The sequence below is a fragment of the Raoultella sp. T31 genome (assembly GCF_002806725.1).
GTDB lineage: Bacteria > Pseudomonadota > Gammaproteobacteria > Enterobacterales > Enterobacteriaceae > Klebsiella > Klebsiella electrica.
Genome location: NZ_PIBO01000022.1, coordinates 1 through 56,717 on the forward strand (window position 1 = coordinate 1; position 56,717 = coordinate 56,717).

58 protein-coding genes (1 of these 58 running past the window's edge) are annotated in these 56,717 nt (G+C 54.5%); 25 read left to right on the plus strand and 33 right to left on the minus strand.

The features are described 5' to 3' along the window. Positions 1-452 (minus strand): hypothetical protein (locus CWM52_RS15490; RefSeq protein WP_133121751.1); only part of this gene is annotated, 452 nt, incomplete at its 3' end. A 63-nt stretch (positions 453-515) separates the two neighbouring features. Here CWM52_RS15490 and CWM52_RS15495 point away from each other — a divergent pair. After that, positions 516-1,019 (plus strand): REP-associated tyrosine transposase, encoded by a 504-nt coding sequence (locus CWM52_RS15495; RefSeq protein ID WP_100684895.1) that lies wholly within the window; start codon positions 516-518, stop codon positions 1,017-1,019. A 308-nt stretch (positions 1,020-1,327) separates the two neighbouring features. Here the strand turns inward: CWM52_RS15495 and CWM52_RS15500 are convergent, their stop codons facing one another. The 8 genes from CWM52_RS15500 to rluE form a co-directional block, all read right to left on the minus strand. Beyond that, the gene (locus CWM52_RS15500; RefSeq protein WP_100684896.1) at positions 1,328-2,449 is read right to left on the minus strand and encodes a cupin domain-containing protein; all 1,122 of its coding nucleotides are present in this window, start codon (positions 2,447-2,449) and stop codon (positions 1,328-1,330) included. A 123-nt stretch (positions 2,450-2,572) separates the two neighbouring features. Next, positions 2,573-4,039 carry a two-component system sensor histidine kinase PhoQ gene (gene phoQ, locus CWM52_RS15505; RefSeq protein ID WP_100684897.1) on the minus strand — a complete coding sequence of 489 codons (1,467 nt, stop codon included), beginning with the start codon at positions 4,037-4,039 and terminating at the stop codon, positions 2,573-2,575. Further along, positions 4,036-4,710, minus strand: a complete 675-nt coding sequence (gene phoP / locus CWM52_RS15510; protein WP_032688316.1) for a two-component system response regulator PhoP — start codon at positions 4,708-4,710, stop codon at positions 4,036-4,038. Before phoP ends, phoQ begins: the two co-directional genes overlap by 4 nt. A gap of 424 nt (positions 4,711-5,134) precedes the next feature. Next, positions 5,135-6,505 carry an adenylosuccinate lyase gene (purB, locus tag CWM52_RS15515; protein WP_100684898.1) on the minus strand — a complete coding sequence of 457 codons (1,371 nt, stop codon included), beginning with the start codon at positions 6,503-6,505 and terminating at the stop codon, positions 5,135-5,137. Positions 6,506-6,508: 3 nt separating this feature from the next. Next, the gene (hflD, locus tag CWM52_RS15520; protein WP_100684899.1) at positions 6,509-7,150 is read right to left on the minus strand and encodes a high frequency lysogenization protein HflD; all 642 of its coding nucleotides are present in this window, start codon (positions 7,148-7,150) and stop codon (positions 6,509-6,511) included. A gap of 60 nt (positions 7,151-7,210) precedes the next feature. Continuing rightward, the gene (mnmA, locus tag CWM52_RS15525) at positions 7,211-8,317 is read right to left on the minus strand and encodes a tRNA 2-thiouridine(34) synthase MnmA (protein WP_141964882.1); all 1,107 of its coding nucleotides are present in this window, start codon (positions 8,315-8,317) and stop codon (positions 7,211-7,213) included. 56 nt (positions 8,318-8,373) lie between these two features. Continuing rightward, positions 8,374-8,832, minus strand: a complete 459-nt coding sequence (locus CWM52_RS15530; protein ID WP_100684901.1) for an NUDIX hydrolase — start codon at positions 8,830-8,832, stop codon at positions 8,374-8,376. Positions 8,833-8,852: 20 nt separating this feature from the next. Further along, positions 8,853-9,503, minus strand: a complete 651-nt coding sequence (gene rluE / locus CWM52_RS15535; protein WP_100684902.1) for a 23S rRNA pseudouridine(2457) synthase RluE — start codon at positions 9,501-9,503, stop codon at positions 8,853-8,855. Between the two features lie 233 nt (positions 9,504-9,736). Here rluE and icd point away from each other — a divergent pair, with 233 nt between their 5' ends. Next, positions 9,737-10,987, plus strand: a complete 1,251-nt coding sequence (gene icd, locus CWM52_RS15540) for an NADP-dependent isocitrate dehydrogenase (RefSeq protein WP_100684903.1) — start codon at positions 9,737-9,739, stop codon at positions 10,985-10,987. 250 nt (positions 10,988-11,237) lie between these two features. Here icd and CWM52_RS15545 read toward each other — a convergent pair whose 3' ends face one another. Then, positions 11,238-11,921, minus strand: a complete 684-nt coding sequence (locus CWM52_RS15545) for a class I SAM-dependent methyltransferase (RefSeq protein WP_100684904.1) — start codon at positions 11,919-11,921, stop codon at positions 11,238-11,240. A 268-nt stretch (positions 11,922-12,189) separates the two neighbouring features. Next, complete coding sequence (locus CWM52_RS15550; RefSeq protein WP_100684905.1) at positions 12,190-13,416, minus strand: MFS transporter; 1,227 nt, start codon at positions 13,414-13,416, stop codon at positions 12,190-12,192. A gap of 1,196 nt (positions 13,417-14,612) precedes the next feature. On the opposite strand from CWM52_RS15550, the gene CWM52_RS15555 reads away from it, so the two are divergent. Together CWM52_RS15555 and CWM52_RS15560 are read left to right on the plus strand one after the other, a co-directional pair. Then, positions 14,613-15,251 (plus strand): LysE family translocator, encoded by a 639-nt coding sequence (locus CWM52_RS15555; RefSeq protein ID WP_100684906.1) that lies wholly within the window; start codon positions 14,613-14,615, stop codon positions 15,249-15,251. A gap of 489 nt (positions 15,252-15,740) precedes the next feature. Further along, positions 15,741-17,285 (plus strand): sensor domain-containing diguanylate cyclase, encoded by a 1,545-nt coding sequence (locus CWM52_RS15560; RefSeq protein ID WP_100684907.1) that lies wholly within the window; start codon positions 15,741-15,743, stop codon positions 17,283-17,285. A 368-nt stretch (positions 17,286-17,653) separates the two neighbouring features. Here CWM52_RS15560 and CWM52_RS15570 read toward each other — a convergent pair whose 3' ends face one another. After that, the gene (locus CWM52_RS15570; protein ID WP_100684909.1) at positions 17,654-18,547 is read right to left on the minus strand and encodes a DMT family transporter; all 894 of its coding nucleotides are present in this window, start codon (positions 18,545-18,547) and stop codon (positions 17,654-17,656) included. Positions 18,548-18,702: 155 nt separating this feature from the next. Here CWM52_RS15570 and gcvA point away from each other — a divergent pair, with 155 nt between their 5' ends. The 3 genes from gcvA (at position 18,703) to CWM52_RS15585 (ending at position 21,055) form a co-directional block, all read left to right on the plus strand. Beyond that, positions 18,703-19,602, plus strand: a complete 900-nt coding sequence (gcvA, locus tag CWM52_RS15575; protein WP_100684910.1) for a transcriptional regulator GcvA — start codon at positions 18,703-18,705, stop codon at positions 19,600-19,602. Positions 19,603-19,919: 317 nt separating this feature from the next. After that, positions 19,920-20,459 carry a DUF2058 domain-containing protein gene (locus tag CWM52_RS15580; protein ID WP_100684911.1) on the plus strand — a complete coding sequence of 180 codons (540 nt, stop codon included), beginning with the start codon at positions 19,920-19,922 and terminating at the stop codon, positions 20,457-20,459. A gap of 119 nt (positions 20,460-20,578) precedes the next feature. Beyond that, the gene (locus CWM52_RS15585) at positions 20,579-21,055 is read left to right on the plus strand and encodes a GNAT family N-acetyltransferase (protein WP_100684912.1); all 477 of its coding nucleotides are present in this window, start codon (positions 20,579-20,581) and stop codon (positions 21,053-21,055) included. A gap of 213 nt (positions 21,056-21,268) precedes the next feature. Here the strand turns inward: CWM52_RS15585 and CWM52_RS15590 are convergent, their stop codons facing one another. Together CWM52_RS15590 and CWM52_RS15595 are read right to left on the minus strand one after the other, a co-directional pair. Then, positions 21,269-22,300, minus strand: a complete 1,032-nt coding sequence (locus CWM52_RS15590; protein WP_100684913.1) for a methionine synthase — start codon at positions 22,298-22,300, stop codon at positions 21,269-21,271. 27 nt (positions 22,301-22,327) lie between these two features. Then, on the minus strand, positions 22,328-23,311 hold the full coding sequence (locus tag CWM52_RS15595) for a DUF1852 domain-containing protein (RefSeq protein ID WP_100684914.1): 984 nt from the start codon (positions 23,309-23,311) through the stop codon (positions 22,328-22,330). Positions 23,312-23,686: 375 nt separating this feature from the next. On the opposite strand from CWM52_RS15595, the gene CWM52_RS15600 reads away from it, so the two are divergent. From CWM52_RS15600 to CWM52_RS15630, 7 genes are all read left to right on the plus strand, one after another. After that, positions 23,687-24,547 (plus strand): MurR/RpiR family transcriptional regulator, encoded by an 861-nt coding sequence (locus CWM52_RS15600; protein WP_100684960.1) that lies wholly within the window; start codon positions 23,687-23,689, stop codon positions 24,545-24,547. A gap of 130 nt (positions 24,548-24,677) precedes the next feature. Beyond that, complete coding sequence (locus CWM52_RS15605) at positions 24,678-26,018, plus strand: aspartate aminotransferase family protein (RefSeq protein ID WP_100684915.1); 1,341 nt, start codon at positions 24,678-24,680, stop codon at positions 26,016-26,018. Continuing rightward, positions 26,018-26,569: a carboxymuconolactone decarboxylase family protein gene (locus CWM52_RS15610; RefSeq protein ID WP_100684916.1), complete on the plus strand. Its 552-nt coding sequence runs from the start codon at positions 26,018-26,020 to the stop codon at positions 26,567-26,569. The genes CWM52_RS15605 and CWM52_RS15610 overlap by 1 nt, the downstream gene beginning before the upstream one ends. A 148-nt stretch (positions 26,570-26,717) precedes the next feature. Beyond that, the gene (gene glnH / locus CWM52_RS15615; protein ID WP_100684917.1) at positions 26,718-27,470 is read left to right on the plus strand and encodes a glutamine ABC transporter substrate-binding protein GlnH; all 753 of its coding nucleotides are present in this window, start codon (positions 26,718-26,720) and stop codon (positions 27,468-27,470) included. A gap of 52 nt (positions 27,471-27,522) precedes the next feature. Beyond that, on the plus strand, positions 27,523-28,179 hold the full coding sequence (glnP, locus tag CWM52_RS15620) for a glutamine ABC transporter permease GlnP (protein WP_100684918.1): 657 nt from the start codon (positions 27,523-27,525) through the stop codon (positions 28,177-28,179). A 2-nt stretch (positions 28,180-28,181) separates the two neighbouring features. Continuing rightward, the gene (gene glnQ, locus CWM52_RS15625) at positions 28,182-28,904 is read left to right on the plus strand and encodes a glutamine ABC transporter ATP-binding protein GlnQ (RefSeq protein WP_100684961.1); all 723 of its coding nucleotides are present in this window, start codon (positions 28,182-28,184) and stop codon (positions 28,902-28,904) included. A gap of 21 nt (positions 28,905-28,925) precedes the next feature. Then, positions 28,926-29,948, plus strand: coding sequence for a C45 family autoproteolytic acyltransferase/hydolase (locus tag CWM52_RS15630; RefSeq protein ID WP_100684919.1), 1,023 nt, complete (start codon positions 28,926-28,928; stop codon positions 29,946-29,948). A 191-nt stretch (positions 29,949-30,139) separates the two neighbouring features. On the opposite strand, the gene CWM52_RS15635 is transcribed toward CWM52_RS15630, so the two are convergent. Then, entirely contained in the window at positions 30,140-30,622 is a 483-nt protein-coding gene (locus CWM52_RS15635) for a cold-shock protein (RefSeq protein ID WP_100684920.1), read from the minus strand. A 178-nt stretch (positions 30,623-30,800) separates the two neighbouring features. Further along, the gene (locus CWM52_RS15640; RefSeq protein ID WP_100684921.1) at positions 30,801-31,046 is read right to left on the minus strand and encodes a YmjA family protein; all 246 of its coding nucleotides are present in this window, start codon (positions 31,044-31,046) and stop codon (positions 30,801-30,803) included. 240 nt (positions 31,047-31,286) lie between these two features. Between CWM52_RS15640 and CWM52_RS15645 the strand changes: the two genes are divergently transcribed. After that, positions 31,287-31,895, plus strand: coding sequence for a histidine phosphatase family protein (locus CWM52_RS15645; RefSeq protein ID WP_100684962.1), 609 nt, complete (start codon positions 31,287-31,289; stop codon positions 31,893-31,895). Positions 31,896-31,921: 26 nt separating this feature from the next. On the opposite strand, the gene CWM52_RS15650 is transcribed toward CWM52_RS15645, so the two are convergent. The 6 genes from CWM52_RS15650 to fecI all read right to left on the minus strand — a co-directional run bounded on the left by CWM52_RS15650 (position 31,922) and on the right by fecI (position 39,373). After that, positions 31,922-33,706: a diguanylate cyclase gene (locus CWM52_RS15650; RefSeq protein ID WP_100684922.1), complete on the minus strand. Its 1,785-nt coding sequence runs from the start codon at positions 33,704-33,706 to the stop codon at positions 31,922-31,924. Positions 33,707-33,788: 82 nt separating this feature from the next. Further along, on the minus strand, positions 33,789-34,976 hold the full coding sequence (locus CWM52_RS15655) for an HD-GYP domain-containing protein (protein WP_100684923.1): 1,188 nt from the start codon (positions 34,974-34,976) through the stop codon (positions 33,789-33,791). 211 nt (positions 34,977-35,187) lie between these two features. After that, the gene (locus CWM52_RS26160) at positions 35,188-35,412 is read right to left on the minus strand and encodes a hypothetical protein (protein WP_133121752.1); all 225 of its coding nucleotides are present in this window, start codon (positions 35,410-35,412) and stop codon (positions 35,188-35,190) included. A 72-nt stretch (positions 35,413-35,484) separates the two neighbouring features. After that, the gene (gene fecA, locus CWM52_RS15660; protein ID WP_100684924.1) at positions 35,485-37,815 is read right to left on the minus strand and encodes a TonB-dependent Fe(3+) dicitrate receptor FecA; all 2,331 of its coding nucleotides are present in this window, start codon (positions 37,813-37,815) and stop codon (positions 35,485-35,487) included. A 95-nt stretch (positions 37,816-37,910) separates the two neighbouring features. Next, a complete protein-coding gene (gene fecR / locus CWM52_RS15665) occupies positions 37,911-38,858 on the minus strand; it encodes a ferric citrate uptake sigma factor regulator FecR (RefSeq protein WP_100684925.1) in 948 nt (315 codons plus the stop codon). Further along, entirely contained in the window at positions 38,855-39,373 is a 519-nt protein-coding gene (gene fecI, locus CWM52_RS15670) for a ferric citrate uptake sigma factor FecI (RefSeq protein ID WP_100684926.1), read from the minus strand. The genes fecR and fecI overlap by 4 nt, the downstream gene beginning before the upstream one ends. Before the next feature lie 788 nt (positions 39,374-40,161). Here fecI and lpxP point away from each other — a divergent pair. The 3 genes from lpxP to CWM52_RS15685 all read left to right on the plus strand — a co-directional run bounded on the left by lpxP (position 40,162) and on the right by CWM52_RS15685 (position 42,197). Continuing rightward, positions 40,162-41,076: a kdo(2)-lipid IV(A) palmitoleoyltransferase gene (gene lpxP / locus CWM52_RS15675; RefSeq protein ID WP_100684927.1), complete on the plus strand. Its 915-nt coding sequence runs from the start codon at positions 40,162-40,164 to the stop codon at positions 41,074-41,076. 92 nt (positions 41,077-41,168) lie between these two features. After that, positions 41,169-41,807, plus strand: a complete 639-nt coding sequence (leuE, locus tag CWM52_RS15680) for a leucine efflux protein LeuE (RefSeq protein ID WP_100684928.1) — start codon at positions 41,169-41,171, stop codon at positions 41,805-41,807. Positions 41,808-41,933: 126 nt separating this feature from the next. After that, positions 41,934-42,197, plus strand: a complete 264-nt coding sequence (locus CWM52_RS15685) for a DUF2534 family protein (RefSeq protein ID WP_100684929.1) — start codon at positions 41,934-41,936, stop codon at positions 42,195-42,197. 40 nt (positions 42,198-42,237) lie between these two features. Here CWM52_RS15685 and CWM52_RS15690 read toward each other — a convergent pair whose 3' ends face one another. The 3 genes from CWM52_RS15690 to CWM52_RS15700 form a co-directional block, all read right to left on the minus strand. Beyond that, entirely contained in the window at positions 42,238-42,360 is a 123-nt protein-coding gene (locus CWM52_RS15690; protein ID WP_100684930.1) for a hypothetical protein, read from the minus strand. 215 nt (positions 42,361-42,575) lie between these two features. Next, a complete protein-coding gene (locus CWM52_RS15695) occupies positions 42,576-42,677 on the minus strand; it encodes a YoaK family small membrane protein (RefSeq protein WP_100684931.1) in 102 nt (33 codons plus the stop codon). Positions 42,678-42,797: 120 nt separating this feature from the next. Next, positions 42,798-43,811, minus strand: coding sequence for a sensor domain-containing diguanylate cyclase (locus CWM52_RS15700; protein WP_100684932.1), 1,014 nt, complete (start codon positions 43,809-43,811; stop codon positions 42,798-42,800). Positions 43,812-44,108: 297 nt separating this feature from the next. Between CWM52_RS15700 and CWM52_RS15705 the strand changes: the two genes are divergently transcribed. Continuing rightward, positions 44,109-44,351, plus strand: a complete 243-nt coding sequence (locus tag CWM52_RS15705; RefSeq protein WP_100684933.1) for a DUF333 domain-containing protein — start codon at positions 44,109-44,111, stop codon at positions 44,349-44,351. Here CWM52_RS15705 and CWM52_RS15710 read toward each other — a convergent pair. Both CWM52_RS15710 and CWM52_RS15715 read right to left on the minus strand, forming a co-directional pair. After that, positions 44,341-44,697: a DUF488 domain-containing protein gene (locus tag CWM52_RS15710; protein ID WP_100684934.1), complete on the minus strand. Its 357-nt coding sequence runs from the start codon at positions 44,695-44,697 to the stop codon at positions 44,341-44,343. The two genes, CWM52_RS15705 and CWM52_RS15710, sit on opposite strands and share 11 nt — an antisense overlap. After that, the gene (locus CWM52_RS15715; RefSeq protein ID WP_100684935.1) at positions 44,684-45,193 is read right to left on the minus strand and encodes a DUF523 domain-containing protein; all 510 of its coding nucleotides are present in this window, start codon (positions 45,191-45,193) and stop codon (positions 44,684-44,686) included. The genes CWM52_RS15710 and CWM52_RS15715 overlap by 14 nt, the downstream gene beginning before the upstream one ends. Positions 45,194-45,384: 191 nt before the next feature. On the opposite strand from CWM52_RS15715, the gene CWM52_RS15720 reads away from it, so the two are divergent. Beyond that, the gene (locus CWM52_RS15720; protein ID WP_100684936.1) at positions 45,385-46,077 is read left to right on the plus strand and encodes a CTP synthase; all 693 of its coding nucleotides are present in this window, start codon (positions 45,385-45,387) and stop codon (positions 46,075-46,077) included. Positions 46,078-46,147: 70 nt separating this feature from the next. Here CWM52_RS15720 and CWM52_RS15725 read toward each other — a convergent pair whose 3' ends face one another. Further along, on the minus strand, positions 46,148-47,332 hold the full coding sequence (locus tag CWM52_RS15725) for a CynX/NimT family MFS transporter (protein ID WP_100684937.1): 1,185 nt from the start codon (positions 47,330-47,332) through the stop codon (positions 46,148-46,150). Between the two features lie 97 nt (positions 47,333-47,429). On the opposite strand from CWM52_RS15725, the gene CWM52_RS15730 reads away from it, so the two are divergent. After that, positions 47,430-48,224 (plus strand): AraC family transcriptional regulator, encoded by a 795-nt coding sequence (locus CWM52_RS15730; protein WP_165785403.1) that lies wholly within the window; start codon positions 47,430-47,432, stop codon positions 48,222-48,224. Here CWM52_RS15730 and CWM52_RS15735 read toward each other — a convergent pair. Then, positions 48,208-48,654, minus strand: a complete 447-nt coding sequence (locus tag CWM52_RS15735; RefSeq protein ID WP_100684939.1) for a DUF441 domain-containing protein — start codon at positions 48,652-48,654, stop codon at positions 48,208-48,210. The two genes, CWM52_RS15730 and CWM52_RS15735, sit on opposite strands and share 17 nt — an antisense overlap. 134 nt (positions 48,655-48,788) lie before the next feature. Beyond that, positions 48,789-49,289: a YbaK/prolyl-tRNA synthetase associated domain-containing protein gene (locus CWM52_RS15740; RefSeq protein WP_100684940.1), complete on the minus strand. Its 501-nt coding sequence runs from the start codon at positions 49,287-49,289 to the stop codon at positions 48,789-48,791. Between the two features lie 176 nt (positions 49,290-49,465). Between CWM52_RS15740 and yajD the strand changes: the two genes are divergently transcribed. Next, a complete protein-coding gene (gene yajD / locus CWM52_RS15745) occupies positions 49,466-49,813 on the plus strand; it encodes an HNH nuclease YajD (protein WP_100684941.1) in 348 nt (115 codons plus the stop codon). A 178-nt stretch (positions 49,814-49,991) separates the two neighbouring features. Here the strand turns inward: yajD and CWM52_RS15750 are convergent, their stop codons facing one another. The 3 genes from CWM52_RS15750 to yeaG form a co-directional block, all read right to left on the minus strand. After that, entirely contained in the window at positions 49,992-50,645 is a 654-nt protein-coding gene (locus CWM52_RS15750) for a DUF1345 domain-containing protein (RefSeq protein ID WP_100684942.1), read from the minus strand. Positions 50,646-50,777: 132 nt separating this feature from the next. Next, entirely contained in the window at positions 50,778-52,061 is a 1,284-nt protein-coding gene (locus CWM52_RS15755) for a YeaH/YhbH family protein (protein WP_100684943.1), read from the minus strand. A gap of 131 nt (positions 52,062-52,192) precedes the next feature. Beyond that, complete coding sequence (gene yeaG, locus CWM52_RS15760) at positions 52,193-54,127, minus strand: protein kinase YeaG (protein ID WP_004860792.1); 1,935 nt, start codon at positions 54,125-54,127, stop codon at positions 52,193-52,195. 427 nt (positions 54,128-54,554) lie between these two features. Here yeaG and CWM52_RS15765 point away from each other — a divergent pair, with 427 nt between their 5' ends. The 3 genes from CWM52_RS15765 to CWM52_RS15775 all read left to right on the plus strand — a co-directional run. Then, entirely contained in the window at positions 54,555-55,301 is a 747-nt protein-coding gene (locus CWM52_RS15765; RefSeq protein WP_100684944.1) for a MipA/OmpV family protein, read from the plus strand. A gap of 148 nt (positions 55,302-55,449) precedes the next feature. After that, on the plus strand, positions 55,450-56,304 hold the full coding sequence (locus tag CWM52_RS15770) for an aldo/keto reductase (RefSeq protein ID WP_100684945.1): 855 nt from the start codon (positions 55,450-55,452) through the stop codon (positions 56,302-56,304). 95 nt (positions 56,305-56,399) lie between these two features. Next, positions 56,400-56,717, plus strand: partial view of a DASS family sodium-coupled anion symporter gene (locus tag CWM52_RS15775; RefSeq protein WP_100684946.1) — the start only. The gene runs 1,140 nt beyond the window's last position; only the first 318 of its 1,458 coding nucleotides appear in the window; it begins with the start codon at positions 56,400-56,402; its stop codon lies off the right edge, out of view.

Consider the following 56,717-nt stretch of genomic DNA (forward strand, 5'->3'; position numbering starts at 1 on the left):
GGTAAGGCGTGAGCCGCCACCGGGCGATACATCCGCCACGGCGTATAAACCCGAAGCCCGGCCCACAGGCCCGGTAAGGCGTGAGCCGCCACCGGGCGACACATCCACCACAGCGCACAAACCCGGAGCCCGGCCCACAGGCCCGGTAAGGCGCGAGCCGCCACCGGGCGACACATCCGCCACGGCGCACAAACCCGGAGCCCGGCCCACAGGCCCGGTAAGGCGTGAGCCGCCACCGGGCGATACATCCGCCACGGCGTATAAACCCGAAGCCCGGCCCACAGGCCCGGTAAGGCGTGAGCCGCCACCGGGCGACACATCCACCACGGCGCACAAACCCGGAGCCCGGCCCACAGGCCCGGTAAGGCGCGAGCCGCCACCGGGTGATACATCCGCCGCAGCGCACAAACCTGGAGCCCGGCCTGTAGGCCCGGTAAGGCACGAGCCGCCACCGGGCGATACAGGATGCGCCGTTCGTATAGATACCGTCTCTGCTGAAGAGGAGAGAACCTCTGATGTCACATTACCGCCGCAGCTATATCCCTGGTGGCACCTGGTTCTTTACTGTCAATTTGCAAAATCGGCAAAGCGATCTTTTGATCCGCCATATCGATCAACTTCGCACCGTGACAGCGGCGATTAAACGCAAAAAGCCCTTTCTGATTAACGCGTGGGTTATTTTACCCGAGCATATGCACGCTATCTGGACGTTACCGCAAGGCGATACCGATTATTCGGGGCGCTGGCGGGATATTAAGAAAACTTTTACCCGCGAACTGGGAAGGCGAGAGGTCTGGCAGCCTCGTTTCTGGGAACATGCCATCCGTAACGAAGACGATTACCGGCGGCATATGGATTACGTTTACATCAATCCGGTGAAGCATGGCTACGTGCAGAGGGTGATTGACTGGCCGTACTCAACTTTTCATCGTGATGTGAGTATCGGGTTGTATCCGCCGGATTGGGCAGGGGACGTTGCCGATTTTGACGCCGGAGAGCGCAGACAGAACGCCGGGTGACTGCTGACGCCTTACCCGGCCTACAGAATCCGGCCCCACATTTATCCCACAGGCCTGGTAAGGCGTGAGCCGCCACCGGGCGATACATCCGCCACGGCGTATAAACCCGAAGCCCGGCCCACAGGTCCGGTAAGGCGTGAGCCGCCACCGGGCGATACATCCGCCGCGGCGCACAAACCCGGAGCCCGGCCCACAGGCCCGGTAAGGCGCGAGCCGCCACCGGGTGATACATCCGCCGCAGCGCACAAACCTGGAGCCCGGCCTGTAGGCCCGGTAAGGCACGAGCCGCCACCGGGCAACCTCGGGGCTCAGTCCTCGAAGAACCAGTAGCCGCAGTTGACCAGCGCGGCAAGCATCGCGAGGAACGACGGGTCTTCCAGCGCATCGCCAAAATGTGCCGCGTTAAGCGACAGATGCGTTGCCAGCGCGTCCAGCGCCGGGCGGTGCGGCGAATTAATTTTCTCGCCGTTGACGAACACCTCGCCGTCAATACGCAACACGCGCAGCCCGCCCAGCCGCACCAGGCGATCGCCCTGTTGCAGCGCGTCGTAAATTTCATCAGGCTGATACGGTGGCTCAGCAGGAGCCACGTCCAGCTCGTGGCGGGACTGGGTAATAAACTCGCCAAACCACTGCTTAAAATGCTCGGGCTGGTTAATCAACCCCAGCATCATATCGCGCAGACGATCCAGTTCAGCCGGCAGAATATCCGCCGGATGATCGCGGGAAGGCACGTCCGGGTCGGCATAGCGCTGGCTGCCCAGTTCACGCTGCAGAACATAGTCGGCAAAACCGCTGAACAGCTCGCGGGCGTTCGGCGCGCGATAGCCCACCGAATAATTCAGCGAGTTTTCCAGGGAGTAACCTTCATGCGGGAATCCCGGCGGAATATAGAGAATATCGCCGGGCTCCATCTCTTCATCAATGATGGCGTCGAAGGGATCCACCTGCAGCAGGTCCGGATGTGGACAGTGCTGCTTCATCGGGACTTTATCGCCCACGCGCCAACGACGTCGGCCGGTTCCCTGGATGATAAACACGTCATATTGATCGAGATGGGGGCCTACGCCGCCGCCGGGTACGGAGAAAGAGATCATCAGATCATCAATACGCCAGTCGGGGAGGGCGCGGAAGGGTTGCATCAGCGCGGCCGTCGGCTCGTGCCAGTTATTCACCGCCTGCACCAGCAGTGACCAGTTGTTTTCGCTTAGGTGATCGTAGCTTTCGAAAGGACCATGGCTGACCTGCCACTTCCCGTCCTGATGGCTGACCAGACGGCTATCGACTTCGCTTTCCATCGCCAGCCCGGCCAGTTCATCCGGGCTAATCGGGTCGACGAAATTAGCGAAGCCGCGCTTGAGGACTACCGGGCGTTTTTGCCAGTAGCGTTCGATAAAGTCAGGCCAGTTAAGCGTTAATTGATAATCCATTTTTTTATTCCACAGCAGGTGTCTGTCTGGGATTATACACGCCATGCTTCAAACTGCCTCTTTGTTGACGGCGATTGTGCTGCGCAGTCACAGAGTTTGCCCAACCGCGGCAAGCGGGGAGGTTCAGCTTTCCGTATCGTCGGGCAACTGGCGGCCAAAAACCACCTCCATGCAGGCTCCGCCGAGCAGGCTTTCACCGGTGAGGATGTCGCCATCGTATTGCTCAACGATATCCCGGGCGACGGAAAGTCCCACGCCCTGGCCCGGCCGCAGCGTATCGGCGCGTTGCCCGCGATCGAATACCGCGGCCCGCTGGTTTAACGGGATGCCGGGGCCATCATCTTCCACCAGAATATGCAGGTGGTTGTCGTTGGTCTGACGCACGGAGACTTCGACAAATTCCAGACAATATTTACAGGCGTTATCCAGCACGTTGCCCATCACTTCCATAAAATCATTCTGTTCGCCGACGAAGCTTGTCTCCGGAGAGATATCGAGACTGATATTGACCCCTTTACGCTGATAAACCTTGTTCAGCGCCGAGGTCAGCTTGTCGAGCAGCGGCGCAATCGGATGCAGTTCGCGGCTGAGCAGCGTACCGCCGCTGCGCATGCTGGCGCGATGCAGATAGTAGCCGATTTGCTGTGAGATGCGACTGATCTGCTCCAGCATGATAGGCTCTGCTTCATTGAGGTCGATTTTTTCGCCGCGCAAAGAACGTAAAGTGCTTTGCAGCACGGCCAGCGGGGTTTTCAGACTGTGGGTCAGATCGGTCAGCGTGGTGCGATATTTGTCGTAACGCTCGCGCTCGCTTTTAAGTAGCCGGTTAAGGTTGCTGACCAGCCGGGTCAGTTCGCGGGTGGTATTCGGGTTGAGCATCTCGCGGTGATGCTCTTCCAGCTCACGGACCTCTTTTGCCAGCGACTCGATAGGGCGCAGGCTCCACCAGGCCGCCACCCAAAGCAGCGGGATCACCAGCAGCAGATTGGCAACCAGCACGTAAACGAACCAGCTCCAGACCATATAAGAACGTTTCAACTCGACGGGAATGGTGTCAATCACCACGATGCTCAGCTGCGGCATCTTATCGGTTGCCGGATAGATATTGATCGCCACCGAGTGGGTCATTTCTGAACCATCATCCTGCTGGCGAAGGGCGTCCAGCTCCTCCTGGAACTGATGATTGTCGCGCAGCAGCATGCTGCTGCTGTCAACGTCGGACTCGATTTCGTGGAAGCCGTTGCTTTTCAGCCATTCGGGCTGAATGCGTTTTGCCAGCCAGGCGACATCGCGCTGCATCCACAGCAGTTTGCCGTTGGCATCGTATATCAACGTAACCGTCGGGCTCTGCATGTTCAGTCTTTCGGGGATATCCACATCGATGCGATTATTTTCCCACCTTGCCAGCATGTAGAACAGGTTACTTTCGCCGCGCAGCAGGCGGAAGGTGGTTTTATCAAAGCTGACGCTGTAGCCCACCAGCGCAACCATGCCATAGGCCAGCGACAGCACCAGCACCACAGCCGCCGTCGCCAGCAGAAAACGCACGCGTAATGAAAGCGGCAAAATATGCCTTAGCGGATTTTTCATTCGCGCAGTTCAAATAAATAGCCCTGGCCGCGCACTGTTGTAATGACGTCATGCGGGTGCTGAGTCTGAATTTTTTTCCGCAGCCGCCCCATCAGAACGTCGATGGTGTGGCTTTCGCGCAGTTCAGCATCGGGGTAGAGCTGGAGCATTAATGAATCTTTGCTGACGACTTTGCCACGGTTGCGAATCAGCGTTTCCATAATGGTGTATTCAAAGGCGGTCAGCTTGATGGGCTGTTCGTTAATCGACAGCTCGCGGCGTGACAGGTCGACCTGGAAAGGCGGAATGGAAATAACCTGTGACGCCAGGCCGCTATTACGACGCAAAAGCGCCTGCATCCGGGCTGCGACTTCTTCAATATGGAACGGCTTGGTGACGTAGTCGTCCGCCCCGGCGCTCAGCACCTCGACTTTGTCCTGCCAGCCTTCGCGGGCGGTCAATACCAGCACCGGAACCGACACGTCATGACTGCGCCAGCGGCGAATCAGCGAAAGACCGTCTTCATCGGGCAGGCCCAGATCGACAATGGCGATATCCGGCACGTGTTCACCCAGATAGTAATCGGCTTCCTTCGCATCTTCTGCTGCGTCCACCTGGTGGCCTAATTCCTGGAGCTGGACTTTCAGGTGATGGCGCAGTAAAGCGTTATCCTCAACGACGAGCACGCGCATGCCTTTTCTCCCGTTTATTTTGATTTTAAGTAGTGTAGCGCTGATTAGATATACTGAATTTAAACGGCTGTAAATGAAAGGCTTTTGTTGCAACCAGGCCTGTCGTCCCATTTGCTGGCCTGCCACGTCGGTGGAGAGAGGGAGGTAGCGCCAGCGTCCGATATGTGTCCGGCAAGAGAAGGGGCATATCGTGGACATATATTGGCAAGTTTATCCTCATGTTTCCAGCCTGGCGAACATGGCGCGGATAAAACGGCGCTTCAATGGGTGATGCGAGGAAAAAAGCGAACTCAGGCGTGTGGCGGGGGCATTTATCGCCCTGACGACGCTCTGGCGAATGAATGGCCGGAATGATTCCCGGCCATCTGTTTATCGGTATTCATGCGCTCCTCGCTGATTCCGGCTGGAAGGCGAGGCCAGGCGCTTACTTCAGTTCATCAACCATGGTGGTGGCGCGGCCGATGTAGTTAGCCGGGGTCATGGCTTTCAGACGAACCTTCTCATCTTCCGGCAGCGGCAGACTGTCGATAAACTGCTGCATCCCTTGCGCGTCCACGCGCTTGCCGCGGGTCAGCTCTTTGAGCTTCTCGTACGGTTTTTCGATGCCGTAGCGGCGCATCACGGTCTGGATCGGCTCAGCCAGCACTTCCCAGTTATGATCCAGCTCGTCCAGCAGGCGATCGCCGTTCAGCTCCAGCTTGCTGACGCCTTTAAGGGTCGACTGGTAAGCAATCAGCGCATAGCCGATGCCTACGCCGAGGTTACGCAGGACGGTGGAGTCCGTCAGGTCGCGCTGCCAGCGGGAAACCGGCAGTTTGCTCGCCAGATGCTGCATCATGGCGTTAGCCAGGCCGAGGTTACCTTCGGAGTTCTCGAAATCGATCGGGTTCACTTTATGCGGCATGGTGGAGGAACCGATTTCGCCGGCGATCGTTTTCTGCTTGAAATGGTTGAGGGCGATATAGCCCCACACGTCGCGATCGAAGTCGATCAGGATGGTGTTGAAGCGCGCGATGCAGTCGAACAGCTCGGCAATATAGTCATGCGGCTCAATCTGCGTGGTGTATGGGTTCCACTGGATGCCCAGCGAGGTGACGAACTCTTCGCTGAACTGGTGCCAGTCCACTTCCGGATAGGCCGCGATGTGGGCGTTATAGTTACCCACCGCGCCGTTGATTTTGCCCAGAATTTCCACCTGGTTCAGCTGACGATACTGACGCTCCATACGGTAAGCGACGTTAGCCATCTCTTTACCCATGGTGGACGGCGTGGCCGGCTGACCGTGAGTTCGGGACAGCAGCGGCACATCGCGATACTGAACCGCCAGGTCTTTCACCGCGTCGATAAGCTTGCGCCAGTACGGCAGAACCACCTCATCGCGCGCGGTTTTCAGCATCAGCGCGTGGGAGAGGTTATTGATATCTTCGGAGGTGCAGGCGAAGTGGATGAATTCGGATACCGCGTGCAGTTCAGCGATATCGGCCACTTTTTCCTTGAGGAAATACTCTACCGCTTTGACATCGTGGTTAGTGGTACGCTCGATGGTTTTGATGCGCTGCGCGTCTTCAACGCTGAAGTCGGCAACGATTTTATCAAGGAAACCGTTTGCGTCGGCAGCAAAAGCAGGAACTTCCTTGATCGCTGCGTGCGCGGCTAACTTTTGCAGCCAACGTACTTCAACTTGTACACGGAATTTCAGCAAACCGAATTCGCTGAAGATACCGCGCAGCGCGCTGACTTTATCGCCGTAGCGTCCATCGACAGGGGAAACGGCGGTCAGTGAGGATAATTCCATAGATCACAACTCCGGGGTTAAATGAGCAAGAATTTGTTTGGCCTGGTTAACCAGACGATTACGAGAAAACATGAGCTGCATGCGCCCGCCGCCCACCTGGTGCCAGAGCACGGCGGCGCGAATGCCTGCCAGCAGGGAGGCGCGAACTTTGGCCTGAACCTGCGGGCTCTGCAACACGGCCGGTGAGCCGGTCACCTGAATACGTGGGCCCAGTGGGCTGATGACATCAACATAGATGCCCGCCATGGCGCTGAGCAGGGTTTCAGATTGCAAATCGAAATGTTCCAGCTGACGGCGCAGGCCGGCAATACGGTTGCCGAGGGTATCCATCGCCCCTTTGCTCCCGTCAAGCTTACGCTCAAGCACCATCAGGCTTAACGTGTAGCGGGTCAGCTCGGCATTGAGGCCCTGACGACTGCCGCTGTTGAGTACGCCGAGCAGGGTTTCCAGCCCGAGGCGAAGATTGGCTTCACTGCCACCGAACACCGCTAGAGTTGAATCCGGGTTGAGATCGATGATGCTGTTCAGCGAAACGTGCAGGGCATCGCCGTCGCAATGGCCCTGGTGCGCCAGTTGCTGAACCAGACGGGCGGCCTGGCAGATGCCCGCCAGCGCCAACGTGATGTCATAATAATTCTTCGCCACACCTACTCCTTGTAAACCGTCGGCGAGGATTTTGCCTCACCGGCGGTAAAAAACTGTCTGTCAGGACTGCAGCGGCAGACGCTGCTCGATCACGCCGCCGCCGAGGCACACTTCGCCAAGATAGAAGACCGCCGACTGGCCCGGCGTCACTGCCGCAACCGGTTCATCAAAAAGCACTTCGATGCGTTCGTCATCCAGCGCGTTTACGGTGCACGGAATATCGGTCTGGCGATAGCGGGTCTTCACCGTGCAGCGCAGAGTACCTTTAACCGGCTCGCGATCGACCCAGTGCAGCTGTTGGGCAATCAGCCCTCTGGACATCAGACGCGGGTGGTCGTGCCCTTGAGCCACAACCAGAATATTGCTTTCGACGTCTTTATCAACAACGTACCACGGGTCTTCGCTGCCTTCTTTGGTGCCGCCGATGCCGAGGCCTTTACGCTGGCCAAGGGTATGATACATCAGACCCTGATGCTCGCCGATTTCGTCGCCGTCAACGGTGACGATTTTGCCCGGCTGAGCAGGAAGGTAGCGGCCGAGGAACTCGCGGAATTTACGTTCGCCGATAAAGCAGATCCCGGTAGAGTCTTTTTTCTTCGCGGTGATCAGGTCGAGATCTTCCGCTATCTTGCGCACCTGCGGCTTTTCCAGCTCGCCAACCGGGAACAGGCTCTGGGCAATCTGCTCATGGCCGAGGGTGTACAGGAAGTAGCTTTGATCTTTGTTGCCGTCGAGACCGCGCAGCAGCTGGCTTTTACCATTGACATCGGCACGGCGCACGTAGTGGCCGGTGGCAATATAGTCGGCGCCCAGATCTTCTGCCGCGAACTCAAGGAAGGCTTTAAATTTGATCTCTTTGTTGCACAGAATGTCCGGGTTCGGCGTGCGCCCGGCTTTGTATTCGGCCAGGAACAGTTCAAACACGTTGTCCCAGTATTCTGCGGCAAAGTTAACGGTATGAAGCTCAATCCCGAGCTTATCGCAGACGGCTTGCGCGTCGGCGAGGTCGGCAGCGGCGGTGCAGTATTCCTCACCATCGTCTTCCTCCCAGTTCTTCATGAACAGGCCTTCTACCTTATAACCTTGCTGAAGCAGCAACCAGGCAGAAACAGAGGAGTCGACGCCGCCGGACATGCCGACGATCACTTTTTTTTGGCTTTCTGACATTGGAATATTCACCACATTGAACTTCAAGGCGGCATATTCTAGCACGCACGAGCGGCTCAGGCACCCCCCAGGAGCGGCCAGTTAAACGCGCCAATTAATGACAGCGGATAGCGCGGGTCCTGTTGATAGCTGCGGATGCTTTCGGCAACCAGTTGAGAGCGCAGATTTGGCGCCGTCAGGATCTGTTGCGCACTCAGCCACAGACAGCGGTCGATATCGCTGTCATGCGGTTGCGTGGCGCACGTATCGTTAAGTTCGATGGCGAACAGAAAGCGTAAAAACGGCGTATTGTCTGGCGCAATCCACTGGTGCATGCGAATAAAATGCTGCGGCGTGGCGCGAATGCCGGTCTCTTCCCACAGCTCTCGCTCAGCGGCCTGCGCCAGCGTTTCATCAGCTTCGAGGTGTCCTGCCGGCTGATTCCACAGCGCTTTGCCGTTGATGGTCTCCTCAACGATCAGAAATTTGTCTTTCGCGTGTACGACGCAGGCGACGGTGACGTGCGGTTTAAACATACTTCCCGTTCCTTGTGTGATTAGCCGACCTGGCGCCACTCGCCGTTGGCCAGTCCGTCGAGAGTATAGCCGCCCATGGCGTAACGAATAAGCCGCAGCGTGGGATAACCCACGTGGGCGGTCATGCGTCGCACCTGACGGTTGCGTCCTTCATAAAGGGTGATTTTTAGCCAGCTGGTGGGAATGGATTTGCGTTCGCGGATAGGCGGGTTGCGCGGCCACAGCCAGGCAGGTTCTGCCACCCGTTCAATGCCGGCGGGCAGAGTAGGGCCATCGTTGAGCGTGACGCCAGTGCGTAGCGCGGTTAATGCGTCTTCTGTTGGCTGGCCTTCGACCTGAACATAGTAAATTTTACCGGTGCGCTTGCCGGGCTGGGTCAGCGTGGCCTGTAGTGCGCCATCGTTGGTCAGCACCAGTAATCCTTCGCTATCGCGGTCAAGACGACCCGCCGCGTAGACCCCGGAGACGGAAATAAAATCTTTCAGCGTGCTGCGTCCGGCTTCGTCCGTAAACTGCGGCAACACATCATAGGGTTTATTAAACAAGATCACGCGTTTTGGCGCGTGTTCTTTGCGTTGTCTGGCGTCTTGTTGTGAGCTGAATCGCTCAACGCGATGTTTTCTAAATGAAGTTTTCTGCATGGTATTTTCAGATCCTGACAATTGCCGCATTATAGCCTAATTACGAATGCCTTTCATGGACGCAAACATTCAGGTAGTATTGACATGCTCATCACAATTTTTTAACAAAAATATTGCTCAAACTGATTCGCGCTAGAAGAAGGCGGCACGGACGCGAATCTCCGCTTAGCGGGATGACCCGGTGGCGGAGTGGGCGGATAAAGCCAACGCTCGGTTAGTGTGAAAAGGAAGAGCAGAACCAGAAGCGCTCGAAGGAGAGGTTAATGGAAAGCAAAGTAGTAGTTCCGGCGGAAGGTCAAAAAATCACCCTGCAAGATGGCAAACTGAATGTCCCTGACAACCCGATCATCCCGTTCATCGAGGGTGATGGTATCGGTGTCGACGTGACTCCGGCGATGCTGAAAGTGGTCGATGCCGCCGTTGAGAAAGCCTATAACGGCGAGCGTAAAATTTCCTGGATGGAAATTTACACCGGCGAAAAATCGACCCAGGTGTATGGCCAGGACGTCTGGCTGCCTGCCGAAACTCTTGATCTGATTCGTGACTATCGTGTTGCTATCAAAGGCCCTCTGACGACGCCAGTTGGCGGCGGTATTCGTTCCCTGAACGTTGCGCTGCGCCAGGAGCTGGACCTCTACGTCTGCCTGCGCCCGGTTCGTTATTACCAGGGTACTCCGAGCCCGGTTAAACACCCGGAGCTGACCGACATGGTTATCTTCCGTGAAAACTCCGAAGACATCTATGCGGGCATCGAGTGGAAAGCGGACTCTGCTGAAGCAGAAAAAGTGATCAAATTCCTGCGTGATGAGATGGGCGTGAAAAAAATTCGCTTCCCGGAACATTGCGGTATCGGTATCAAGCCGTGCTCTGAAGAAGGCACCAAGCGCCTGGTTCGCGCGGCTATGGAATACGTTATCACCAACGATCGCGATTCGCTGACCCTGGTACACAAAGGCAACATCATGAAGTTCACCGAAGGCGCGTTTAAAGACTGGGGTTACCAGCTGATCCGCGAAGAGTTCGGTGGCGAGCTGATTGACGGCGGCCCGTGGCAGAAAGTTAAAAACCCGAACACCGGTAAAGAGATCATCATCAAAGACGTGATCGCCGATGCCTTCCTGCAGCAGATCCTGCTGCGTCCGGCGGAGTATGACGTCATTGCCTGTATGAACCTGAACGGCGACTACATCTCTGATGCGCTGGCAGCCCAGGTTGGCGGTATCGGTATCGCGCCGGGTGCGAACATCGGTGACGAATGCGCGTTGTTCGAAGCGACCCACGGTACAGCGCCGAAATATGCTGGTCAGGATAAGGTGAACCCGGGTTCTATTATTCTGTCCGCTGAGATGATGCTGCGCCACATGCAGTGGTTCGAAGCCGCAGACCTGATCGTTAAAGGCACCGAAGGCGCCATCGCCGCTAAGACCGTGACCTATGACTTTGAACGTCTGATGGAAGGCGCTAAACTGCTGAAATGTTCAGAGTTTGGCGACGCGATTATCGCGAACATGTAATCCAGCCTCTGGGTTAAACAATAACGGGAGCTTAACAGTTCCCGTTTTTTACTAGTTTTTGAATGGTTATCAATATTTTATCAACTCAGGTTCTCAAAACCTCATTCCGAAAATCCTCATAAAGCCTCTTTTGTCCATCCCTTGCCGCGGGTATCAGGGCATGTAATGTCAGTGGGGGACGCCGGGACTGTCGGCTTCTCTCGCCAGGGAAACCGACGTCGCTGGCAAATGGCTGACGCGATCAGAAGGCTCAATCCGCCGCAGACCGGTTCACTGAACATACCAGGGTGGCATGATCCCACCATGGGTTACTGTTCACGCGGGTCGCAAGCACATCGAATTGCGCTTCCCTGAACTCATTGATTAAGGCCGGGAGTGGTCTCAGCGTTCGCCAGGGCTGACCATTTTTGAGTAAATGATGCTTCGCGGCATGATATGCCGCTCTGTCTTCCGCGTAACGAGGGGTTCCACACATCGAGCCGACGACAAATCGTCCTCCGGGTTTGAGCAATCTTCTCACCTCCGCAAAGCAGCGGCTGCGGGCATCATCAATCAGGCAATGCAAACAACTGCCATCAATAATGAGCTCAAACGCGGCATCCTGACATTGGTGGATATCACCGACATGACCGACAAGAAAGTGTGCTGAAAGACCGATGCGCTGAAAACGCTCTTCTGCCCATCTGATGGCGGTTTCTGATAAATCTATCCCCCACACAGCAAATCCCTGTTCGGCAAGATACTGCGCGGCCATGGCTCCGTTCCCACACCCCAATTCAAGTACCGGCGCGCCGGGACGAGGAAGGTGGTGATGTAAGTTGAGCCAGTGAAAGATCTGCTCCTGCTGTTTTTTGGCCCTGAGATAACCTTCTCCAGCCCAGGCGGTAGCGCCATTAGCCCGCAGTTGCCGATACGCTTGTTCATAGGGATTCATAGTGAAAATGCCTTTTTGCCAGCGACCACAGGCGCCAGTTTATACGCCATAGGGCTATGGGATGAAGCGTTTGTGTAGCGAAAATAGCCTGCGCAGCACACGGCAGCACACGGCAGCACACGGCAGCACACGGCAGCACACGGCAGCAGGGCTGCATCCGGCACACCTGTATCATTTTCCGCTCGTAGCGTCCGCGTGTTCCCTGCGCAAAAAACTGACCGGTATTCAATGATGGCGCAGAGGTAACATCCGGCCGGAGTGCGCGGGGTTAAGAACCGTCTTCAGCAGCAGGTGAGGCGATAGCGCCATCTTTCCTGAGAGCATGACCATACTGCCAGGTGGATACCAGGCAGATCAGTAAAACAGGTAACATCATCAGGCCCAGCGGCTTCCAGCCCACAACTGCCAGCATCACGCCGGCCCCTGAGGTGGCGATCGCGGAAAAAATAAAGCGGCTGGTTTCGGCCAGACCCTGTGCTTTTTTTCGCTCATGATCCCGATAAGAGAGACTGAGCAGCGTAGAGCCACCGACAAACATAAAGTTCCATCCGATCCCCACCAGCAGCAGACTTAAGCTGTATGCCAGCATCGTTTCCCCGCTCAGGTTAACCGCGATGGCTGATATGTTGAGCGCGATCCCGGTATATAACAGAGCGGTGATACCCACTTTTCGTATCAGCAGACCGGTAAACAGTGAAGGGACATACATCCCCAGCAGATGCAGCTGAATAACCAGCGCGCCCTCATTCATTGAATGGTGGTGCGTCACGGAGAGAGGGGCCGCCGTCATAAGAAAAAGCATCACGAAGGAGCCCACGACCAGGTGAAGCCAGGCCGTACGGTAATCCGCACGTTTCATTAACTGCCGACTGGTCGGTGACCCTGGCAGAAGCGCGGCGCTGTCCGGGGCAGGGGGATCTTTTTTTTCTCGATCGAGGAACAGGGCCAGATTAAGCGCAGACAGAATACCCAGCATTGCCACAACGAGATAAACACCGGCAAAGCGAGGTAGCCCGGGGACATCCCGCGCAATAATCGTCAACAGCGGCCCGAGGATTGCCGCCACAACGCCGCCAATCATGACCAGAGAGATAGACTGCCCCTTCACTTCCGGCGGGGAGTGATCGGCGGCAACCAGACGATAGTACTGGCTGAAAGCCTGATAGACGCCGACAAGAAAACAGCCGGTGCAAAAAAGTAAAAAACTGCCCTTCAGCACGGCGAGAAAAGACAATAATCCGCCCGCTGTACCGCATACCGATCCCAGGATAAACGCGAGTTTTTCGTTTCCCCGGCCAATCATGCTGGCCGCAAACAGACTCGAGAACGCGCCGGCGACAGTGATGAGCGCAAATGGCACTGTCGCCAGTTCATCAGACGGCGCCAGCTGATAGCCCACCAGAGTGGCGATGGTCAGATCAACAGAGACAGCGCAGGTAAAAAACAGATTACTGACCGCAAGGATGACGGGGATGCGGCCCGGTATGTATCGCATGATGCCCCTCCTACAGGGATGAACTGAACGGAAGTAAAGCGCAAGGCGCAGCCGTTAAACGCTACGCTGACTATTCCTGGCTGATGCCGGGGCACCGGGTATTGTTTTTATCAACTGACAGTAAAACCCGCCGTAAGCAAGCGGCTGCTCCTGAGCAGAAGTCTCAGGGGATGGGCAGGGTAGAGCAAAGCGAAGCGGTTCAAATAACGGTTTTCGGCGGGCCGCTTTCTCATCGTGAAAGATTTTTGTGGTCATGATTTAAGCTTCCGTCCGTTATTCGTGTCATCAGAACGCTGTATTTATGGCTTCTCGATTACCTGAGCAATAAATAAAGCAAGAAGGATGCCATAAAAAAAGCGGATTTAACCCGCTATTCATGGCGCGCCTGCACTGTCCGGGAGCAAATTTCCCCTGCCCTGGTGCAACAGATTTAATTATCTATTTTATTATTAATAATAAAATAGATAAATTATTTACTGACAGGGGTTTTAAATTAAACCGTTATTGAGAGCTTACGACGGCTATAGCATAAAGTTCAACAGGAATAACATGAATCTGACGCCAGCTCGTTTCCCGGTTATTCTCTTTGCCATGTCATCCAGCCTCCGTGCTTGCCTGCTCAGTAGGCTGGACGTCATCCGGAACTCCAGCTCATTCAGCACCCAATATGGCGGATATTAACGGCCATCCTGAACTCATCGATGGCACGATCGCGAGCGTACAGGCTGAAGAGAGCAATTCAGAGTATTTTTCTATTATTTTGCCATTTAATGATTGAATTTAGTGATTTTTTCTTAATGCATTAATATTCATGGCATAAAATGCGATGGAGAAACTCCGGGTATATATCATTTCTGGTGTTAAAATAGACTTTATCGTCACTTTTGGTGATTAAAACTCCTGCAATTCGTTCAATGTGTGAATTAAATTTTACTTAATTCATTGATGTATAAAGTTTTGTTAAAACCTGGTGACAAGAATAAAACGTTACTATAAAGTAAATTTAAGTTTATTCATTGCCGTGTTTTTATCATGAATAGTTCTGAAAAAGATGACCTGGCGCCTGTGGGCCATTTATTACGCGAATGAACGCCTGTCAGACCGTATCTTATTTGCCGATCAACGAGATCGCGATAATTTCCGCAGATCTTACCGGGGTGCAGCGGCGCCCCCTGTTCCTGACAGGATGTACTTTTATGCAGCAGATCGCTTTTTATATGCTTATCGCCAGCCTGACCATCGCCACCCCCGGGCCGGGCGTGCTGTTCACCCTGACGAACACACTGAACTACAGCTTGCGCCATGCCATGGCCGGGATCATCGGTGTGGCCGCCGGAATGGGCGTGATAGCGATCGTTGCGGCCAGCAGTGTCGGAGCGATCATCACCACCTCCCAGCTGGCGCTGCTGGCGGTGAAAGTTACCGGGGCCGCTTACCTGATCTACCTGGGGAGCAAATTATTTCGCTCGGTACCCCCTGTGCTGAACAATCGCGCGGTCACCGCAGGAACCGATGTCGTACCGCCGGCGAGTCAACGCTTCCGCCAGGGGCTGCTGGTTTCTCTGCTCAATCCCAAACCTATCGTTTTCTTTATGGCGCTGTTCCCGCAATTTATTAACCCACAGCAGCCATTCGTTGCTCAGTTTTCGATACTGGCGGGTATTTTCTGTCTTTTAGTGATCGCCATCCACTCGCTTTACGGGCTTTTCGCCCACGCCGTAAAGATGAAGATGTCTGCCGGTAATCTCTTCAGTAAACTCAATAAAACCGGCGGGATAGTGTTCATGTGTTTTGCAGCTGGCCTTATCATTTCCGCCCTGCATCCTTATATCTGAACCTCTGCTGACTTATTCCTTATGGCGTCGTTAATACGGACATTTTCGCTGATAACCCAGGGCGTAAATTCTTTTGACCACCGCAGAGGGGATATCCTGGCGGTGTGGGGGCGGCGTATTGGACCATTTACCTGGAGAAATGACGGGCGATAACGTTCCCGGCCCCTTCCCTGGAGTATGCCGCGACGCTGGAATTTATGAAAGCGGGTAAACCAACGTATAATGTAGCGCCGGAGGCGCGCCGGTTGATGACCAGGAAAGCGGAAATATCAAAAGCACGAAGAAAACAGGTGCGCTGACAATACCTGCTCAGGTATTTGCTATCATCCCCACATGGACACGTGAATGTTGTATATGACGTTAAAACAGCAGAAATGAAAATCCTGTCAAAAGGGAAATCCATTGAGAGTTGCGCTGGCTACGCAAGATAACTTTCCTGACGGGAAAGTGAAGGTAAGTTGCCAGGATGTTCTGTAATACAGGTGAAAAATGTTTCAAAAAAAACCGTTTCTCCTCCCCCTGCTTATTGCTCTCTCGTCAGGGGGGGTTATCCTGACAACTTTTCTGCTTCTTGGAGGGATCTATTTATTTCAAAAGAAAGAAATAGAAAACTCGATCCTTGAGAGTAACCTGGCTTACGCGATGAAAATTGCTGATACGACAGACCGATATCTGGCCATGGCGCAACGTGAATTAGCCTGGACCGCGTCAGAGTTGCATAGCACCGATACATCCCTGGCCAGGCATGAGGTAGAGCGTCTGCAGCTGAGGTCAGAAGTCTTTAACTCTGTCGGAGTGGTTAACGCGAAGGCGGTTATTATTGCCACTTCACCTTACTTGCCTGCGCTGACAGGCCTCAGAGTGCATTCTGACGCCAGTCAAAATGCTCTGACCGTTCAACAACCGCTGATTTCTGGTCCGTTCACGTCGGTTGCCGGGAATGAGATAATCATGCTCTCGCACCCACTCCGTTCGTCAGATGGTCACTATCTGGGGTATCTCGGTGGAAGCATTTATCTGAAAAAGCAAAGTATGCTAAGCGATATTATTAGTCTTCACTTTTATAAAGATAATGTCTCGGTAACTATTGTCGATCGCGATGGCATGGTGGTATTCGCGACGACTCCCTCGAAGACAACCCCGCGTCTCGATTTATCTCCACAATTGAAAACGTATATGAGCAACAACTTAAACGGTTCTTTTGTCGGGCGAGATCGTTTGGTTGGCTATGCGGGTCTGAAGAAATCTGACTGGAATGTTATTGTGTCAACGCCGTCAGAGGTTGTAACCAGTATGTTGTTGAATACTGCGAAGAAAATTTCCGGGCTGGTGCTGGCTATACTGTTCTTTATTGCTACGGGGGTGGCTTTCCTTTCATTACGGATAGCAAAACCACTGGCGCAGCTTGCCCGGCTGGTTCAGGCCACCGACAGCCTTACCTCCCCGGAGAAACTCTCATCCATCAGGGCCTGGTATCAGGAAGCTTATTTACTCAGAGATGCGATGGAAAAACGCTTTCGTTTAGTCTCTGCGCAATTTGCCGCGCTCAGTGATGAGGCGATGACAGATCCTTTGACGGGTTTGTATAACCGACGGGGTTTCTATGAGCAATTAACGTATATCAAGAACCTCAAAAATCAGTGTGCGATTGCTGTTGATATCGATCATTTTAAAACGATTAACGATCGTTTCGGGCACAGTGCTGGCGATGCCGTGCTGGTTCATGCCGCGGATCTATTAAAACTGACATGCCGCAAAGGGGACGTCATCAGCCGCTTTGGTGGCGAGGAGTTCGTGGTCCTGTTGTCGGAAACCACGCTCGCAGAGTCCGCTGCGATCGCTGAGCGGATCCGTCAGGTCATATCGGCTACAGAGTTCACTGAGGCCGGACATCTTACGGTCTCGATCGGTGTTGCGGGGCTGAAAGATTATGCCAGCGACTACGAACGACTCCTTATGGAAGCGGATTCAGCGTTATACCAGGCCAAACGACAGGGACGAAACCGGGTCGTGGTCAGCGAGCATAGCCAATAGCCATTTGCCTGACGTTGCGGCGCTAAAGTTGCGAATATTTTTTGCTTTATGAACGGTGGGGTGCTGGTCAGGATTTTTACCGCCGCGGTTTTCAGACAGGAACAGGAGCCGGTTTGCGCAACGGCAGATGACTCTCGCCACCGGGTCACCTGGGGAACGAAAACCAGATATCGGCATTCTCAATTTTCAGCGGCTCTGTCGGCCGGGGAGCCGCAGGGAAAGGCCGAACGGCGTGCTGAAAATAGTGAAGCTGTGGCAGCAAGCATCGGTAGGCGAAACTGCGACAGTAGATATGTCCGCCGTTTGTGAAGCGGCTGCGTAATCCTTGCCTGGCCGTCAGTCAGAGTATTATTTTGCCGCTTCGCTGTTTATGGCTGGCGGAGTTTTTCCGCACCGACCACCAGCCATACAGAAAGACACACCATCAACGCTCCGATAATAAACCCTTCATTAATAGTTTCACCCAGCGCCAGATAACCCCACAGCACGGCAAAGGGGGGGATCAAAAAGGTAACAGTCAGTGAACGCAGCGGACCAATATCCGCGATCAGGCGAAAATACAGAATATAAGCAAAAGCGGTACACACGATCCCGACGGCAAGCACGCTCGCCCATACTTCCCCCTGCTGCCAGTTAATGGCTGGCCCGATGGTGATACTGTAGATAAAAAAAGGCAGCAAAAATAGCGTTGCGCCAATCTGGCTGCCGAAAGCGACGGTCTTTGGATCCAGCCCGCCTTTATTTGAAATCCAGCGACGAGTCAGAAAACCGGCTATACCATAGCATGCAGTAGCCGCAAGGCATGCCACAACGCCAGCCAGAGTTTCATTCGTGGAACGAGATTCGCCGACGGTGGTGATGACCATAATGCCGACCAGCCCAAGTAACACGCCTCCCCATTTTCGTGTTGTGAGTCTTTCACGAAAGAAAATCAATCCAGTCAATGCCCCCATTAATGGCGTCGTGGCATTGAGAATCGCTGAATATCCGGCTGGCAACCATCTGGCAGCAAGACAATACATCAGGAAAGGGAACCCAGAATTAATTACCCCTAAAATAAGCGATGATTTGAACTTCCCTGCAAAATTAAATGAAGCTTTAACAACAAACAAAATAACGGCAAGCCCACTAAAGCCAAAAAAGACGCGTAAAAAAGCAGTGTTAATCGCACCGAATTCAGGTGCAGCAATTCGCATGAACAAAAAACTTGCGCCCCAAATGGCGGCAAGAAGTAATAATCGGATGTAATCGACGGCACGCATTTTGACACCTCTTTTTATCAAAAGAAAAATGTTGTATATATCATTCGGCTTAATAAAATTTAAACATGAAAAAACTTTAAGAGCATGTCAGCAAACACACAAACAAGTTTTTCTTTTATCATTCAGTTTTACTAATGCATAGGCCGAGGCAGATTATGAAACTTCCCCCTTTACATGCACTTATGTGCTTTGAGTCGGCCGCCAGGCATTTAAGTATGAAAAAAGCGGCCGAAGAACTGTGCGTCACCTCCAGTGCGGTCAGCCAGCAGATTGCAAAACTGGAAGATATGACCCGCATGCGCCTTTTTATCCGCAGTCCACGAAGCCTTGAACTGACCGATGAGGCCCGGATCTATCTGCGTGCAATCCGCCCGGCGTTCAGTCAGATAGCAGAAGCGACGCAGCGGCTGATGAATGAAGGAAAACCGAATAAAATAACCCTCAGCTGCACCAGCGGTTTCGCAATCCAGTGGCTGCTGCCACGTCTGGCGGGATTTGAAAAGGAGAACCCCGGGGTGGAGGTGCAAATCAGCACGACTAACCGGCGGGTTGATTTATTGTCAGAAGGGATCGACTTTGCTGTCAGACACGGCACTGGCCATTATCCCGGTCTGGAATCGGAATGCCTTCTGAACGACCGACTCAGGCCCGTCTGCAGCCCGCGCCTTATCTCTCAGGAGCAACCACTCTCTTCAGCGCTTGATATCACCCGGTACACTCTGTTGCATGATGAGCACCGAATGGACTGGGCTGTCTGGTTTAATGCGGTAGGCATTGCGGGTGCCGATACTGACAAAGGCCCCGTTTTCGTCGATTCGAATGGCGTACTGGAGGCTGCGCTGGCAGGGAAAGGTATCGCCCTTATGCGCAGCGCGCTGATCCGGGAGGAACTGAAACTCGGGACGCTTATCAGCCCGCTGCGAACGGCCATTGATTCACCGATAGCGTACTACCTAGTGTATGATGAAACGGCCATTTTACCGCGAATAAGCAGACGGTTTCGCGACTGGATCTCGGCTACCGCAGCGGCTGACAAAAATGAGTACCCCGCCTGATCTGTCTTCAGAAAGGGGACCCCACGGGCGTTCTCTTTTTTATTTTAAATAATCATTTAATTTATATCAGCTGCGAAAACCCGCCTTTTACGCAGATTTATTCCACCGTTGACTTTAAATTCAGTAAACATCCCGATGATGTATTTATCGTCATCATGGGGAGAATACCTGGGGCGGCCTTCAGTATTTCGCGCATAGCCGGCATGGCGCCCTCTACCTGTAAGAGTGGCCGCTAATCTTGCGGTGATGCAATCCTGGTACAGCCGCCGACATTCCCGCTATAATCGCAGAAATTTCTCAACGGGGTTAGAGACGAAATGACAAAACTCACCTTACAAGAGCAGCTGCTGAAAGCCGGGTTAGTGACCAGCAAAAAGGTCGCTAAAGTGCAAAGAACGGCGAAAAAATCACGGGTTCAGGCGCGTGAAGCGCGAGAGGCGGTGGAAGAAAACAAAAAGGCGCAGCTCGAACGTGATAAGCAGCTCGGTGAACAGCAAAAGCAGGCTGTTTTAGCCAAAGAATATAAAGCTCAGGTGAAACAGCTTATTGAAATGAACCGAATTGTGCCAGCAAAAGGGGACATTGGCTTTAACTTTACCGACAACAACCTCATCAAAAAGATTTTTGTCGATAAGCTGGTTCAGGGCCAACTGATTAGCGGCCGTCTGGCGATCGCGCGTTTGGTGGCAGACAGCAACGGCGAGAGCGTATACGCGATTATTCCGGCTAACGTCGCGGATAAAATTGCGCAGCGCGATGCGGACAGCATTGTGTTACACAGCGCGCTCAGCCAGGAAGAGCAGGACGAAGACGACCCGTATGCTGATTTTAAAGTGCCTGATGATTTAATGTGGTAGTTGATCTCGCCGTTGGTCTTGTATTGCGTCGAATGGCCGCCTCAGTGAAGGGGATGAGCGCCTGGCCTCACGGCGAAAAATGCCGCCCCCTTAAAGGATGAATCAGTAAGGATGAATCAATGATGATGTTTCGCCCCATGCGCGAAGAAGAATATCCGGCCTATCTGCAATATTTTATTGCGGATTATGCGCGTGAAATCGCCGCCAACTATCGACTTAGCGCAGAGGATTCACTGGCAAAAGCGAAGCGCGAAATCGCCGGGGATCTTCCGGAGGGGGTGAATACGCCCGGGCAGGTTCTGCTGTGTCTCTTTACCCAGGCAGACAATCGTGACAGACACGTCGGTTATCTCTGGTACAAACCCGATGCCGCCACGCGAAGCGTGTTCATCTATGATTTTTATATCTTCAGTGCCTGCCAGGGGCAGGGGCTGGGCACGCAGGCGCTACGCGCTTTTGAGCAGGAGATGCGTGAGCAGGGGGTTGAACAGATTCGACTTCGCGTTGCCGGGGATAATGAACGAGCCCGCCATGTCTACCAGTCCACCGGTTTTTGGGTGACGGGAATCAATATGAGTAAAACGTTGACCGGTTAACGCGCGACCGGCGCTACGCGGACGTCGACTAAAAGCCGTTTATAGCGCCGGGCTGCGGTCAACGGCGTGGTGAACCAACGGCTCCTCAGGGTTTCGCCGCTGTGCTTACCCTGAGTCTGGTTGCCTTGGGCGCCGTTCGGTCCGGCGAGGGTTCTGGATAGTGATTCCGAACGCCTGAGCCGGACCATTCCTTCAGCGCGCTTACTCCGCAGCTTATTTCGCCAGCAGCTCCCGACGAACAATCTCCGCGCCGGCACTTAACGCATTGAGCTTGCCTCTGGCGACCTGACGAGACAGAGGTGCCATACCGCAGTTGGTCGAAGGATAAAGCTTATCGGCATCGACAAACTCAAGGGCTTTGCGTAGCGTACCGGCGACCTCTTCCGGGGTCTCAATGGCATTGGTGGCGACGTCAATGGCTCCCACCATCACCTTTTTGCCGCGAATCAGCTCAAGCAGGTCCATAGGGACATGCGAGTTATGGCACTCCAGCGAGATGATATCGATATTTGACGTTTGCAGCCTCGGGAACGCCTCTTCATACTGACGCCACTCTGACCCCAGCGTCTTTTTCCAGTCGGTATTGGCTTTGATGCCATATCCATAGCAGATATGCACGGCCGTTTCACATTTTAGTCCTTCAATGGCTCGTTCTAATGCGGCGATCCCCCAGTCATTCACCTCATCAAAAAAGACATTAAATGCCGGTTCATCAAACTGGATAATATCGACACCCGCCGCCTCTAATTCTTTAGCCTCTTGGTTGAGAATTTTGGCAAATTCCCAGGCCAGCTTTTCGCGGCTTTTATAGTGATTATCATAGAGGGTATCGATCATCGTCATCGGTCCTGGCAGGGCCCATTTAATCGGTTGTCTGGTCAACTGACGTAAAAACCGGGCATCTTCAACGAAAACGGGCTTCTGACGCGCCACTTCACCCACGACCGTCGGCACGCTCGCCTCATAGCGATTGCGAATTTTCACCACTTCGCGTTTCTCAAAATCCACGCCGCTGAGGTGCTCAATAAAGGTGGTGACAAAGTGTTGGCGCGTTTGTTCGCCATCGCTGACAATGTCAATTCCCGCACGCAGCTGATCGTACAGGGACAAGCTCAGCGCATCTTTTTTCCCCTCAATTAATTCTTCGTTATGTAATTTCCACGGGGACCACAGTTTCTCAGGCTCTGCCAGCCAGGAAGGTTTAGGTAAGCTGCCAGCCGTCGATGTGGGTAATAATTTCTTCATAATAGGGAGCCTTGTATGTTCGGTGAATTAAAGTGCGTAGCCAGCAGACCATTGCTCAAGAATATTCTGGTAAGGCTTAATGAAATGCTCTTCAGTAAATTTTCCTTGCTCAATCGCCAGCTGGCTTCGTTCTTCCCGATCATAAACAATTTTGGTTAATGAATGATCCTGGTGATTCAGGCTCGGTTGATAGTATTGCCCTGCGGCAGCATTGGCATTGTAAATTTCAGGCCGGTAAATCTTCTGGAACGTCTCCATCGTACTGATGGTGCTGATCAGCTCAAGATTAGTGTAATCACTAAGCACATCACCAGAAAAATAAAATGCTAACGGCGCAACGCTATTCTGCGGCATGAAATAGCGAACCTTTAATCCCATTTTGGCGAAATATTGTTCGGTCAGCGACGAGCCATTTTGCTGATATTCAATACCCAATACCGGATGCTGATTTCCGGTCCGCTGATAGGTGTCTTTGCTCGATACGCTCAGGCAAATTACCGGCGGTTTGTTAAAGTTCTGCTGATACTCGTGTGAATTGACGAAATGTTTAAAAATATTCCCATGCAGATCGCCAAAACCATCCGGGATGCTAAATTGGGATTGCTGTTTGTTATGCTCTAACAGCCGCACGCTAAAATCATAATCACGTACATAAGAAGAAAAATTATTCCCGACGATGCCGTCAATACGTTCTTGCGTTTTTTTATCAAGAATATTCGTTTTTAATATCTCAATCACCGGGAAGCTGCCGCGGCGATCCTGGTCATGGAGTGTCATCTCAACTGAAATAATTTCCAGTTCGACAGAATAACGATCGCCTTTCGGGTTATCCCAGTACGCCAGCGAGTTAAAACGGTTGTCAATCATCGTCAGCGTGTTACGCAAGTTTTCCTCACGGTTGTCCCCTCTGGCCAGATTCGCGAAGTTGGTTGTAATTCGCGTATTTTCAGCGGGGTTATAATGCGTGTCAAAACAACTACGTTTAATAGCAAATGTAAAATTTTTATTCATCGCGATGCTGTACCCTAAGTTCTGATATGAAGACTGAATTTATTCCCTGAATCCCAGAATATCCTTTCTTTTTATCTGGTTTTATTGTTCAGTAATCATCATATTGTCTCTGATTAATAAACACATTTTATGCCAGAGTCCCCGGATAAGTGAAAGCGACATAATTTCATTACAACATGAGGTATCTTCATGGTCGCCGGTCGGGCCACTTCAAAACCGCGACCGCTGCTCTCTGCCGTCTCTGCGCATGGCCGATGGTCGGCGCGCGACTCTCAGGCTAAGCGGATGAGTGGCAAGAGTGAGGCGACCCGCAGTGTAGAGTCTCAATCACAAATGTGTTTAGATATTTGTTTCTGAAATCCGGTGACCAACATGATGAATCCACAAGAAAATATTGTCAGTCAGTTCAGTACGCTTTCACCTGAGTTACAGCGGGCCGCAGAGTTTTGTCTGCAAAACGTGAATATACTGGTTGTGCAATCCATGCGCGCTTTCGCCGCGCAAGCCGGGGTGAAACCCGCCACGCTGCTGCGTCTGGCGCAGCGTCTCGGGTTTAGCGGCTGGGGAGAGCTGAAGGATGCCTTTATTGACGATCTCGGCTTACGTAATGATACATATGTATCTAAAGCAAAAAAACTCGTTGCCAAAGATACGCAGTCGAAGCTGTATGAGGAAGTCTTTCAGGCGCATCAGGCCAATCTGGCCTTCACCGGGCGTGAAAATCAGCAGGCGATGCCGCGAGCCGTCACGCTGCTGGATGAGGCGGACAACGTCTATATCTGCGGGTTTCGCGCCAGCTTCCCGATTGCCTGGTCGTTGTATTATGTCTACCGTTTATTCAACCGTCAGGTGTCATTGATTGATGGTCTGGCAAGCAACATTGAACTGTTTACCCGCGAACTCACCGCTGGCGATTGTGTGCTGCTTACCAGTTTCGCCCCCTATTCACGAGAGTCGCTGGATGTCCTGCATGCGGCGCAGCGGGCCGGCGCCCGTATTATCGCCATCACCGACTCACCGGTCTCCCCGTTAGCTCAGGCGGCGGAGTGCACATTGCTGTTTTCAATCGACAGCCCCTCGTTTTTCCCGTCTGTCGTCTCCGGTATGGGGCTGGCGGAATGTCTGCTGGCGATGCTGGTGGCGCGTCACGGCAACGAGGCGGTCAGCAAAATCGAGAGTGCTGAGCGCTATCTGATCGACTCCGGCGCCTATGTGGTTCCCGGCAAATCCGGGTAAATGAAGCACTTGTCTCTGTAATAAGAAAATTAAATACATATGCATCATAATTGCGTTGAAGTGATTCAAATGAATCCTGCAAGATAATCCTCATAGTACGCAATAGCGTTTTCAGGAGCAGGAACAGAGCATGAGTCAGATCATTCATCGCAGCTTACGCCACACCCCCGCCGTCGCGGCGAGCGCGCAAGGTGTTTACATCACCGATGCCAGCGGCAAACGTTATCTTGATGCCTGCGGCGGCGCCGCCGTCTCATGCCTTGGGCATGGGCATCCCGACGTGCTGGCAGCCCTGCATCGTCAAATCGACCAGCTGGCCTACGCGCATACCAGTTTCTTTACCAGCGATACCGTTGAGCAGTTGGCGGAGCAGTTGACTCGCCAGGCACCGGGCGAGCTTAACTACGCCTATTTTGTCTCCGGGGGCTCCGAAGCGGTAGAAACCGCATTGAAACTGGCGCGCCAGTATTTTGTCGAAATCGGTCAGCCGGAGCGCACCAAATTTATGGCCCGCAAGCAGAGCTACCATGGCAATACGTTGGGGGTATTGGCCGTGGGAGGCAATGAGTGGCGTCGTCGTCAATTCGCGCCGCTGCTAATCGACGTGATTCGCGTCGCCGCCTGCAATGAATACCGCGACCGTCGCGAGGATGAGAGCCAGCAGCAGTATACCGATCGTTTGCTGCTGGAACTGGAGCAGGCAATGATCGAGGCCGGCCCGGAAACCATTATCGGTTTCTGCGCAGAAACGGTGGTCGGCGCGACAACCGGTGCGACCCCGCCGACCCCGGGTTACCTGCGCGGCGTGCGTCAGCTGTGCGATAAATACGGCATTTTGTATATTGCCGATGAAGTGATGTGCGGCATGGGGCGTACCGGCACGCTGCACGCCTTCGAGCAGGATGACGTTGTCCCGGATCTGGTGACCATCGCTAAAGGCCTGGGGGGCGGATATCAGCCGATCGGCGCGGTGCTGGCCAGCGAGAAGATTGTTGCCGCGCTTCAGGCCGGCAGCGGTCTGTTCCAGCATGGACATACCTATATCTGTCACGCCACTGCCGCCGCCGCCGCATTGGCGGTCCAGCAGGTTATCGAGCGCGATAACTTGCTGGATGCGGTGAAACAACAGGGGCATTACCTACAAAACGCGCTGCGTGATGTGCTGGGTGAGCTACCGCATGTCGGGGACACTCGTGGACGTGGCCTGTTTGCCGGCGTGGAGTTGGTTTATGACAAAGGGGACAAAACCCCGTTCGATCCCGCATTAAAGCTGCATGCGGCAATCAAGGCCAACTGTCTGTCCCGTGGCCTGATGGTCTACCCGCTGGGAGGAACCATCGATGGACAATATGGCGATCATATTCTGATAGCCCCGCCGTTTATCATTACGCAACCGCAGCTTGATTTCGTGGTTGATACGCTGCATCAGGTCATTCGTGCAGAGACGCACAAGTTAGCGAGGCCAGTATGATGAATCGTTTACCGCCGCTGGCCGAACAGGAGTGGGATGAACATCAGCGCCCGCTGGCGGAGGAGATCATTAACGGCCCCCGCGGCGCACTGTTGCCGCCCTTTGAACCGCTGCTGCGCAGCCCCGAATTGATGGCCCATGCACAGCGCATGGGGGAGTACCTGCGCTATCGCAGCGCGCTCGGACAACGGTTGTCTGAACTGGCTATTCTCATGACCGCGCGCCATTGGTCCCAGCCGGTGGAATGGGCGATTCATGCGCCTATTGCCCGTGAGAAGGGCATTTCAGCCGCGGCGGTACAGGCGATTAATGAATGCTGTCTGCCGGTGGATTTACAAGCGGATGAGTGGGTGGTTTATCACTTCTGCCAGCAGCTGCACCGAGAGAAAAGAATCAGCGATGATACCTGGCAACACGCCATCGCGCTTTGGGGAGAAAAGGGCGTGGTCGATTTGATGGGCATTAATGGTTATTACAGTTTACTTTCTATGATTATGAACGGCGCGCAGACGCCAGTACCCGATACCGGGGATGAGATTATTCCCGCTTAAATAATTGACCGGCAAACTGGAGAGTCTTTTTTCTTCACTCCAGGTTGCTTGCTTAATTTGTCATGGAATACACACACCGGTTGTTAGCCCTTCAGCGGGCGCAACATCTGTTCTGTTATATACTTTCTCATCGACGTTGAGGGTTATTATGTCTACTTTTATTAGCAAATTAAAAATTACACTGGCACTGGTCGCATGCCCCACCAGTTTTTTAGCTGCGGCGCAGGATAAAATAACGGTGGGTGTTGATACGGCATTTGTCCCCTTTGAATTTAAACAAGGTGATAAATACGTAGGCTTTGATATCGACCTGTGGGATGCTATTGCTAAAAAAATGAATATAAGCTACGAGTTACGCCCCATGGATTTTAGTGGGTTAATTCCTGGCTTGCAATCGCGTAATTTAGATGTGGCAATGGCGGGTATTACCATTACCGATGCACGAAAACAGGTTGTCGATTTTAGCGACGGATATTATAACGCTGATTTGTTAATAGCGGTGAAGAAAGGTGATAATAGCATCACCCGCTTCAGCGACCTGGCAGGCAAAAAAGTGGGGCTTAAACAAGGCACCGCCGCCGCGACCTTTATGAAATCGAAATACAAAGCTAACTATATTGAATTTCCGAATATCGACAATGCCTATCTCGATCTGCAGGCAGGGAACCTCGACGCCGTGGTACATGACTCACCGAACGTGCTCTATTACGTGAAGACGGCCGGCGGTGGTAAAGTCAAATCCACCGGGGAAACCGATAGCATTTTGCCACAGCAGTATGGCTTCGCGATGCAGAAAAACAGCAGCCTGACGCCAAAGATCAACGCCGCGCTTGAGGCATTACGCGCAGATGGAACTTACGGCAAAATTTATGTGAAGTGGTTTGACAAACAGCCTAAATAACGTCTTCTGGCCGGAGAAATTCGGCCCATATTCCTTCTGAGCCGGTTTTATTATGAATTTTGATAGTCATTATATATGGCAATCCCTGCCGCTGCTGTTGCAGGGATTGCAACTGACATTGATTATTTCGCTGTCAGGTCTGTTGGGTGGGTTTATTATTGGTTTATTCGCCGGAACCTGCCGGGCGTTTGGCGGCCGGATCGCGAAAACGCTGTCGTTAGTGTTTGTTGAGTTAATTCGCGGTACGCCGATCATGGTGCAGGTGATGTTTATTTATTTCGCTCTGCCGATGATATTGCCTGTGCGTATCGACCCGGTTACCGCCGCGATTGCGACGATTATGATTAACTCCGGGGCCTATATCGCCGAAATAACGCGTGGCGCAATCTTATCAATCAATAAAGGCTTTAAAGAAGCCAGTCTGGCAATGGGATTATCGCAACGTAACACCATCTGGCATGTGATTATGCCTCTGGCATTGCGGCGTATGATCCCAGCGCTGGGTAACCAATGGATTATCAGCATTAAAGATACTTCGTTGTTCATTGTTATCGGTGTGGCTGAGTTAACGCGGCAAGGACAGGAAATTATTGCCGGAAACTTTCGCGCCCTGGAAGTGTGGACGGCAGTGGCGTTGATTTATCTGATGGTGACGTTATGCCTGAGTTTTCTGCTGAAGCAACTAGAGAAAAGGATCCACATTTTATGAGCATGGTTGAATTTAGCGCAGTATCTAAAAGCTTCGGCACGACGCCCGTGCTGCATGATATCAATTTGAAAATTGAAGCCGGAGAAGTGGTGGTGATTATCGGGCCATCGGGGTCGGGTAAATCGACGCTGCTGCGCTGTATCAATAAGCTGGAGGAGATTAGCTCTGGCACGCTGCTGGTGGCGGGGATGCATATTACCGATCCGCACGCCAACGAATGCGATATCCGCCGTGAAGCGGGTATGGTGTTCCAGCAGTTCCATCTCTTTCCGCATTTAACCGCGCTGGAGAATGTGATGTTTGGCCCCATTCGGGTGCGTAAGCAGAGTAAAGCGGCGGCACGCGAACAGGCGCTGGCGTTGCTGGATCGCGTCGGTCTGAAGGAGCGCGCTAACCACTATCCAGCGGAGTTATCCGGCGGCCAACAGCAGCGCGTGGCGATTGCGCGCGCGCTGGCGGTGAAGCCGAAAATGATGCTGTTCGATGAGCCCACTTCCGCGCTTGACCCTGAACTGCGCCATGAAGTGCTAAAGGTCATGCGCTCGCTGGCCGATGAAGGGATGACCATGGTCATTGTCACGCACGAAATTGGCTTTGCGCGTGACGTGGCATCGCGCTTGATCTTTATTGATGGCGGAACCATTGCCGAAGATGGCGCACCTGATATGCTGCTAAACGCGAGCACCAATCCGCGCCTGAAAGAATTCCTGCAACACGTATCCTGAACAGAAGTGGATAATAACCCTATGCAAAAAATAACAATTAGTGGCTCTCCGTTTGCCGTTGGTCAACGTTTGGGCGAGTTCGGCCGCCGCGCCTGGCATCAAAAACTGGTACATATTCCGCTGTGGCAAACGGTCATCGCGATGAAAGACAGCGCTCAAACCCAGGCGATGCGAGCCCTGGTTGAAAAGCAGTTTCCGCTGATTTGGCAAGAGCTGGCCGGTATGGCGGCGGGGTTACAGGCGCCGGTTGACGAAGTTTTCGCCTGGAACTGCCGGGGCGATTTAGTGCGATCCACGTCCGATGGCTGTACCACGGTAGCGGGGGCGAGCCCCGAGGGGGAGAGCATTATCGCCCACAACGAAGACGGTTTCCCGCAGTTACGCGACGATTGCGCGTGGGTCAGTATTTCACCCACCGAGGGGATGGCCTTTTCCAGCTTTGCATACCCAGGTTCGCTTTGCGGTCATACCTTCGCAGTCAATGCCCGGGGGATCGTGAATACCGTAAACAACATTCGCGCGCTGCACCGGCCCGTCGGTATACCGCGGCAAATCCTCGCGCGCGCTGCGCTGAACTCCGGGACGCTGGATGAGGCCATTGCCGTTTTAACCTCAGCGCCGCGTTCAGGCGCGTTCCATCACACCCTTGGACAGTGCGGGGATAGTCGTCTGTTCAGCATTGAAGCGACCGGCTCCGGTTATTCCGTGCGTTTGCTGGATGGCGTATTTGGCCATGCTAACCATTTGATCCACGAATCGCTCGGGGATGTGCAGCAGGTGATCACCGACAGTTCCGCCTCGCGCCAGGCTCGCCTTATTGACGAGTTAACAACGTCATCGCAACTGGATGCCGCTGGCGCCCTGGCAATACTATCCGACAGGCAGGATGCGGAACTACCGATATACCGTCTATCGCCGCAGGATCCGGATGAGGAGAATACCCTGGCTACGGCCCTGTTTGTGCTGAATGCCCGGCAGGTGGAGTGGCGCATTTTCACCCTGGATCGTCAGCAGGCCATCTTGCAAGGTGTGGTGAATGCATGACCTGCATGAAGTGAATGACGCGAATGCGCCGGGGTGAGTCTGGTGAAGACGGGCACCGCACGCAGGGCCGCAATAGCGCCATACAATTGCGGGTTCGGGAGAGAGAAGGCGTATTAAGCGCGGTGTGCCTGGGGCCGACAGGCTACGCCACAAGGGGGCAGAATGTCGGCCCAGGCTCAGAGGCCATGCGCTCAGACTTTAAGCAGTTTCACCGTGGTATCGATGTCAATCTCATCTTCCGAGAAGATCAATGTCGTACCCTGAAAAGTGGTGATCGCCAGTTTTTTCAGCGAGCGCATATCACCGGGCTTAACGTCGGATTTCGGCTTGATGCTGCTCATCAGGATCCCCACGGACAGCACCGCATTTTCTTTATCAATGCGGGTATCGGCAGGCACTTCTTCGCTGTAGACCAGGTAGGATTTGATCGACGTGAGCTTCAGACGCTCGCCGGCGATATAGATGTATTTGCTTTCCGGCACCACTTTCACCGCATAAGCTGACAAACCCTTGTTATTGGTGGTGGGTTCGAAGGTCACCGCCGCATCTTTCTTAATCAGCTCAGGATTGGCGACCTTAATCACATGAAAATAGCGGTTATCGCCGTTTTCATCTTTGATAAATCCAAAACCTTTATCTTTAAACCAAGTTGTGATCGTTCCGTTCATCGCCATTACCACCTACTTAATCATGTATTAACTCAATTTTTGCAGCGCGCAGTGTAATGCACAATGCCTGCGCAGACCACGCCTTTGGTTTCAGTCTGGACGATAAATTTGGACTACGCGAGAGAGAATGGCGTGCAGCAGAATAACCACACGCCGGTTTACCCTGGTCAGAGAGCCAGGGGAGCTACTCATTGCCCCATTGATTGAGGAACATCGCAATCTCATCGATCCGATCCGGATGAAGACCGGCTTCACGCGCCATTTCGCCCTGGGCCTCTTCGCTGATCTCCTCGTTGTTCATGAGACGCGTGAGCAGCAGCTGAAAATAGCGCGCCAGAGGATCGCGTTCTGATTCACTGACCGGCTTTGCGCATTCCGTCGCGTACTCATCGGCGATGTCATAATATTTTAGCGGTATTTCATTATTCATTCAGTAGCCCCTCAGGTTAATGCCGGCATCATTTGCCGGCGATCATAACATCCTTATTTCATTTTTTCTGCCACCCGCGCGGCGGCGGTCAGAAAGCGAGAAACGCCCGTGAGCAAGCACGGCCTCTTTGCGTTTTGCCGGGCGCTCTGACCGTTAACGGGAAGCGTGTCAGGGGAGCGCTTTCTTTTTATTCTCTGCGGATGGTAATGTTGCCCGATAACTCGTAACCCGATGCCGTTAATGAAGATATTGCTCGTAAGACATGGTGAAACCGAATGGAATGGCGTTAACCGCCTGCAGGGGCACCTTGATAGCCCGGTGACCGCGCGCGGGCATCGACAAATTGCGGCGCTGATCCGCGCGCTTGATGGCGAGAAGATCGATCGGGTGGTCTCTTCTCCAGCAGGTCGCGCCGTCGCGGCGGCCATGCCGATCGCGGCCCATTTTGCCTGTCCGATCCGCTTTGATTCGCGGCTTGTGGAACGGGGGTTGGGGCCATTAGAGGGCACGGTCTACCCACAACTTGATGACGAGAGGCGCAGGCTGTTCGAGACAATCTACTCCGGCGATCCGAATGTGAAACCGCCGCACGGCGAGTCGCTGACCGAGGCCGCCGACAGAACGACAGCGGCGCTGCTTGACGCCGCTGAGGCCGGGGATCGGTGTGTGTGCGTGGTTTCTCATGGTCAGGTGATTCAGGCGGTTGTCTCCAGACTTGACGGCCACGGCCTGGAGAACTTTCCCCGCTATGCGCATCTGAATGGCAGCTACTCGATCCTGGAGCGTGCTGAAGGCCGCTTATCGCTGGTGACATGGGGGATAGCCACCCATCTGCTGGTGCGGGGATAAGCGGCCAGCTTATCCCCTTATGGTCTTTAGTCGGTTTTCAGCATGCCGAAACTGACGATTCTGGAGCGACCCTGCTCTTTGGCCCGGTAAAGCGCGGCATCCGCGGCGCGCAGCAGGCTGTCGCTCTGGGTATGCTGCGGAAAACTGGCAATGCCTATCGAGACATCCACCTGGCCAATATCGTTGAGGCCATCGCGCAGGGTCAGGCTGCGGACATTGTCGTAAATCTCCTGGGCGCAGGTCCGGGCCGACTCTTCACTGGCGCCGGCAAGCAGCGCCAGAAACTCCTCGCCGCCGTAGCGAAAAGCCATCCCTCTGTCATGTACCGCGCGTTGCACAATCGCCGCTACGCTCTTGATCACCAGATCGCCGGCTTCATGACCATACCGATCGTTAATCATTTTGAAGTGATCGATATCGATCATCAGGCAGCTCAGCGGCGTATGGTTTTGCACCGCGAGATTGATTTGCGTATTCAGGGCATCATCCAGATGATGACGATTACGCAGCCCGGTGAGCGAATCGAACAGCGCTTTTTCCAGCAGCGCGCTGCGCAGACGCTGGTTTGCCAGCGCCAGGCCCAGCGCTTCGGCCATCAGTTCCAGATAGGCGCGAGAAGGGGCGGTGGCAGAGGTGACGTTCCTGAAGGAGAGCAGGCCGATCGCTTCCCCTTGCGCAACCAGCGGCACGCAAAGCGATTGGTGAATGCAGGCCTCGGGCAGGTGCGAACAGGCGATGTCTGGCTCACCATTGACCGGCGGATGGCTTAACCCCCGGCGCACGGCCCAGCAGTTGTCAGGGTAGAAGACATCGGGTTCATCCGGCGGCGAGAGCCATTGCGCCACGCAGCGCAACTGCCAGGGGTTGGTTTCGAGAACATACAGGCGTCCGGGAATCGCGGGGGCGATATGCGGAGCGAAGAGTTCGGCGACCTTGATGACATCCTCAAAAGATTCGCAGCCTTGCAGACGCTGGGTCATGCGCGCCAGCAATTCGCGAATCGCCCAGTCAGCATCCCGCTCTTGCTCAAGACGCTGACGCGCGAGGCCATTTTCGCGGAAAATACGGATCGCCTGGGCCATATCGCCAATCTCATCGATCTGCGTGAAGCGGGGGGCTTCGACGGCATAATCCTGTGAGGCAAGGCGTTGTACCACATCGCTTAAACGGACAACCGGGTACAATACCCGCCGTTGAAGGATAAACCCGAGGACAAACAGGAACATCAGCGCCGTCAGGGCGACCATGATTTCTGATAAGGTACGCCAGGTGTGCGATTTTGCCGTGGCTTGCGCAATGGCGCTGGCGGCCCGGCCTTCCAGCATCAGGCGGAAGTGATCGATCTGCGTCTGTACCCGGTCCAGATCCTGTTCATAAGGCTTGCCGTAGAGCAGGGCGATCGCCTCGTTGTCTGCGCCACGTTCAATACTGACAAGCGCGGTCTGCTGTTCATCCTGTAGCTCATCCGCTATCTGCAGCCCCTCGCGCAGCAACAGCAGCTCCTGGGAGGTCGCTCCCTGATCTTTCAGCTTTTCCAGCCGCTGCTCTATCGTCTTCAGCGAACGGGCCTGCTGGCGGTATTCCTGTAAGAGATCCGGATTTTTGTTAATGACGTAAGCGCGAGCGAGGTCGGATAATTCCCAGCTCTCGGTTTCAACCGATTCAGTTAATTGATCGAAGATCTGCCGCTGCTGTACGGCCCGGCGTTCGGCCGTCTCCGCGCTGGACGCCATCAGCATGGCAATACCGGAAGTGATGGTCAGGCAAACGGTGATCCCGTAGGCCCAGTTGGTCATGGTGGCGATTCTCACCCGAATTTTCCTTGCATGCAGATGAACAAATGAGGTCAGGTCTAATTATAGAACCCGCTTCGGCCCATTTCCGGGCAGAGGGTTAGCGGCGTTTTTTGCAAATAATCGTGCTATGCAGCGTATCGGCATGCTGGCATAACGTACAAAAAACATCTTTATCCAGGGCGCCATTTATAACATCGTTCTCTATCAGCTGTAAGGCATCCTGATAACGCATGGCGACGCGATAGGGGCGATCTTCGGTCAGGGCGGTAAAGATATCGGCAATGGCGATGATCCGGTCAGGCAGCTGCAGATAATCCTGATTCAGATGCAGCGGATAGCCGCTGCCATCGAGTTTTTCATGATGGTTCGCCGCCCAGTTAATGATTTCCCCCAGTTCGCTAAAGGTGCTGAGAATTTCACCGGTCATATAACTATGTTCTCGCACATGACGCAGTTCATCAGGGGTGAGTTCACCCTGCTTTTCCAGGATATCCAGCGGGATATTAATTTTACCAATATCGTGCAAATAACCGGCAATCTCGATTTTTTTACACTCTTCTTCCGGCAGATGCATATAGGTTGCCAGCAGGTGGGATATTTCGCCGACCATAATACTGTGGCTGGCGGTAAAACTGCTGTAGGTATCGACAATTTTGGCGATTAACAAACAAATATCTTTTAGCCCGTCGATATCGATGGACAGCTCGTTTATCGGGCCGATGATTTCCAGCATCCTCTGGATATGTCCGGGGTGAAGATGCAGCCAGAAATGCTCTTTTTGCGCGAGCTGGCAGACGGTGTCACAGAGCATCGGATCGATCGCTTGATGCAAGGTGCGAAAGGTGTCGATGATCATGTCGGGGTAATGATTGGTGGTGATATTTCCGCCAGAGAGCAGACGTTCAAAAGCATCGGCAAAAAAAACGATATGCTCTTCGAGGTTGCCTTTACGCGCCGGGTTAAAATGGTGATGGCGAATAAGAGGCAAAACGGGCGCGAAGGTGGGTAAGCCGTCGAGCATCTCGGCGCCCCGCTGCTGGTGGGGGTCTTCGATATTATCGATGTCATTCAGCGACGTAACGATTCGTTTATCGCCGAGCACGCCAATATCGTGAAGCAGCGCGGCGCAAAATATGGTCTGCTGTTGCGCTCGCGGCAGCTTCAGGGCCAGCGAGAGTTCGAGGGCAATTAACGCCGTGCGCTGCATATGCAACTGAAGTTCCGGGTTGATTATCTGTATAACGCGCGTGGTTAGCATCAATGCTGATTTTAAGGCGAGACGCATCGTTTTTCTCCATCCGCGTGATCGGGATAATATCGGCTCATTCTGGTGATCTGTGTCCAGATAACGCCAGCCGGGGGAAAGAGACGCCAGTACGCAGCGAAATGATCGGTAAGTAAATTCCGGGATAATTTCATTTATAGCAATACTCAAGCCCATAATGCGTGGCGACAAAGGCACATAAAGCGTGAAAAAAGTCTTTAACAGTCGTCAGTTAATCATTTTGCTCATAAAAAGAAAATACATTGTCGTGAGCCGGTTGCGTTATTTCGCCGCCGGGATGATAGCTGGCTATTTTGACCATTGGCAAAACGAATTTTAGAACCGGAACGATGATGGGGTGATGAACGCTTGCCGCCGCTGAAGGACGCGCGGTTTCTCGAAAGGCGTTGGCGGCGTGAAACCAGTACAGGGACTCAAGGCGCAAAGCCGCGCGCAAACGCCACCGTCACCGCCCATGCCGGGACGGTGACGGAACAGCAGCACAAGGTGTTCCGTCACCGCTGCATCATCAGAAGGTCATGGCGCCTTGCAGATACAAGGTACGCGGCTGACCGGCATAAATACCTTTGTTGTTATCATCATAGGAGCGGGTGTAGTACGCGTGGTCGAAAATGTTTTTCACGCCGAATGCCAGGTTGAGGTTGGCCATTTGCGGGCCAAAATCATAGGCGACGCGGGCGCCCCACAGCATATAGCCCGGAATGCGGCCGGTGCTGCCGTCAGCGCTCTCTTCCACGGTGTTGGCGTTGTCAGCGAACTGGCTGGACTGAAAATCGCTGTTGAGGTTGAACGTCCAGTTGCCCGGTTTGTAGTCCACTCCGATCGTGCCTTTATGCCTGGGCGAGAAAGGCACCTGGTTGCCGTAGGTGTCGCCTTTCTCACGAATGATGGCGTTGACATAGGCATAGCTGGCATAGACCGACAGGTTGTCCAGCTGCGAATTGAGATCGCCAAGGTCGTAACGCGTCCGGGTCTCCAGCCCGCTGTGCCGAGTTTTGCCGCGGGCGGTCACGGTATCGTTGGTCTGGTTGGCGTCGTACTGATTGTTAAAGTTAATCAGGAACAGCCCCATCTCTGCGCTCAGCGCGCCGTTGTCGTAGCGGCTGCCGACTTCCCAGGTACGGGCTTTTTCCGGTTCCACATGGCCGCTTTGCACAGCCTTGCCAATTTGGCTGTACTGTACGGTACCGAACGATCCTTCTGTATTGGCATAAAGATTCCAGCTGTCTGTGAGGTGGTAAAGTACGTTAAGCGCCGGCAGCGGGGCGTTATAGCTCACCTGCTGGCGGGTATCTTTCAGGTTGTTGTCCTGGTAAGACTCAATATGTTCGAAACGCATGCCCGGCGTGACCGTCCAGTTGCCGATATCGATGCGATCGTCGATATACCAGGCGTGAGCCTCGGTCCCTGAGCGGGTATCGCGGTCGTACGGACTGTTGGTGTCGGGTAGCTTGCCGCTGACGGTGGGGGTGGTGTAGCGCATCTCGTGCGTGGATTCATTTACGTAGCGATAGCCGACGCCGACTTCGTGAGCGGAGGCGCCGAGCATAAAGCTCTGGCTGTAACGCGGTTCGATGCCGCGAACCCAGTATTCACGCGGGGAAAGGGTTGTACGTTTTCCCTGCTCCAGATAGCCGCTGCGCAATGTCTGAGTATAGAAGCCCTGGATATTGAACTTGCGCTGCGCATCAGGCTGGAACTGGTAGCCGAGGCTGGCGAGCTGACGTCGTCCCCAGAAGCTATCTTTTAAGCGGGTGGACTGCCAGCGATCGGCAGCATAATCGGCGCGGGACAGACCGCCGGGCATATCGGCTTCGCCGTCATAGTACTGCAGCAAACTGTTGAACGTGTGCGTCGCGTTTGGCGCATATTTGCCTTTCAGCATCACGTCATCGATGCGCGTGGCGCTATGTTCACGCCAGTCGCTGCCGCGGGTGCCGGAATAGAGCAGTGCCGCCCCCAGTCCGTTATCGGCGCTACCGCCCAGCATCAGGTTGTGGGTCTCTTTGGGATTGTTCTGCGAGGAGTTCGGGCTGAGCTGTCCTTCCACCCCGCCCGCGATGGCGAAATCCTGCGGGATGGCGCGAGTGACAAAGTTCACGACCCCACCCACGTTTTGCGGCCCGTAACGCACGGCGCCCGCGCCGCGAACGACATCCACCGCCTCCATGTTGCCGAGCGATACCGGCGCCAGCGAGAGCTGAGGTTGACCGTAGGGGGCGAAGGGGACCGGGATACCGTCCATCAGCACCGTCGAACGGCTGGCGAGGCGTGGGTTCAGGCCCCGGATACCAAAGTTCATCGCCAGATCGTGGCTGCCGGTACCGGTATTTTCCGGCGCATTGACCCCGGGAATGCGATTCAGGACTTCGCGCATGGTGCTGGCGCCGGTTTTGGCGAAATCGTCGCGGCGGATAACATCGCGGGCGCCGGCGTGTTCAAAAACGTCGTTTTCCCGCGCCTCGCCAAGCCAGTCGCCGACCACCGTCAGCGTCGATTCCGTATCAACCGGCGCCGGTTCCAGCGTCCAGGCATGATTGCCCAGCGATTTCAGCCGCAGGCCGCTGCCGGTGAGCAGCGTTTGCAGACCGTCTTCCACCTCATAGCTGCCGCGCAGGCCAGCACTGTGTTTTCCGCGGGTCAGGCTGGCATCCGCTGAGAGCGTGATCCCGCTACGGGCGGCATATTGGTGCAGAGCGCTGTCCAGATCCCCGGCGGCAATGTCAAACTGCGTGGCGGCATAAGCGGACGCTGCGGTCAGCCCCGCGAGCGGCAGCAGGCTTAAACGGATTGCCATCACCAGAGGCATGGGTTTGCGTAATACGCGTAAAGGCGTCATGTGTTCTCCACGATCGTTTTTGGTTGTCATCACCTGTTAAGTCGAACGAGCAGGTGAAAAGGGACAATCGAGAAGGCGAATTTTTTGTTTTTTTCTCAGGCCGCGACAACAGTGACCCAGTAGCGGGTGGCAAACTGCAGTTTTACCGGCAGCGTCTGCGCGATGATATGCAAAATCGCATCGCTATCGCCCAGCGCAAAGGTGCCGCTCAGGCGTAAACCGGCGACGGCGGGATCGCAGCGTAAGACCCCGGGGCGATAGCGGGACAGGGTGGCGATCACCTCGCGCAGAGGCCGATCGCGGAAGCTGAGAACGCCCTGTGTCCAGCTGGCATCGCTGCTGTTCAGCGGCTGAAGGCGGGAGAAGGCATCGCGGGTAAACCACAGGCTCTCGCCCGCGTGGATAATCGTCCGCTGGCCGTCTGGCAGCGCCACCTCCACGGCGTGCTGTTGTACCGTCAGGCGCGTCTCACGGGTCAACTGACGGACGGTAAATTCGGTGCCCAGCGCGGTGAGTAAACCGTCGCGGGTCTGGACGCGAAACGGTCGCTGCTGGCGGTCACGGGCAGTGGTAATGGCAATTTCGCCGTAGCGCAGGCGTATCAGGCGCTGGCGGTCATCGAAACGCACATCGGCGGCGCTGTCGGTATTGAGCGTCAGCAGAGTACCGTCGTTGAGCGTTTGCCGCAGCGGCAGGCCTTTTGCCGTCCGGTAATCGGCGCGCAATCCTTCCGCCAGTTCACTGTTCCACATCTGCCAACTGCCGCCAGCGGCGAGCAGCAGCAGCACGCCTTTGAGCACCTGGCGGCGGGTCAGGCGGCTGTCATTGAGCGTCCGGCTGGCAAGAGGGCCGGGAAGTTGTCCCATCTGCTGGCGCAGGTTTTCGACCTGCTGCCACGCCCATTGGTGATCGCGGTGTTGTTGATACCACTGTTGCCAGCGGGCCTCCTGCTGCGGGTTGGCGCGACCATCGCTTAATACCGCGTACCAGTGCGAGGCGGAACGCAGAGCCTGCCGACGGGATTCGGATAACGCGGAACTCACAGGCCATTCTCGAGGCGAAAGAGCAGACAGTGTTCGGTTGCCCTGGCGACATATTTTTTCACCGAGCTTACCGAGACCGTCAGACGTTCGGCTATATCGGCATAGGTCAGCCCCTCCAGCTGCGAAAGTAAAAAGGCCGCGCGGGCTTTCCGGCTCAGACCATCAAGCATGGCATCGACCTGCTGCAGCGTCTCCAGTTGAAGGTGCAGTTGTTCCGGTGAAGGGGCCTGAGTTTGCGGGAGGCGGGCAAGCATCTCCAGCCACGCGCGTTCCAGCGCATGACGACGAAACCTGTCGATCATCACCCGTTTGGCGATGACGCACAGGAAGGATTTAGGATCGCGGATAGCGCTGAGGGATTCGCTGCCCATGATGCGCAGAAAGGTATCCTGAGTCACATCATCGGCGTCAAAGGCGGATTGCAGCTTAACGGTTAACCAGTGTGTCAGCCAGCCGTGATGGGCTTGATACAGCGAGGCGAGCGTGGGCGGTGTGACGGCGGAAAGCTGAGACATGATCGGCTTCAAAACAGGTTATCAATAGCGATATGTTAATATGAGAATGGTTATCATTACAATTAAAAGGGGGCGCAAAAATGCGCGGCGGCAAGACTAATTTCAATAAGTGATTGTTGCGATTATAAAATGTTGTCGATTTTACGCTATCAGGTCTCGGACCTGTTTCACCGACGGGTTAGCGCCGAAGAGTGGGGATAAAAAATGATAATTGTTCGTTATATACGAATAATATGCGATTTATTTGCCGCAAGCGCCAGACATTCAGCGGATTTATAAAATAAGGTGATTCTTATTTTATATATAGAAAATGAATGAAAAGATACGTTACATGCTATTTATAGATCCTGGTTCTGAAATATGGGAAATAGTTATATTGACTCGCGTGGATTCTTTAGCAACGTTTGTACTTTTACCCCTGCGCCGTCGTCAGCGGGTTGGCCGGTTGGCAAGGTGTCGCCGGCCAGTGATGACAGGGATTGCGCAGCGATATGCGGTGGATGAGTACAAACTGATTTAATTATGTGCAATCAGCAAATCGAAATAATTAGCGAGGAAAGGATTGCTTCAGTAAATATTTGTCATCAGATCTGCTATTTTATTTTACATTCTGTAACAACTGTGAGGGGGTTATGTTTTTTTCTGCTCAGGGATGTTTTTTACTTGCCGGAGTGAATTTAGCCGGATTACTATTGTCACAGTTGCCATACGTACCGCCTAACGACTGATGAATGGACTTCGTTTTTTCCTTAAGCGCTACTCATTTATTGATGTTTACAGGAAAAATCATGTCTTGCGCTTTTAATAAAAGTCTTCTGCACCCTCGCAACTGGGGGACCTGGTTTGGCCTGGCCATCCTCTGGTTAATCGTGCAACTACCCTATCCTCTGTTACACATCATCGGCACCAGCGCAGGGAAGGCGTCACGCCGTTTCCTTAAGCGTCGTGAACATATTGCCCGACGCAATCTCGAACTCTGTTTTCCGGACATGTCGCTGCAAGCGCGGGACAAGATGATTGAGCAGAATTTTATGTCGCTGGGCATGGGGCTTATCGAAACCGGGATGGCCTGGTTCTGGAGCGATGAGCGGGTGAAAAAATGGTTCGCCGTTGAAGGCTTTGAAAATCTGAACAAAGCGTTAGGTGCCGGGCAGGGCGTGATGGTCGTTGGCGTGCACTTTATGTCGCTGGAACTCGGCGGTCGTACCATGGGCCTGTGTCGGCCGATGATGGCGACCTATCGCCCGCATAACAGCCCGCTGATGGAGTGGGTGCAAACCCGCGGACGTCTGCGTTCGAATAAAGCGATGATCGATCGGCGTAATTTATCGGGTCTGGTGCACGCGCTGAAAGCCGGCGAAGCGGTATGGTTCGCCCCGGATCAGGACTACGGCCCGAAAGGCAGCGTGTTTGCGCCGTTCTTCTCCGTCCCTCAGGCGGCGACGACAAACGGTACCTATGTCCTGTCGCGTCTCTCCGGTGCGAAGATGCTGAGCATCAGCATGGTACGTAAGATGGACCGTAAAGGTTACACCTTGCACATCAGCGATGTGCTCAATGACTATCCTGGCGAAGATAAACAGGATGCGGCCAGCTACATCAACCGGGTGATTGAAAAAGAGATTCTGCGCGCGCCGGAGCAATACCTGTGGGTCCATCGGCGCTTTAAAACCCGCCCGCTGGGCGAAGGCTCGCTCTACTAAGCTAACCCGCACCGTAAGCGCTTTCAAAATCGCGGCAGTTGCGTTAACGTGAGCGCGATCGTGTTTTTATGTTGAAAGCGAAGGAGTGCAGCGTGTTCGCTGAGTTTGGTGTGTTGAATTATCTGACCTATCTGATCGGGGCTATTTTTATCATCCTGGTGCCCGGCCCTAATACCTTTTTTGTACTGAAAACCGGTATCGCGCACGGCGTTAAGAAGGGCTACCTGGCGGCAGCTGGCGTGTTTATCGGCGACGCGGTGCTGATGCTGTTGGCCTTTGCCGGCGTCGCGACCCTGATTAAGACCACGCCGGTGCTGTTTAATATCGTGCGCTATCTGGGGGCGATTTACCTGCTGTGGCTGGGAGGCAAAATGCTCTATTCCGTGCTGACTCAGCGGGAAGGGCACGCGGATGCCGGGGCTGAACCGGGGAGCGCGATTCTGAAACGCTCGCTGACGCTGAGCCTGACGAATCCCAAAGCTATTCTTTTCTATGTCTCTTTTTTCGTGCAGTTCATCGACGTCAATGCCAGCACGCCCGGGCTGGCGTTCTTTATCCTTGCGCTGACGCTGGAGGTGATTAGCTTTATGTATATGAGCTTCCTGATCCTGTCCGGTTCGTTCGTGACGCGCTACGTCAAGACCAGAAAGAAACTGGCAAAAATTGGCAACAGTTTGATTGGTCTGGTGTTTGTTGGTTTTGCCGCCCGTCTGGCAACCCTGCAATCATAAACCGCTGGCCGGTAGTGATCCCGGCCAGATCGCCATATCCTCTGGCTTGTAACAAAAACCCTTCAATTTTTATTGCATTAATGTTACATATACCGCCGATTATCAGTCGGAGAAAAGGGAACCTGGATGCTTGTGCAAAAACTCATCAGCAACAAAAACAGCAAGAAATTTTTCTTGTCGATAGGGATTGTGTTTGTCATCGCGCTCACCGTGGTGGGGCGAGCAACGTTTGGTGGGGTCGTTAGCGAATACAACATGCCGTACTCCGAATGGAGCACATCGATGTTTTTCCTGCAGGGGGCGATGGTGACCGTCTACAGCATCGTGTTCACGCTGCTGTTTTCGATTCCGCTGGGCTTCATCTTTTTAGGTTCTGACCGCCAGGACTAAAACGACGGGGCGAACGGACGTTCGCCCTGCTTCATTTCTGTTACCAGCCGCGGCCATCATAATGATGATGGTGGTGCCTGTGGTGATAACCGTCGTCAACAATACATCCCGATAACAGCGTGCATAGCGCAAGAATCAACGGTAACACGATCGGTTTTTTCATTTCTCACTTCTCCGTTGTCCACCGTCCGTGGGCAAAGAGCTTGCGGGATCGGCTGATGAAGTGAGTGTATAGCGTTAACTTATTGAGTGGATAGGATAACTCCGCAATAACACGCTGACCAATGATCTCTTGTCGCAAACACTACCACCAGCCAAACTGAACGCCGGCCAGGGCAACGATGGCGATGATAATCATCAGAATGGTGCTTTTTTTCATCACGCGCCGCCCGGAGCCGCGTAGCCGCCGACAAAAAACCAACTGAGAAAAATAACGGCGACGATAAAAATGGCCACCGGGAAAAGAATACCCAATCTCATGATGTTACCCCTGAAGCTAAAAATACGACCTGTCCTGCCACAAAATCATTAAGCCGTTACCTGCTATGCGAACAGCTTACCGGAAAACCTCGCTATCATACTGGATATCGCCAGCAGATTTTAATCAATATTCAGGAAGGCATTCCGCCGACGGGACTTTTTATCCTGATACATGGCGTCATCCGCAGCACGCAGCGCACTTTCGACATCCTGAACCTGCGGATTGACCTCAGCGACGCCAAAGCTGGCGCCGGGATAGTTAATCCGCTGTTCGCCAACACAGTAAATCCCACGCAGGGCCTCTCGCAGGGTCGCAATAAAGGTCTGTTGCTGCCCCCTGTCGAGCCCGTGGCTGACGACCAAAAACTCATCGCCGCCGAGACGTCCCACCAGGTCCCCCGGGCGAATATGCGCATTCAGGCGTTCGCCGATTTGAATCAAAAAGTGATCACCGCATTGATGACCGAAGCGATCGTTTATCGTTTTAAAATCGTCAAGGTCGATAAAGATCAGCAGAATATTACGCTGCTGTTCGCGCTCGCGGGGAAACATGGCCGACAGATGCTTAAACAGCGCCCGGCGATTGGCTAAACCGGTCAGTTCGTCGGTACAGGAGTGCATTTCCAGCGCCACGTTGGCGGCGCGAAGCCGGGCAACCAGCGTCTCTTTCTCGACGTAGTGAGAAATTAAGTTGGCGAACAGCTCCATGACCTGCGTGGCTTCAAGGTTATAGGGCTGCTTATGGCGGCTGGTTGCACACAGCGTGCCGTACAGCGAGCCATCGGCGAGGCGCACGGGAATGCTGAAGAAGGTGATGATACCAAGCTCCTGAGCGGCAATGCACGACTGCCAGCGGCTGTTGACATCGTTACTGAACCGGCAGTTTTCGTCGATTGCACGCTTACACAGCGACTCATTCCACGGCACCGAAAACCCTTCCGGGATCTGCATTTCGCTGCTGTTATGCGCATACAGAACCTGCTGGCGCTGCGCGGCTAAATCAAAACGAGTCAGGTAGGTCGACTCCATTCGGGTCACCAGCTCCAGCATCTCAAGCAGCTGCCTGACTAACATTTCGAGGGAATGTTCAGTGGCGAGCGTTTGCGAGACGCGAGCAAGAATAAAATCTGACATGAATGTACGGCTCCCGATCGCGGGTGGGGCCGTCCGTCATTTATGCTGGAAAACGGCTACCAACGAAGAGTAAACATAGATACAAGAAATTTAACATATTTGTTAAGGGAATACCTGCGATCGCAGCAGGAAAAAAGCCCCGTCGGGGGCGACGGGGAAAACTCATTGATTATGGAATGATCTGTTCTCTGGTTCGTTCGAGAACAAGCGCTACTCTAAGAAGCAAAAGTGCAGTTAAAATGGAGAAACCATGAAGAATCAGGGCAAATACGTGCTCTGTGCAAAGAAGGAGCAGAAATGAAGTGGATGATAATGATGCTGCCGCTGGCCCTCGCTGGCTGCGTGAAGCAACAGGATGCCCCGCCGCCGCCGCAGTCTATCGGCATGGCCAACCCGGCTTCCGTCTACTGTACTCAGAAAGGCGGTAGCCTGATTCCGGTTCAGACGCCGCAAGGCGTACGTACGGACTGCAAACTTCCCGGCGGAGAGACCGTGGATGAATGGACGCTATGGCGCCGGGACCATCCTGCTAAGCCTTAACCGGCAGGCTTTCCAGCCAGTCAGCCAGTACCCGCGCATGGTTTTGCCGGGTATCTTTGGCGGCATACAGCAGGGTTAATGGCTGTTGATGAGCCAGCGTGGCGAGGCGTAATCCTTCGTCTTGCCGGGCATCCAGCTCTTCGCGATACTGTTGACTGAAGCTGGCGAAATCGATCGCCTCGCCGTGCAGCGCTTTACGTAGCGCTGAAGAGGGCGAGAGCGATTTGCACCACTCATCGTAGCGCAACGCCTCTTTTTTCATACCGCGCGGCCAGAGCCGGTCGACCAGGACGCGGTAACCGTCGCCGGGCTGTGGCTGGTCATAAACGCGTTTACAGTGAATCATCGCTATTCTCTCTCTGTTGCATCCAGGCGAGGAGCTGGGGAAGCTGTCGCTCGGAAAAAACCGTGATTCCGTGTTCACGCAGCAGCGTTGCCGCCACGCCTGAACCCGGCTTTCGCTGCCCGCTAAACGTCCCGTCGTAAATGAACTGACTGCCGCAGGTCGGGCTGCCGTCGGTTAACAAGGCGGCCTCGCAACCGGCTTCCTGCGCCGCGCGCAGGGCCAGCCAGGCGGCCAGCTGATAGTGCGGAGTGACGTCCTGACCGTCGCTCTCAACGATACGCGCGCGGTCCTGCATAACATCCGTACCCTGGGCGTGAAGGATTTCGGCCGGGAGTCGGGGGACCGGCAGCCCGGCGGCGAGCTCCGGGCAATGAATCACCAGCCGACCGTCGCGCTGCCAGCGCGCCAGTACGTCGGCGAGCCGCGCTTTTTCGCTGCCATTATAGCGAACCTGAAAACCCATCAGGCAGGCGCTGACCAAAATTTTGCTTTTCATAGGCGGTCCATCATGATTTCTCTGCGCTATACAATAGCGCCTGCGCGCGGAAATTACCCGCGCGTAAAGCAAGCAGAAAGCGCGAAGGGCTCTGTGTCGCGATGAAAACAGGGGTTGTGTTCCGCGAAGGAGATCGCTAATCTGAGCTTCCTTGTGTTGCCCGAAAATCGCTCTGACATAAGGATCCTGCTATGAACACCCCCCTGCGTATTGCCCTGGTTGGCGACTACAATCCTGACGTGATTGCCCATAAAGCTATCCCCCTCGCTATCGATGACGCTGCCGCCGTGCTGGAACTGCCCGTACGCTATGACTGGCTGGCAACTCGTGATATTCACCATACCGACGCGCTGGTGGATTACGATGCTATCTGGGTGGTGCCCGCCAGCCCGTACGAAAATGCCGAGGGCGCGTTTACCGCCATTCGCTACGCGCGCGAAAACAGCGTGCCTTTCCTCGGAACCTGCGGTGGTTTTCAGCACGCAATAATCGAATATGCGCGTAACGTGATGGGCTGGCAGGATGCGGCCCATGCTGAAACCGATAGCGCAGGACGGATGGTGATAGCGCCGCTAAGCTGTTCGCTGGTTGAAAAGTCGGACACTATTGAACTGCGTGCTCATACCCTGATTGCCCGTGCGTATGGTCGCGATACTATCGCAGAGGGCTACCACTGTAACTACGGTATTGCCGACAGCTTTGCCCGTGAACTGGAACAGGGGGAGCTGCGGGTAACCGGGTGGGATGAAGAGGGCGAGATTCGCGCGGTGGAGCTGATCACGCACCCGTTTTTTGTGGCGACCTTGTTCCAGCATGAACGTCATGCCCTGGAAGGGCGTCCTTCACCGCTGGTGCAGGCGTTTTTACATGCCGCGAGTCAATAATCTCACCGCCGGTTAATTTCACAGGATTCAGGTCGCATCGCCGCCATCGCCATGGCGGCTTAGCGGACGATTATCCGTTTATCTCCCGGTCGCGTCCGGCCAGCGCGCCGAACAGCGCCATCACGACTGAAATCAGCGCCACGGCGATAAGCGGGATCTGCCAGTCGCCGTTGGCATCATGAATTTTCCCCATGAGCGGCGGTCCGCAGGCGGCCAGTAGATATCCGATGGTCTGCGCCATCCCTGACAATGCCGCCGCCTGGTGCGCGGAGTTCGCGCGCAGGCCGATAAACGTCAACCCCAGAATCATGGTCGCCCCCGAACCGAAACCAAAGATAAGCGTCCAGACTACCGCCTGTCCCGGCCAGAACCACAGCCCACAGGCGCTGATGGCGCACATCAGCGCCACACTGACCGCGATGGCGCGCTGGTCTTTTAGACGATGAAGAATCAGCGGAATCGCCAGACCAGGGGCGGCGGTGGCCAGCTGGAGCAAACCATGCAGGGAGCCCGCCTGCGCTTCGCTGTAGCCAAGGCTCTGTAAAATGGCCGGCAGCCAGCCGATAATCACGTAATAGACCAGTGAGTTGATGCCAAGGAACAGCGTGACCTGCCAGGCGAGCGCGGAGCGCCAGATGCCGCGATTGTGCATGGCGCCGGAACCGGTGAGCGGCGCGGTCGCGCTCTTGCGCGTTTGCGGTAACCACACCAGCAGCGCCAGCAGCGGAAAGAGCATTAACATCAAGAGGGCGCCGTGCCAGGCGAAACCCGCCAGCGCCAGCGGTACCACCATGGCTGAACCCAGCGCGGCCGCTCCGCCCATGGTTATCGAGTAGGCCCCGGTCATCCTGGCAACATGCTGTGAGAAGTCGCGTTTGATCAGACCCGGCAGCAGAACGTTACCGAGCGCAATTCCGCAGCCGATGATCGCCGTGCCGCTAAAGAGCAGGGCGGTGGACGGGAGCGAACGCAATCCGATGCCCAGACAAATCAGGATTAACGCCGCCAGCAGGCTACGTTCAATGCCCAGCCAGCGCCCGACGCCTGCCGCCAGCGGGGAGACCAGGCCAAAGGCCAGCAGCGGCAATGTGGTGAGCATCCCGGTTTGTGCGGTGGAGAGACCATAGTCAGCGCGAATGGCGTCCAGCAGCGGGGCTGCGCCGGTAAACGTCACGCGTAGCGTAGAGGCAATCAATAAAATCCCGATAATCAGCAGCAGATGACGGCGGCCGGTAGAAGGCAAAACAGAACTCATGGCAATCTCTGACGAGTAAACAGGGCGGCTACAATAGCGCGTTTGCCGGTGCTTTAAATCAAGCTAAAATGACAGATTATCGCTAATATCGGACAAAATCATGACAGGACTTGGCCTTGATGGCTACGATCCGGACAGCGGTCATCAATCGGCGCTCGCTTTTCGCATTCAGGTGGTGGAGAACGAGCAGTTTATCCCTCGCCATCAACACCGCAAAGGCCAGTTGATCCTCGCTTTGCATGGGGCGCTCACTTGCGAAGTGGAGAACGCCATGTGGATGGTGCCGCCGCAGTACGCGGTGTGGGTCCCGGGGCAGATGCCGCACAGCAACCGCGCTACGCCGGGGGCGCAAATCAGTTTTTTGTTTATTGAACCGGATGCCGCGCCAATGCCGGCGCACTGCTGTACCTTAAAAATTTCTCCCCTCGTTCGCGAGCTTATCCTGACCCTCGCCGGACGTCACGGCGAGGCGTTTGCCCATCCGACAACGCAACGGCTGGTACAGGTGCTGTTCGATGAGCTCCCGCGGCAGCCGCAGGAACATCTGCAACTGCCGGTTTCCCCGCATCCGAAGATTCGTCAGATGGCGGATTTGATGGCGGTTGATCCGGCCCGCTGGCAGACGCTGGGGCAGTGGGCGACCGAATTTGCGATGAGCGAACGGAATCTGGCGCGGCTGGTGGTGCGCGAGACCGGGCTGAGTTTTCGCCGCTGGCGTCATCAGTTGCAGTTGATTCTTGCCCTGCAGCTGTTGATTGGCGGGAAAACGGTTCAGCAGACCGCGCAAACGCTGGGATATGATTCGACGACCGCGTTTATTACGATGTTTAAAAAGGGGCTGGGCCAGACGCCAGGGCGCTACCTTGCGAGTCTGGTTACGACTTCCCGATAAACAGGGAAATGATGCCGGCGGCGATCAGCGGGCCAACCGGTACGCCGCGGAACAGCGCCACGCCGAGGACCGTGCCGACCAGCAGTCCGGCCACCAGGTGCGGTTGCGAGCCCATCAGCGCCACGCCGCGCCCGCCCAGCCATGAGACGAAGACGCCCACGGCAATCGCCAGCAGCGACTTCCAGTTGACGAACGAGTGCAGCAGCGTCGATGGCGGCAACGTGCCGCTGGCAATGGGGGCCATGACGCCAATCGTCAGAATAATAATGCCGATCGTCAGCCCCTGCTTTTCAATCCACGGGAAAAAGACGTTAAGCGGTGTGACGCGAACGATGATTAAAACGAGGATAGAAATGGCCACGGTGGTGTTATGGCTGATAAAACCCAGCGCGGCCAGCCCCAGCAGAATAAACAGGGTTGTATCGAACATGAACGGGGATCCTTGCCCAAATTATAAGCCTGTCTACTTTACGCGTAATAGCGTGAACAGACAGGCATTTTTTGACGAGCGACCTCGTTTTCAGGCATCTGCACAATGTTGCCTGACGGCAGACTATCGCGCTCTCAGCTTTCGCGGCGAAAGGCGACCAGCTCCGGGCGGGCAATGCGCAGATAATCCTCGCTGTTGAGGACGATCGATTTATCCAGCCGCCCGGCGTTAAAAGCAATTTCCGGGTAGCGATCGAACAGCAGCGGATCGGCAATCAGCCGCAAATCCGCATGAAAGCTGAACGGAGGAATGGCGCCGAAAACGCAGGCGGTGAGCGTATCGACTTCCGCCGGGCTGGCCAGCGATGCTTTGCTGCCGCCGATATGCTGCGCCAGGCGTGACAGGTCCGCCTGTTGGTCGGCGGCGAGGATCGCCAGCACATGCTGGCTAACACCGTTGCCTTTGACTTTACAGACCAGCGCTTTTGCGCCCTGACCCAACGCGGTTCCGCGGATTTCCGACACGGCCTCGCATTTCCCCACGGCCTCATGGTCGACGACGCGATAGCGCGCCTGGTGCTGTTCAAGCAGTTCGAGCAGCTGACGGTGAGTGTTTCGTTTTTCCGGCATGTTCATCGCAATCTTTCCATCATGACAAAGCCGTCAGCATAATCTTCTTCCTGCCAGATGAGAACCGCTGCTGCCCGAAGTGGCATATCCTGTCGCGCTTTCATCATGCCTGCTGTTCCATTGCGCCCCAGATTGGGGGTACTATCTAACCCATTATCTCTTTGCAACAGGTAACATCCCCGATGGCTCTGATCCCCAAAAACTACGCCCGGCTGGAAAGCGGCTACCGTGAAAAAGCATTAAAAATCTATCCGTGGATATGCGGGCGCTGCTCGCGGGAGTTTGTGTACTCCAACTTACGCGAATTAACGGTTCACCATATCGATCACGACCATACCAATAATCCAGAAGATGGCAGCAACTGGGAGCTATTGTGTCTGTACTGCCACGATCATGAGCACTCTAAATACACGGAGGCTGACCAGTACGGCACGCGGGTCGTGGCGGGGGAGGATGCGCAAAAAGAGGTGGCCGCCGCAACCTATAACCCCTTTGCGGATTTAAAATCGATGCTCAATAAGAAGTCCTGAGACCGGCGGTCTTGTCGCCGATCAGGTCTGCCTGGCCGCCCTGATCGGCTTATCTTCCCGGAGAGTGCGGTCTCGTGTCTCCACGACTTTGCTACTGTAGCGTTCATTCAGACGCAATCCTTCACCGCGTTGCCCGCTGCGGGCGGCTTACGCCAGTGGTTTCCGGTGGACCGTCCCGTTAACTCAGCAGACCTGCGCCGATGTTCACCGACAGACCCAGTATCGCGAGATTGAACACGAAGGAGATAACCGATTGTAGCAGCGTGATTCTACGGATCCCGGTTGTCCCTGTGGCCACATCGGCGGTTTGCGAGGCCACCGCAATCGTAAACGCGTAGTACAGAAAATCCCAGTATCCCGGGTCCTCCGGCTTTTCCGGAAACATCATTGGGGTAACGTCTTGCGTCCGATGCAGATAGTGCTGATGGGCATAGTGCATAGCGAAGGAGCTGGGCAGCAGGGCCCAGGAGACAATGAGCGTTGCCACCGTCAGCAGGAGATGCACCGCGCGCGGCGTGCCGGAGAGCGCTTTCAACGCAGGGAGCTCGCTTAAAATGGTGACGATGCTGGCCGCACAGGCCACAATCACTATCGTTAGCACGAGCATCGCGCTCTGGTCCTGTAAGCGGGCAATGCGCTGAATGCCCGATACGTCAGTCATCAACATGCGGATCCAGATAAAAACCAGATACGGCCACGCCAGCGCATTCCAGCCGATCAACAGTCTTTGCAGCGTCCCCAGGTTTGTCGGAAGCAAGAAAAAACAGACCACGCCCAGCGCGATTGAAATCAACAGGGGCAGACGAATGTAGAGGTGGGCGGTAAGACGCATAGTGGCAGTCGCATCCAGTCAGGCACTGATTCAGGCGGATAAAAAATCATTATGTGAATTGAAGCGCGAAATTCAACAGCCAGAGCGCGAAAAAACAGTCAGGATCTTAATGTAACTGACTGTTTTTATTAGTTAGCTTCTGGCCTCGGAACCCTGCTTGTGGAACAGTTCGCGGAACACCGGATAGATATCTTCCTGGTCGCGAATGTGCTGCATCGCAAAGTTCTCAAAGGTTTCCTGCAGATGTTCATATTCGCGCCACAGCGTCTGGTGCGCGCGACGGGTTATCTCTATGTAGCTGTAGTAACGTACCACCGGCAGGATATTTTTTGCCAGCAGCTCATGGCACAGCGGCGAATCATCCGCCCAGTTATCGCCGTCCGAGGCCTGCGCGGCATAGATATTCCACTGCGACGGATCGTATCGGGCTTTAACAACTTCATCCATGAGCTTCAGGGCGCTTGAGACGATAGTGCCGCCGGTTTCCTGAGAATAGAAAAACTCGTGCTCGTCCACCTCTTTGGCCTGCGTATGGTGACGAATATAGACCACCTCAACGTTCTTATAGGTCCGGCTGAGGAACAGATACAGCAGGATATAAAAACGCTTCGCCATATCCTTGGTGACCTGATCCATCGAGCCCGAGACATCCATAAGACAGAACATCACCGCCTGACTGGACGGCTCCGGGCGTTTTTCGTAATTTTTGTAGCGCAGGTCAAAGGTATCGATAAAGGGCACGCGTTCGATTTTTGCCCGCAGCTCGGCTATCTCCCGACGTAACCGCTCCTCTTCCAGCAGTTGCGCCGGTTCACTTTTGCCTATGGTGTCCAGATCCTCCTCAAGCGCCCGCAGCTCGCGACGCTTACCCGCCGTCATCGCGGTACGTCGCGCCAGCGAGTTTTGCAGGGATCGCACCACGCTGATATTGGCCGGCACGCCGTTAGCGGTGAAGCCTGCCCGATGCGTTTTAAATTCGGTGAGCTGGCGCTGCTGGTTTTTCTTCAGATTCGGCAGGGCGAGATCCTCAAACAGCAGATCCAGATACTCATCTTTCGATATTTGAAAGACAAAACCATCCTGACCTTCGCCGTCGGCGCTGGCTTGCCCCTGACCGCTCCCGCCACCGCCGCCGCCTCCCTGAGGGCGCTCGATGCGGTCATTTTGCACAAAGTGGTCGTTTCCCGGATGGACGCGGTTACGCAACCCACCGCGTCCCTGATGAAACATCGGTTCGTTGATATCGTCCGTCGGGATCGAAACGGATTCTCCGCTGTCAATATCCGTCACCGAGCGCTTATTGATAGCCTCGGAGATGGACTGTTTAATCTGCGCCTTATAACGGCGCAAAAAGCGCTGGCGATTCACCGCACTTTTATTCTTTCCGTTCAGGCGCCGGTCTATGAACCAGGTCATATGCCCTCCTGTGCTGCAATTGCCAACCTTATGCTGCGACGGAAATGCCGGATGGCGCTAAGCTTACCCGGCCTACAGGTCGCTGTTATTGTAGGCCCGGCGGGTTACGCGCCGCCGGGCAATTTCCGCTATCAGGATGATTTACGTACGCGCAGGTACCATTCGCACAGCAGACGCACCTGCTTACGGGTATAGCCTTTCTCCATCATACGATCGACAAAATCGTCGTGTTTTTTCTGCTCGTCGGTTGAGGTTTTGGCGTTAAACGAAATCACCGGCAGCAGCTCTTCGGTATTGGAGAACATTTTCTTCTCGATAACCGTGCGCAGTTTTTCGTAGCTGGTCCAGTTCGGGTTCCGTCCGTTGATATTAGCCCTGGCGCGCAGGACGAAGTTGACTATCTCGTTACGGAAGTCTTTCGGGTTGCTGATCCCGGCTGGCTTCTCAATTTTCTCCAGCTCGGCATTCAACGACTCGCGATCAAACAGTTGGCCGGTGTCCGGATCGCGGTATTCCTGATCCTGAATCCAGAAATCCGCATAGGTGACATAACGGTCAAAGATGTTCTGCCCGTATTCGGAGTAGGACTCAAGATAGGCGGTCTGAATCTCTTTACCGATAAACTCGGCGTATTTCGGGATCAGATAGCCTTTGAGGAACTCCAGATAACGTTCCGACTGCTCTTGCGGGAACTGCTCGCGCTCGATTTGCTGTTCCAGAACGTAGAACAGATGGACCGGGTTCGCGGCGACCTCGGCGTGGTCAAAGTTAAACACCCGCGACAATATTTTGAAGGCGAAGCGGGTGGAGAGGCCGTTCATCCCTTCGTCGACGCCAGCGTAATCGCGATACTCCTGATAGGATTTCGCTTTCGGGTCGGTGTCTTTCAGGCTTTCGCCATCGTAGACGCGCATTTTGGAGTAAATGCTCGAGTTTTCCGGCTCTTTCAGTCGCGACAGGATTGAGAAGCGCGACAGCGTCTCCAGGGTCCCCGGGGCGCACGGCGCGTGGGTCAGCTCACTGTTGTTAAGCAGTTTTTCGTAGATACGCATCTCTTCGGAAATGCGCAGGCAATAAGGCACCTTGACGATATAGACGCGGTCGAGGAAGGCCTCGTTGTTTTTGTTATTACGGAAGGTCACCCATTCGGATTCGTTGGAGTGGGCGAGAATAATGCCGTTGAACGGCAGGGCCGAAATTCCCTCGGTCCCGTTGTAGTTGCCTTCCTGGGTCGCGGTCAGCAGCGGATGCAGCACCTTAATTGGCGCTTTAAACATCTCGACGAACTCCATAATCCCCTGGTTGGCGCGGCACAGGGCGCCGGAATAGCCATAGGCGTCCGGATCGTTCTGGGCATAATGCTCCAGTTTACGAATATCCACTTTACCGACCAGCGCGGAGATATCCTGGTTATTCTCATCCCCCGGTTCCGTCTTGGCGATCGCAATTTGTTCAAGGATGGAGGGCCACACTTTGATCACGCGGAATTTGGTGATGTCGCCGCCGAACTCGTGCAGGCGTTTTGCCGCCCACGGCGACATAATGGTGCCGAGATAACGGGTAGGCACGCCATACTCTTTATCCAGAATCTGCGCATCTTCCTGCGGGTTAAACAGGCACAGCGGATGATCGTTAACCGGGCTACGCTCGCCGTTGGCGCTCAGGATATAGATAGGTACACGCTGCATTAAGGATTTCAGACGTTCAGCCAGCGACGATTTCCCCCCGCCTACCGGGCCCAGCAGATACAGAATCTGTTTCTTCTCTTCCAGACCTTGTGCGGCGTGTTTCAGGTAAGAGACTATCTGCTCGATAGCATCCTCCATACCGTAAAACTCTTCAAATGCCGGGTAGCGCGCGACAACCCGGTTTGAAAAGAGACGGGACAGCCGGGGCTCCAGGGCCGTGTCGACCATAACTGGCTCACCAATGGCCATCAGCAGCCGTTCCGCCGCGTTGGCATAAGCACTGCGATCTTGCCGGCAGATGGTAAGAAACTCCTGCAGTGTGAACTCTTCGTCCTTGGCAGCTTCATAGCGCTGGCGATAGTGATCGAATATATTCATGGCATGCCGTCCTTTCGTTTTAAGCACAAGTTGAGAGCCGTTCATATGAATAGTGGGAGCTCCCGGAAGAGGTAAACTGCGCGACGTTCATCGATTCTCCAGCAACCCTTATGCCAGGTTGTCGAAGCGATAAAGACAACGTGCGCTAAAATCACTTCTTCTAAATTAAAGCGTAGATGCATTTAGAAAACTTGCATGCCGTCAAAAATCAATTTCAATGACATATCAATAACTCATCCGGAAAAAAGCGCCTTTTTCGCACGTCTTGCCAGCTCGCGTCATGGTGCTGTCATTCCGCTGCAAGTTTATGGTCATCTGTAGGTGAGAAATTGAACGATTTATGTAATGACGGGTAAAGAATTTGAGGCATGGGGTCTACGACGTTAAACTGCCCCGGTGTATTAATTGACAAACGGGAAGATGGATTGTGAATAAAATCAAACCTCTGGCACTCAGCGTGTGCCTTGCGGCCTCTGTTTCGGCTGCCCACGCGGAAGGGAAATTTACGTTAGGGGCTGGCGTGGGTATCGTCGAGAACCCTTATAAACAATACGATGCCGATGTTTACCCGGTCCCGGCAATAAGTTATGAGAGCGACAGCTTTTGGTTTCACGGCCTCGGCGGCGGCTACTATTTGTGGAATGACGACACCGATAAGCTGTCCGTGACCGCCTACTGGTCACCGATGTACTTCAAGCCGGGCAACAGCGATAGTGAGCAAATGCGCAAACTGGATCGCCGTAAATCAACCATGATGGCCGGGCTCTCTTATATCCACAACACGCCGTACGGCTTCTTGCGTACGACGCTGGCAGGCGACACGCTGGATAACAGCAACGGTATCACCTGGGACACCGCCTGGCTCTATCGCTATAACAACGGCAACCTGACCTTGACGCCGGGGATCGGGGTAGAGTGGAACAGCGATAACCAGAACGAATACTACTATGGCGTTTCTCAGCATGAGTCGAATCGCAGCGGCATGCGTAGCTACGACCCGGATAGCAGCTGGAACCCCTATCTTGAGCTGTCGGCCAACTATCGTTTCCTCGGCGACTGGAGCGTGTATGGCGTGGCGCGTTACACCCGCCTGTCAAATGAAATCACCGACAGCCCGATGGTGGACAAATCCTGGAGCGGCCTGATCTCCACCGGGATTACCTACACCTTCTGATCGAACACGATAACGATCGTAGCGCAGACGGCTGTGCGTCATGTTGTGCGCCATGCTGTGCACCGTAAAGAAGAAATTCGTGCGGCAAAACAGGGCACCAGGCCCTGCTTTGCACTGTAGTGGTGCGGTGGCATTAGCGGAGGAGTCGATGATGGAAAAAACGGTATCTTTTGGCGATCGCGCGGCGGTTCCTGCTATCGGGCAGGGCACCTGGTTCATGGGTGAAAACCGCTCCCGACGTGCGCAGGAGATTGCTGCACTACGAGCGGGCGTGGAACAAGGGCTGACGGTCATCGACACCGCTGAAATGTACGCTCATGGTGGGGCGGAAGAGGTAGTCGGAGAGGCGATTCGTGGCCTGCGGGACCGCGTCGTGCTGGTCTCCAAAGTGTATCCGTGGCATGCGGGTGGACAGAAGCTCATGGATGCCTGTGAGGCCAGCCTGCGCCGTCTGGGCACCGACTACCTTGATATGTACCTGCTGCACTGGGCTGGCGAGTTTTCTTTTGCCGAGACCGTGGCGGGTATGGAGACGCTGGTGGCGCAGGGAAAAATTCGCCGCTGGGGGGTATCGAATCTCGATACTGCCGCGATGCAGGCGCTGTGGCAGGTTGCCGGTGGCGATCTGTGCGCGACCAATCAGGTACTTTACCACCTGGCGTCGCGGGGAATTGAACATGACCTGCTGAAGTGGTGTCAGCAACGGGCGCTACCGGTGATGGCCTACAGCCCGTTGGCCCAGGCCGGACGTCTGCGCGATGGACTTTTAAATCATCGCGTTGTGACCCATATTGCTAAAGAGCGAGGGGTGAGCGCGGCACAAATTCTGCTGGCCTGGGTCATCAGTCATCCGGGCGTCATGGCTATCCCGAAAGCGGCAAGCGTAGAACATGTGGCCCAGAATGCCGCAGCGCTGACGCTGACTCTCACGGCTCAGGAGCGGTCGCAGCTCGATAATGCGTTTCCCGCGCCGGGCAACAAAGTCCCGCTCGATATGGTGTAAAGCGCGACTCGTCAGAAAACATTAGTGATTCGTTGATGAAAATCAAGGTTCACTGGTGAGCATCTCCTTAAAGATAAAAGAAAAAGGAGATTAACATGACTGAACTTAGCAAACCTCTGGATGTGAAGCTGGCTTTCCCGTTGTGGAAAGCGGTGCTCACAATACTCTTCGGCGTTATTATCTGGTTTATCCCACCGCCGGAGGGGCTCACCCTCCACGCGTGGCAAATGTTCGCTATTTTTGCCGCCACTATCTTCGCCATCATTCTTAAGGTGCTCCCGATGGGGGCGGTAACGATGATTGCGCTGATTGTCTCCGCATTTTTGGGCGTGACGCCGCTCTCTCCGGGCAAAAGCGACAAAGTTGCGGCGTTATCCGGGTTTGCCAACGGTACTATCTGGCTGATTGGTATC

Coding starts and splice junctions, on each gene's coding strand:
- CWM52_RS15495 (WP_100684895.1), top strand. CDS start 516: ATGTCACATTACCGCCGCAGCTATATCCCTGGTGGCACCTGGTTCTTT.
- CWM52_RS15500 (WP_100684896.1), bottom strand. CDS start 2,449: ATGGATTATCAATTAACGCTTAACTGGCCTGACTTTATCGAACGCTAC.
- phoQ (WP_100684897.1), bottom strand. CDS start 4,039: ATGAAAAATCCGCTAAGGCATATTTTGCCGCTTTCATTACGCGTGCGT.
- phoP (WP_032688316.1), bottom strand. CDS start 4,710: ATGCGCGTGCTCGTCGTTGAGGATAACGCTTTACTGCGCCATCACCTG.
- purB (WP_100684898.1), bottom strand. CDS start 6,505: ATGGAATTATCCTCACTGACCGCCGTTTCCCCTGTCGATGGACGCTAC.
- mnmA (WP_141964882.1), bottom strand. CDS start 8,317: ATGTCAGAAAGCCAAAAAAAAGTGATCGTCGGCATGTCCGGCGGCGTC.
- CWM52_RS15530 (WP_100684901.1), bottom strand. CDS start 8,832: ATGTTTAAACCGCACGTCACCGTCGCCTGCGTCGTACACGCGAAAGAC.
- rluE (WP_100684902.1), bottom strand. CDS start 9,503: ATGCGGCAATTGTCAGGATCTGAAAATACCATGCAGAAAACTTCATTT.
- icd (WP_100684903.1), top strand. CDS start 9,737: ATGGAAAGCAAAGTAGTAGTTCCGGCGGAAGGTCAAAAAATCACCCTG.
- CWM52_RS15545 (WP_100684904.1), bottom strand. CDS start 11,921: ATGAATCCCTATGAACAAGCGTATCGGCAACTGCGGGCTAATGGCGCT.
- CWM52_RS15550 (WP_100684905.1), bottom strand. CDS start 13,416: ATGCGATACATACCGGGCCGCATCCCCGTCATCCTTGCGGTCAGTAAT.
- CWM52_RS15555 (WP_100684906.1), top strand. CDS start 14,613: ATGCAGCAGATCGCTTTTTATATGCTTATCGCCAGCCTGACCATCGCC.
- CWM52_RS15560 (WP_100684907.1), top strand. CDS start 15,741: ATGTTTCAAAAAAAACCGTTTCTCCTCCCCCTGCTTATTGCTCTCTCG.
- CWM52_RS15570 (WP_100684909.1), bottom strand. CDS start 18,547: ATGCGTGCCGTCGATTACATCCGATTATTACTTCTTGCCGCCATTTGG.
- gcvA (WP_100684910.1), top strand. CDS start 18,703: ATGAAACTTCCCCCTTTACATGCACTTATGTGCTTTGAGTCGGCCGCC.
- CWM52_RS15580 (WP_100684911.1), top strand. CDS start 19,920: ATGACAAAACTCACCTTACAAGAGCAGCTGCTGAAAGCCGGGTTAGTG.
- CWM52_RS15585 (WP_100684912.1), top strand. CDS start 20,579: ATGATGATGTTTCGCCCCATGCGCGAAGAAGAATATCCGGCCTATCTG.
- CWM52_RS15590 (WP_100684913.1), bottom strand. CDS start 22,300: ATGAAGAAATTATTACCCACATCGACGGCTGGCAGCTTACCTAAACCT.
- CWM52_RS15595 (WP_100684914.1), bottom strand. CDS start 23,311: ATGAATAAAAATTTTACATTTGCTATTAAACGTAGTTGTTTTGACACG.
- CWM52_RS15600 (WP_100684960.1), top strand. CDS start 23,687: ATGAATCCACAAGAAAATATTGTCAGTCAGTTCAGTACGCTTTCACCT.
- CWM52_RS15605 (WP_100684915.1), top strand. CDS start 24,678: ATGAGTCAGATCATTCATCGCAGCTTACGCCACACCCCCGCCGTCGCG.
- CWM52_RS15610 (WP_100684916.1), top strand. CDS start 26,018: ATGAATCGTTTACCGCCGCTGGCCGAACAGGAGTGGGATGAACATCAG.
- glnH (WP_100684917.1), top strand. CDS start 26,718: ATGTCTACTTTTATTAGCAAATTAAAAATTACACTGGCACTGGTCGCA.
- glnP (WP_100684918.1), top strand. CDS start 27,523: ATGAATTTTGATAGTCATTATATATGGCAATCCCTGCCGCTGCTGTTG.
- glnQ (WP_100684961.1), top strand. CDS start 28,182: ATGGTTGAATTTAGCGCAGTATCTAAAAGCTTCGGCACGACGCCCGTG.
- CWM52_RS15630 (WP_100684919.1), top strand. CDS start 28,926: ATGCAAAAAATAACAATTAGTGGCTCTCCGTTTGCCGTTGGTCAACGT.
- CWM52_RS15635 (WP_100684920.1), bottom strand. CDS start 30,622: ATGGCGATGAACGGAACGATCACAACTTGGTTTAAAGATAAAGGTTTT.
- CWM52_RS15640 (WP_100684921.1), bottom strand. CDS start 31,046: ATGAATAATGAAATACCGCTAAAATATTATGACATCGCCGATGAGTAC.
- CWM52_RS15645 (WP_100684962.1), top strand. CDS start 31,287: ATGAAGATATTGCTCGTAAGACATGGTGAAACCGAATGGAATGGCGTT.
- CWM52_RS15655 (WP_100684923.1), bottom strand. CDS start 34,976: ATGCGTCTCGCCTTAAAATCAGCATTGATGCTAACCACGCGCGTTATA.
- fecA (WP_100684924.1), bottom strand. CDS start 37,815: ATGACGCCTTTACGCGTATTACGCAAACCCATGCCTCTGGTGATGGCA.
- fecI (WP_100684926.1), bottom strand. CDS start 39,373: ATGTCTCAGCTTTCCGCCGTCACACCGCCCACGCTCGCCTCGCTGTAT.
- lpxP (WP_100684927.1), top strand. CDS start 40,162: ATGTCTTGCGCTTTTAATAAAAGTCTTCTGCACCCTCGCAACTGGGGG.
- CWM52_RS15685 (WP_100684929.1), top strand. CDS start 41,934: ATGCTTGTGCAAAAACTCATCAGCAACAAAAACAGCAAGAAATTTTTC.
- CWM52_RS15690 (WP_100684930.1), bottom strand. CDS start 42,360: ATGAAAAAACCGATCGTGTTACCGTTGATTCTTGCGCTATGCACGCTG.
- CWM52_RS15695 (WP_100684931.1), bottom strand. CDS start 42,677: ATGAGATTGGGTATTCTTTTCCCGGTGGCCATTTTTATCGTCGCCGTT.
- CWM52_RS15700 (WP_100684932.1), bottom strand. CDS start 43,811: ATGTCAGATTTTATTCTTGCTCGCGTCTCGCAAACGCTCGCCACTGAA.
- CWM52_RS15705 (WP_100684933.1), top strand. CDS start 44,109: ATGAAGTGGATGATAATGATGCTGCCGCTGGCCCTCGCTGGCTGCGTG.
- CWM52_RS15710 (WP_100684934.1), bottom strand. CDS start 44,697: ATGATTCACTGTAAACGCGTTTATGACCAGCCACAGCCCGGCGACGGT.
- CWM52_RS15715 (WP_100684935.1), bottom strand. CDS start 45,193: ATGAAAAGCAAAATTTTGGTCAGCGCCTGCCTGATGGGTTTTCAGGTT.
- CWM52_RS15720 (WP_100684936.1), top strand. CDS start 45,385: ATGAACACCCCCCTGCGTATTGCCCTGGTTGGCGACTACAATCCTGAC.
- CWM52_RS15725 (WP_100684937.1), bottom strand. CDS start 47,332: ATGAGTTCTGTTTTGCCTTCTACCGGCCGCCGTCATCTGCTGCTGATT.
- CWM52_RS15735 (WP_100684939.1), bottom strand. CDS start 48,654: ATGTTCGATACAACCCTGTTTATTCTGCTGGGGCTGGCCGCGCTGGGT.
- CWM52_RS15740 (WP_100684940.1), bottom strand. CDS start 49,289: ATGAACATGCCGGAAAAACGAAACACTCACCGTCAGCTGCTCGAACTG.
- yajD (WP_100684941.1), top strand. CDS start 49,466: ATGGCTCTGATCCCCAAAAACTACGCCCGGCTGGAAAGCGGCTACCGT.
- CWM52_RS15750 (WP_100684942.1), bottom strand. CDS start 50,645: ATGCGTCTTACCGCCCACCTCTACATTCGTCTGCCCCTGTTGATTTCA.
- CWM52_RS15755 (WP_100684943.1), bottom strand. CDS start 52,061: ATGACCTGGTTCATAGACCGGCGCCTGAACGGAAAGAATAAAAGTGCG.
- yeaG (WP_004860792.1), bottom strand. CDS start 54,127: ATGAATATATTCGATCACTATCGCCAGCGCTATGAAGCTGCCAAGGAC.
- CWM52_RS15770 (WP_100684945.1), top strand. CDS start 55,450: ATGATGGAAAAAACGGTATCTTTTGGCGATCGCGCGGCGGTTCCTGCT.